This is a genomic window from Spirosoma oryzae (genome assembly GCF_003002825.1).
Classification (GTDB): Bacteria; Bacteroidota; Bacteroidia; order Cytophagales; family Spirosomataceae; genus Spirosoma; species Spirosoma oryzae.
Window position 1 is genome coordinate 57,672 of the sequence record NZ_PVTE01000015.1, and the last position, 57,671, is coordinate 115,342.

The 57,671-nt window shown below is 53.8% G+C and carries 55 protein-coding genes (2 of these 55 cut by a window edge); 18 read left to right on the forward strand and 37 right to left on the reverse strand.

From position 1 onward, the window contains the following. The 14 genes from CLV58_RS17500 to CLV58_RS17565 form a co-directional block, all read left to right on the forward strand. Nucleotides 1-182, forward strand: the 3' portion of a protein-coding gene (locus tag CLV58_RS17500; protein ID WP_106139112.1) for a c-type cytochrome. Its footprint begins 895 nt before the window's first position; 182 of the gene's 1,077 nt are visible here — the last part of the coding sequence; the start codon falls outside the window, past its left edge; its stop codon occupies nt 180-182. Nucleotides 183-245: 63 nt separating this feature from the next. Then, nucleotides 246-701 (forward strand): DsrE family protein, encoded by a 456-nt coding sequence (locus CLV58_RS17505; RefSeq protein ID WP_106139113.1) that lies wholly within the window; start codon nt 246-248, stop codon nt 699-701. A gap of 151 nt (nt 702-852) precedes the next feature. Continuing rightward, nucleotides 853-1,779 carry a molybdate ABC transporter substrate-binding protein gene (locus CLV58_RS17510; RefSeq protein ID WP_106139114.1) on the forward strand — a complete coding sequence of 309 codons (927 nt, stop codon included), beginning with the start codon at nt 853-855 and terminating at the stop codon, nt 1,777-1,779. A gap of 84 nt (nt 1,780-1,863) precedes the next feature. Next, a complete protein-coding gene (locus CLV58_RS17515) occupies nt 1,864-3,018 on the forward strand; it encodes a hypothetical protein (RefSeq protein ID WP_245882370.1) in 1,155 nt (384 codons plus the stop codon). Between the two features lie 65 nt (nt 3,019-3,083). Then, complete coding sequence (locus CLV58_RS17520) at nt 3,084-4,529, forward strand: YncE family protein (RefSeq protein ID WP_106139115.1); 1,446 nt, start codon at nt 3,084-3,086, stop codon at nt 4,527-4,529. An 85-nt stretch (nt 4,530-4,614) separates the two neighbouring features. After that, complete coding sequence (locus CLV58_RS17525) at nt 4,615-5,241, forward strand: DUF305 domain-containing protein (RefSeq protein ID WP_146141461.1); 627 nt, start codon at nt 4,615-4,617, stop codon at nt 5,239-5,241. Further along, the gene (locus tag CLV58_RS17530) at nt 5,238-6,635 is read left to right on the forward strand and encodes a YncE family protein (RefSeq protein ID WP_106139117.1); all 1,398 of its coding nucleotides are present in this window, start codon (nt 5,238-5,240) and stop codon (nt 6,633-6,635) included. Before CLV58_RS17525 ends, CLV58_RS17530 begins: the two co-directional genes overlap by 4 nt. A gap of 222 nt (nt 6,636-6,857) precedes the next feature. Next, the gene (locus CLV58_RS17535; RefSeq protein WP_106139118.1) at nt 6,858-7,895 is read left to right on the forward strand and encodes a sodium:calcium antiporter; all 1,038 of its coding nucleotides are present in this window, start codon (nt 6,858-6,860) and stop codon (nt 7,893-7,895) included. A gap of 97 nt (nt 7,896-7,992) precedes the next feature. Continuing rightward, a complete protein-coding gene (locus CLV58_RS17540; protein ID WP_106139119.1) occupies nt 7,993-8,889 on the forward strand; it encodes a LysR family transcriptional regulator in 897 nt (298 codons plus the stop codon). A 75-nt stretch (nt 8,890-8,964) separates the two neighbouring features. Continuing rightward, entirely contained in the window at nt 8,965-9,969 is a 1,005-nt protein-coding gene (locus CLV58_RS17545; RefSeq protein WP_106139120.1) for a YeiH family protein, read from the forward strand. Between the two features lie 116 nt (nt 9,970-10,085). Beyond that, nucleotides 10,086-11,339 carry a sulfite oxidase gene (locus tag CLV58_RS17550; RefSeq protein ID WP_106139121.1) on the forward strand — a complete coding sequence of 418 codons (1,254 nt, stop codon included), beginning with the start codon at nt 10,086-10,088 and terminating at the stop codon, nt 11,337-11,339. A gap of 39 nt (nt 11,340-11,378) precedes the next feature. Further along, nucleotides 11,379-11,930, forward strand: a complete 552-nt coding sequence (locus tag CLV58_RS17555) for a hypothetical protein (protein ID WP_106139122.1) — start codon at nt 11,379-11,381, stop codon at nt 11,928-11,930. 201 nt (nt 11,931-12,131) lie between these two features. After that, entirely contained in the window at nt 12,132-12,650 is a 519-nt protein-coding gene (locus tag CLV58_RS17560) for a hypothetical protein (protein ID WP_106139123.1), read from the forward strand. Between the two features lie 632 nt (nt 12,651-13,282). Beyond that, nucleotides 13,283-13,582: a hypothetical protein gene (locus tag CLV58_RS17565; RefSeq protein WP_106139124.1), complete on the forward strand. Its 300-nt coding sequence runs from the start codon at nt 13,283-13,285 to the stop codon at nt 13,580-13,582. A gap of 38 nt (nt 13,583-13,620) precedes the next feature. Here the strand turns inward: CLV58_RS17565 and CLV58_RS17570 are convergent, their stop codons facing one another. The 7 genes from CLV58_RS17570 to CLV58_RS17600 all read right to left on the reverse strand — a co-directional run bounded on the left by CLV58_RS17570 (nt 13,621) and on the right by CLV58_RS17600 (nt 18,810). Next, complete coding sequence (locus tag CLV58_RS17570) at nt 13,621-14,082, reverse strand: DUF6691 family protein (RefSeq protein ID WP_106139220.1); 462 nt, start codon at nt 14,080-14,082, stop codon at nt 13,621-13,623. Between the two features lie 55 nt (nt 14,083-14,137). After that, on the reverse strand, nt 14,138-14,713 hold the full coding sequence (locus CLV58_RS17575; protein WP_106139125.1) for a YeeE/YedE family protein: 576 nt from the start codon (nt 14,711-14,713) through the stop codon (nt 14,138-14,140). Nucleotides 14,714-14,728: 15 nt separating this feature from the next. After that, nucleotides 14,729-15,352, reverse strand: coding sequence for a class I SAM-dependent methyltransferase (locus CLV58_RS17580; RefSeq protein ID WP_106139126.1), 624 nt, complete (start codon nt 15,350-15,352; stop codon nt 14,729-14,731). A 12-nt stretch (nt 15,353-15,364) separates the two neighbouring features. Continuing rightward, a complete protein-coding gene (locus CLV58_RS17585) occupies nt 15,365-16,777 on the reverse strand; it encodes an MBL fold metallo-hydrolase (protein ID WP_012931356.1) in 1,413 nt (470 codons plus the stop codon). A 94-nt stretch (nt 16,778-16,871) separates the two neighbouring features. After that, nucleotides 16,872-17,678 carry a sulfite exporter TauE/SafE family protein gene (locus CLV58_RS17590; protein WP_106139127.1) on the reverse strand — a complete coding sequence of 269 codons (807 nt, stop codon included), beginning with the start codon at nt 17,676-17,678 and terminating at the stop codon, nt 16,872-16,874. A gap of 108 nt (nt 17,679-17,786) precedes the next feature. Next, complete coding sequence (locus CLV58_RS17595; protein ID WP_106139128.1) at nt 17,787-18,392, reverse strand: Crp/Fnr family transcriptional regulator; 606 nt, start codon at nt 18,390-18,392, stop codon at nt 17,787-17,789. Nucleotides 18,393-18,543: 151 nt separating this feature from the next. Continuing rightward, nucleotides 18,544-18,810, reverse strand: coding sequence for a methyltransferase family protein (locus CLV58_RS17600; protein WP_106139129.1), 267 nt, complete (start codon nt 18,808-18,810; stop codon nt 18,544-18,546). Between the two features lie 142 nt (nt 18,811-18,952). Here CLV58_RS17600 and CLV58_RS17605 point away from each other — a divergent pair, with 142 nt between their 5' ends. Next, nucleotides 18,953-22,036 (forward strand): Tn3 family transposase, encoded by a 3,084-nt coding sequence (locus CLV58_RS17605; RefSeq protein WP_106139130.1) that lies wholly within the window; start codon nt 18,953-18,955, stop codon nt 22,034-22,036. Between the two features lie 206 nt (nt 22,037-22,242). Continuing rightward, complete coding sequence (locus tag CLV58_RS17610; protein WP_106139131.1) at nt 22,243-23,340, forward strand: hypothetical protein; 1,098 nt, start codon at nt 22,243-22,245, stop codon at nt 23,338-23,340. Nucleotides 23,341-23,513: 173 nt separating this feature from the next. Here the strand turns inward: CLV58_RS17610 and CLV58_RS17615 are convergent, their stop codons facing one another. The 15 genes from CLV58_RS17615 to CLV58_RS17685 all read right to left on the reverse strand — a co-directional run bounded on the left by CLV58_RS17615 (nt 23,514) and on the right by CLV58_RS17685 (nt 39,573). Next, nucleotides 23,514-24,725: a glycosyltransferase family 61 protein gene (locus CLV58_RS17615; protein ID WP_106139132.1), complete on the reverse strand. Its 1,212-nt coding sequence runs from the start codon at nt 24,723-24,725 to the stop codon at nt 23,514-23,516. A 276-nt stretch (nt 24,726-25,001) separates the two neighbouring features. Beyond that, nucleotides 25,002-26,882, reverse strand: a complete 1,881-nt coding sequence (locus CLV58_RS17620; protein WP_106139133.1) for an efflux RND transporter periplasmic adaptor subunit — start codon at nt 26,880-26,882, stop codon at nt 25,002-25,004. A 1-nt stretch (nt 26,883) separates the two neighbouring features. Continuing rightward, entirely contained in the window at nt 26,884-28,311 is a 1,428-nt protein-coding gene (locus tag CLV58_RS17625) for a heavy metal-binding domain-containing protein (protein ID WP_106139134.1), read from the reverse strand. Further along, complete coding sequence (locus tag CLV58_RS17630) at nt 28,289-29,533, reverse strand: TolC family protein (protein ID WP_245882373.1); 1,245 nt, start codon at nt 29,531-29,533, stop codon at nt 28,289-28,291. Before CLV58_RS17630 ends, CLV58_RS17625 begins: the two co-directional genes overlap by 23 nt. 28 nt (nt 29,534-29,561) lie before the next feature. After that, the gene (locus CLV58_RS17635) at nt 29,562-31,520 is read right to left on the reverse strand and encodes an efflux RND transporter permease subunit (RefSeq protein WP_106139136.1); all 1,959 of its coding nucleotides are present in this window, start codon (nt 31,518-31,520) and stop codon (nt 29,562-29,564) included. A gap of 4 nt (nt 31,521-31,524) precedes the next feature. Further along, nucleotides 31,525-32,934, reverse strand: a complete 1,410-nt coding sequence (locus tag CLV58_RS17640) for an efflux RND transporter permease subunit (protein WP_106139137.1) — start codon at nt 32,932-32,934, stop codon at nt 31,525-31,527. 138 nt (nt 32,935-33,072) lie between these two features. Then, a complete protein-coding gene (locus CLV58_RS17645; protein ID WP_106139138.1) occupies nt 33,073-33,288 on the reverse strand; it encodes a heavy-metal-associated domain-containing protein in 216 nt (71 codons plus the stop codon). A 234-nt stretch (nt 33,289-33,522) separates the two neighbouring features. Then, the gene (locus CLV58_RS17650; protein WP_106139139.1) at nt 33,523-34,089 is read right to left on the reverse strand and encodes a helix-turn-helix domain-containing protein; all 567 of its coding nucleotides are present in this window, start codon (nt 34,087-34,089) and stop codon (nt 33,523-33,525) included. A 93-nt stretch (nt 34,090-34,182) separates the two neighbouring features. Then, nucleotides 34,183-34,689: a DUF3347 domain-containing protein gene (locus tag CLV58_RS17655; protein WP_106139140.1), complete on the reverse strand. Its 507-nt coding sequence runs from the start codon at nt 34,687-34,689 to the stop codon at nt 34,183-34,185. Nucleotides 34,690-34,721: 32 nt separating this feature from the next. After that, nucleotides 34,722-35,501, reverse strand: coding sequence for a hypothetical protein (locus tag CLV58_RS17660; RefSeq protein ID WP_106139141.1), 780 nt, complete (start codon nt 35,499-35,501; stop codon nt 34,722-34,724). A gap of 6 nt (nt 35,502-35,507) precedes the next feature. Then, on the reverse strand, nt 35,508-35,981 hold the full coding sequence (locus tag CLV58_RS17665; RefSeq protein ID WP_245882371.1) for a DUF2231 domain-containing protein: 474 nt from the start codon (nt 35,979-35,981) through the stop codon (nt 35,508-35,510). A 236-nt stretch (nt 35,982-36,217) separates the two neighbouring features. Further along, nucleotides 36,218-36,871 carry a class I SAM-dependent methyltransferase gene (locus CLV58_RS17670; protein WP_106139142.1) on the reverse strand — a complete coding sequence of 218 codons (654 nt, stop codon included), beginning with the start codon at nt 36,869-36,871 and terminating at the stop codon, nt 36,218-36,220. A gap of 3 nt (nt 36,872-36,874) precedes the next feature. Then, nucleotides 36,875-37,738: a DUF2911 domain-containing protein gene (locus tag CLV58_RS17675; RefSeq protein WP_106139143.1), complete on the reverse strand. Its 864-nt coding sequence runs from the start codon at nt 37,736-37,738 to the stop codon at nt 36,875-36,877. 27 nt (nt 37,739-37,765) lie between these two features. Next, on the reverse strand, nt 37,766-38,899 hold the full coding sequence (locus tag CLV58_RS17680) for a YncE family protein (RefSeq protein ID WP_106139144.1): 1,134 nt from the start codon (nt 38,897-38,899) through the stop codon (nt 37,766-37,768). 227 nt (nt 38,900-39,126) lie between these two features. Further along, on the reverse strand, nt 39,127-39,573 hold the full coding sequence (locus CLV58_RS17685) for a hypothetical protein (protein ID WP_106139145.1): 447 nt from the start codon (nt 39,571-39,573) through the stop codon (nt 39,127-39,129). A 178-nt stretch (nt 39,574-39,751) separates the two neighbouring features. On the opposite strand from CLV58_RS17685, the gene CLV58_RS17690 reads away from it, so the two are divergent. Then, nucleotides 39,752-40,117, forward strand: a complete 366-nt coding sequence (locus CLV58_RS17690) for a four-helix bundle copper-binding protein (protein WP_106139146.1) — start codon at nt 39,752-39,754, stop codon at nt 40,115-40,117. Nucleotides 40,118-40,192: 75 nt separating this feature from the next. On the opposite strand, the gene CLV58_RS17695 is transcribed toward CLV58_RS17690, so the two are convergent. The 9 genes from CLV58_RS17695 to CLV58_RS29070 all read right to left on the reverse strand — a co-directional run bounded on the left by CLV58_RS17695 (nt 40,193) and on the right by CLV58_RS29070 (nt 52,390). Continuing rightward, entirely contained in the window at nt 40,193-41,242 is a 1,050-nt protein-coding gene (locus CLV58_RS17695) for a sialidase family protein (protein WP_106139147.1), read from the reverse strand. A 409-nt stretch (nt 41,243-41,651) separates the two neighbouring features. Further along, nucleotides 41,652-41,984, reverse strand: a complete 333-nt coding sequence (locus CLV58_RS17705) for a YnfA family protein (protein ID WP_106139149.1) — start codon at nt 41,982-41,984, stop codon at nt 41,652-41,654. Nucleotides 41,985-42,016: 32 nt separating this feature from the next. Continuing rightward, nucleotides 42,017-44,020, reverse strand: coding sequence for a heavy metal translocating P-type ATPase (locus tag CLV58_RS17710; protein WP_106139150.1), 2,004 nt, complete (start codon nt 44,018-44,020; stop codon nt 42,017-42,019). Nucleotides 44,021-44,027: 7 nt separating this feature from the next. After that, nucleotides 44,028-44,663 carry a hypothetical protein gene (locus tag CLV58_RS17715; RefSeq protein ID WP_106139151.1) on the reverse strand — a complete coding sequence of 212 codons (636 nt, stop codon included), beginning with the start codon at nt 44,661-44,663 and terminating at the stop codon, nt 44,028-44,030. Between the two features lie 67 nt (nt 44,664-44,730). Beyond that, nucleotides 44,731-45,384: a DUF1345 domain-containing protein gene (locus CLV58_RS17720; RefSeq protein ID WP_106139152.1), complete on the reverse strand. Its 654-nt coding sequence runs from the start codon at nt 45,382-45,384 to the stop codon at nt 44,731-44,733. 42 nt (nt 45,385-45,426) lie between these two features. Further along, the gene (locus CLV58_RS17725; protein ID WP_106139153.1) at nt 45,427-46,176 is read right to left on the reverse strand and encodes a ZIP family metal transporter; all 750 of its coding nucleotides are present in this window, start codon (nt 46,174-46,176) and stop codon (nt 45,427-45,429) included. A gap of 70 nt (nt 46,177-46,246) precedes the next feature. Beyond that, on the reverse strand, nt 46,247-47,497 hold the full coding sequence (locus tag CLV58_RS17730) for an efflux RND transporter periplasmic adaptor subunit (protein WP_106139154.1): 1,251 nt from the start codon (nt 47,495-47,497) through the stop codon (nt 46,247-46,249). A 7-nt stretch (nt 47,498-47,504) separates the two neighbouring features. After that, entirely contained in the window at nt 47,505-51,950 is a 4,446-nt protein-coding gene (locus CLV58_RS17735; RefSeq protein ID WP_106139155.1) for a CusA/CzcA family heavy metal efflux RND transporter, read from the reverse strand. Between the two features lie 104 nt (nt 51,951-52,054). Next, nucleotides 52,055-52,390, reverse strand: coding sequence for a DUF6660 family protein (locus CLV58_RS29070; protein WP_106139222.1), 336 nt, complete (start codon nt 52,388-52,390; stop codon nt 52,055-52,057). Between the two features lie 474 nt (nt 52,391-52,864). On the opposite strand from CLV58_RS29070, the gene CLV58_RS17745 reads away from it, so the two are divergent. Next, entirely contained in the window at nt 52,865-53,074 is a 210-nt protein-coding gene (locus tag CLV58_RS17745; RefSeq protein WP_106139156.1) for a hypothetical protein, read from the forward strand. 79 nt (nt 53,075-53,153) lie between these two features. On the opposite strand, the gene CLV58_RS17750 is transcribed toward CLV58_RS17745, so the two are convergent. From CLV58_RS17750 to CLV58_RS17775, 6 genes are all read right to left on the reverse strand, one after another. Next, nucleotides 53,154-53,669 carry a hypothetical protein gene (locus CLV58_RS17750; RefSeq protein WP_146141462.1) on the reverse strand — a complete coding sequence of 172 codons (516 nt, stop codon included), beginning with the start codon at nt 53,667-53,669 and terminating at the stop codon, nt 53,154-53,156. A gap of 20 nt (nt 53,670-53,689) precedes the next feature. Next, nucleotides 53,690-54,043, reverse strand: a complete 354-nt coding sequence (locus CLV58_RS17755) for a hypothetical protein (RefSeq protein ID WP_106139158.1) — start codon at nt 54,041-54,043, stop codon at nt 53,690-53,692. A 169-nt stretch (nt 54,044-54,212) separates the two neighbouring features. Continuing rightward, nucleotides 54,213-54,875 carry a hypothetical protein gene (locus CLV58_RS17760; protein WP_146141463.1) on the reverse strand — a complete coding sequence of 221 codons (663 nt, stop codon included), beginning with the start codon at nt 54,873-54,875 and terminating at the stop codon, nt 54,213-54,215. A gap of 43 nt (nt 54,876-54,918) precedes the next feature. After that, nucleotides 54,919-55,752 (reverse strand): metallophosphoesterase family protein, encoded by an 834-nt coding sequence (locus CLV58_RS17765; RefSeq protein WP_106139160.1) that lies wholly within the window; start codon nt 55,750-55,752, stop codon nt 54,919-54,921. Then, nucleotides 55,749-56,813, reverse strand: coding sequence for an ACR3 family arsenite efflux transporter (arsB, locus tag CLV58_RS17770; RefSeq protein ID WP_106139161.1), 1,065 nt, complete (start codon nt 56,811-56,813; stop codon nt 55,749-55,751). The genes CLV58_RS17765 and arsB overlap by 4 nt, the downstream gene beginning before the upstream one ends. 7 nt (nt 56,814-56,820) lie before the next feature. Next, nucleotides 56,821-57,671, reverse strand: partial view of an ArsO family NAD(P)H-dependent flavin-containing monooxygenase gene (locus CLV58_RS17775; RefSeq protein ID WP_106139162.1) — the 3' portion only. The gene runs 250 nt beyond the window's last position; only the last 851 of its 1,101 coding nucleotides appear in the window; the start codon falls outside the window, past its right edge; its stop codon occupies nt 56,821-56,823.

A 57,671-nucleotide genomic window follows, 5' to 3' on the forward strand; every position in this document is an offset into this window, starting at 1 on the left:
CCGCGTTCATCAACTCGATGCCCCGGCCCCACCGGGATCAGCGTCACGACTGGCCCAAACCAGCCGCCAAGCCCGTCGATTTTCCCTTCGCGCCTTACGCCGATTCATTCAGCGAAAAGCAGCACAAATACGGCCCCTACCAGCCTATCGCCGACGCGAAAAAGAAAGCGACAAAGGCATAAAGTTATCCCGTTTCCAGCGGGTAAACCAACGTTAATTCTCAACTTTTTAACAACAAACCTGGCATGAAGACTCTGAAAATTCTGCTCCTCACCGCCTGTATCGGCGCAACGCTACCCACAATGGCCCAGACCACCAACCCCGCCACCTTTCACGGTGCCGACGCTACCAAATCGACCTACCGGGCCGTCTATCAGCTCGACAATGAAGAGCCGGATCGAATCAAAGGTACGCTCCGCAACATCCAGAATGCCATCAACGACCCGCGCCTAAAGGGTAAACTACAGCTCGAACTCGTGGTGTTCGGGGCGGGGGTTGCAGCTTTCAAAAAAGAGAGTGGCTACGAAGAAACGGTGAAGAAACTCCAGGACCAGGGCGTGGTTCTGGCGATGTGCGAAAACACCATGCGCGAACGCAAAATCACCAAAGATGAGCTGTTTCCCTTCCTTTCCTACGTGCCCAGCGGCAACGGCGAACTGATCATCCGGGGGCAGGACGGCTGGACGATTATACACCCTTAAAAAGTCTATGGTATTCAGGTTACGGCTTACGGTGGTCAGACGAGTCGATATGCCGTACGTCTCGTGGGAACATCGATGCGCCAGTCCCGGCAGGTCCGCCGGTGCGGGGGAACCGCAACTGAAAACCGAAATTCAAAAACTATAAACTCCTATGAAACTCCCCCTTCTGACCGCCCTGCTGATGAGCACTCTGTCAACCCAGGCCCAGCCGATGGCCGATAAACCCCACCGCTACGACCCACCCTGGAACGAGCCGCCCACCGGGGGCGTGTCGTTTACCGTACCCGGCGTCGACAATGTACCCGACCTCTACGGCGACATCGTCAACCCCCAACTTGTCGTCTTTATGGGCGGCAATCAGTTTATGGTGCTCGATGAACTGCTGACGGCCTTTAAAAAGCAGTACCCGGCCTACACCCGTATTTTCGTGGAAACGCTGCCGCCGGGTATCTTAGCGAAGCAGATGAACAGCGGCTCCATCGTCATCGGCAACATGCGGATCGACCACCAGCCCGACGTGTACCTGGGCGGTAAAAAACGCGTCGAGGAAAACCGCGACAAACTCAACGGCATCGTCACCTACGCCCGTAATAAACTGGCGATCATGGTCAGAAAAGGGAATCCGAAGCAGGTGAAAACGCTCAACGATCTGGGTCGGGCCGACCTGCGGGTAAGTATGCCCAACCCGGCCTGGGAGGGTATCGGTGGGCGCATCGAGGAAGCCTACGTCAAGGCCGGGGGCGACGCGCTGAAGTCGGCCATCATGCAGCAGAAAGTAAGCGACAAAACCACCTTTCTGACCCAGATTCACCACCGGCAGACGCCCATGCGGGTGCTGTACGATCAGTCCGACGCGGGGCCGGTCTGGTACACCGAAGCGTTTTACCAGCAGATGCTAAAGAACCCGGTTGACCTTGTACCGATTCCCGACAACCACAACGTGGTAGCCGAGTACATGGGTGGTGTCGTCAAAACGGCCCCACACGCCCAGGCCGGTGCCGACTTCGTGAACTTCCTGATGAGCCCAACGGGCCAGGCGATCTACAAAAAGTACGGCTTCATGCCCCCAAAATTGTAAGGACCAGCCCATTGCCGACGCAACCTCTGCACCGGTCTGTCCGTATCAGTCCATAATGTCATCACGTCTAAAAAAAGCATAAAAATGATTGTACCCAAATCACTACTGATTGGCATGCTGGCGCTGAGTGCCACAGCCTGTATGGATCACCGGGAGCCGCCAATCGACTTCTCGCCGACGGTTCACATTGTCTCGCCCGTAGCCAACGCCCGCGTAGCCCGGGGGGACGGCCGACCAGGAGCCGGTAGTTTCAACGGTAGCGGTTTCGAGATCAACGTGGAAGTAATTACCCACGACTCGGTCAACGTTATTACCAACGAAAGTCTGAACATCCGTAACACGGCCCTGCTGGGTAATCCCAATCCCAATATGCCGGGACTCACGGTTACCTTCGACACGGATCTGATCAAGCCCGACGGGGGGATCATTCCGAAAAACACGAATCTGGCGAACCTGTTCAACATTGCCGGTACCGACGACACTCCCGGTGCAGGCGTCACGATGTGGACCGGGTGGCACGTCCTGGAATCGCTGCCGGTGGATGTCAGCCAGTTCACCATCACAGTATCGGTTCAGGATAAGGCGGGCAAAACGGGTACCGATAAAATTACCCTTGCCGTTGCCAGCGGTGCCGGTGTGGCTACCAGCGGACAGGCCTTGACCCCGCTCCCTCTACCAACCCTCAACACGACCGGAGCCGATAATCCGGCTGGACCGGTGGTGACGATACTGGCGCCCCGTACGCCTTCCAGCGTAGCAACCGGCCCCACTGCCGCCCCGACCCCACCCACCAACGCATCGCTGTTTTTCGTCCAGGTATCCGCCCTCGACGTAAGCCGGGCGGGCATTGGCGTCAATGAAAACGGGGATGGACGCGATGACGCGACCCGGGGGACGATTGTTGACCCTACCCAGTCTTCCAAAGGGCCTAATCGCTACGTGACCGGGCTGACGGTGACCTTCGACGTCCCCCTGTTGCAACCCACTGGCAACATCATCGTGGCTGGCGACAACCTGGCCCCCGTATTCAACATTGCGGGTAGCGAACTGGATCCAACCGGGTACGTGCGCACGACCTTCGGTTGGGTCGTTGGTGGCTCGCTACTGCTGCCGCCGGGCAAAACGTCGGTTACGATTACCGCGCGGGTAACGGATAACACGGGCAAAACCGGAACCGCAACCCGCGTCGTGCAGATCAGTCCCGTTGTCAATGGACAGCGATTAACGCCGAATTCATAGTCTAGAACGCCCGGTACCGGGCGTTTTGGCTTATCTTTAGGTTCACCTCAACCCGAAAACAACCCATGCGCTATTTTATCCTGCTGCTCGTCACTAGTTTATTGACTGGCTGCGACCACAAACTGGACCCCACTCTTCCGGGAGACACCAATCCGGTGATGATTTCGTCGCTGGACCGGGTGTACACCGCCGATCAGAGTTCCAATACCGTTTCCGTTATTGATCCCTCCACCGACAAACTGCTGGGGCAGATCAAATTCGGTACCGGTCGCCCCGATCATCTAAGTCCACTCTACAACCACGAGGTAAATGTGCATGGGCTGGGCGTTTCGCCCGACAATCGGTATCTGGCCGTGGTGTCCACGCTCACTAATTCGGTTTCCTTTGTGGATTTGATGACCAATCTGGTCAGCATGAAAACCTACGTGGGCCGCAACCCACACGAAGGTTTTTTCTCGCCTGACGGCAAGCAGTACTGGCTGGCCGTGCGGGGCGAAAACTACGTTTCCGTCATTGATATGAGCACCCAGCAGGAAATTAGGCGGGTCGTTACAGCGAACGGGCCCAGCATGGTCGTCTTTCGGCCCGATGGGCTGGTGGCCTTCGTGAATCATTCGTTTACCGCAGAAATCGACGTCATCGATACCAAAACCTACCAGGTAATCAAACGTGTTCCGGTGGTGAGCCCGTTTTCGCCCAACCTGGCGGCCACCTTCGACGGCAATCAGGTCTGGTTTACCCACAAGGACGTTGGTAAAGTCAGTGTGCTCAATGCCCGAACGTATGAAATTGAAGGCGTGATTGATACCGGGCCCGGCACCAACCACGTGAACTTTGCCGGTCCTGACGGGGGTACCCGTTACAGCGGCAGTGCGGCCGGTGCGTTTGCCTACGTAACCGTCGGCGGGGAAAACGCGGTGAAGGTTTATAGCCGGGACCGGCAGTTGGTGTCCACCATACCGACGGGTCCCAATCCCCACGGCGTCTGGCCATCGGGCGACGGCAGTAAGGTGTACGTTGGCCTGGAGAACGGCGATGCCGTCGACGTGATCGACACCAAAACGAACACGAAGCGAACGGAAATCGCCAGCGGCCAGGCTCCCCAGGCACTCATCTACGTGGTGAAAGCGGTGCCGCCCCCCGCCACGGGCCTGACGAATCTGGTTCCCCTGGCCAGTGGGCCGCCCCTTAACGTGCGCCTGAGCCCGGTGGGAACCCCGCCCGTTCCAGGGGTGGGGGGTGGAGTAACGCTTCGCACCATCGATGGGGTGGATGAAGCAATTCTGATGCTCAAGAAACTGGCTCCCACGACGACGTATACCCTATACCTGTCCGATCAGAAAACCGTGGCGGTTAACCCGGAGGCCGTGCTGAGTTTCACCACTGACGATCAGGGGGCGGTGGAGACCTATGCCTATTACCAGATAAAGCTGCGATTGACGGGCCGGTATATGCTGGTTCTGCAGGGCGACAAAAACCCGGCCGCTGCGGTGGTGCTGAGTACACCCTGATCGGCCGCAGGAGCACCGGGGATGTTCCCCGGACAAACCAGTTCGTGTCCAGATTCACGACTCTTTGCCTGTCAACTCAACGTATATGGTCTATCGATTTGTGTTCTTGTTCACCCTACTAACCGTTACCACGGCCCACGCCCAGCACCACCCGATGCATGCCGCTACCGCGATGGTCAGCCCGTTCAACCGGATGATGGACAGCATGATGGTCTGCATGGATACGGTGCCAGCCAGCCCATCGGCCGACCAGTATTTTTTGGCTCTGATGCTGCCCCACCATCAGGGAGCGGTCGACATGGCGACGTATGAAATCAGTCACGGTCGGAACACCCAGCTAGTGCAAATGGCGAAGAGTATCCGGGCGGAGCAGCAGATCGACATGCAATGGATGAACCGCTGGCTACGGGATTTGACTCACGTTCAGACCTCTGACCCGGATCACGTCCGGCTACAGGGACAGGCTATGATGACCATGATGAAGCAGCTACCCCCCGCCGGTCTGTTACGTGATACGGATCAGGCATTTGCCCGGCTCATGGTCCCTCACCACCAGGCTGCGGTCGTGATGGCACAGATCGTCATCCGATACGGTCAGGACCCGGCGGTCAGGCGATACGCCGAACGGCTGATTTCGGCGGAACAGATCGAGATTGATCAACTACATGAATTCATCGATTCCAGGAAAAATCAAGCTAAACAAGTTAAATGAACGGAAGAACCTTTTTATTTTTTGCCCTCATCGGCGCGGCTTCGTACCGCGTCCAGGCGCAAACGGTATATGCACAGGACCGGGTTTATGCGGCCAATCAGATATCCAATACCGTATCCGTCATTGATCCGGCCACGCAGAAACTACTGGGCGAAATTCCGCTGGGCAAACCCCAGCCGGACATTCTCTCCGCGCTCTATAAGGGGCAGGCACTAGTACATGGCTTGGGCTACAGCCCCCGCCGAAAAATGCTGACCGTCGTATCGATTGGGTCCAACTCGGTCACGCTCATCTCAACGCAGGATAATCGTATTCTGAAAACAATTTACGTGGGTCGGGCACCCCATGAAGCTACTTTTACGCCCGATGGTAACCAAATCTGGGTGTCGGTTCGGGGGGAAGCTTACCTCAGCGTGATCGACGCTACGCAATTGAAGGAGATCGGACGCATTGCGGTATCCGACGGACCGGGGATGGTCGCTTTCAGTCCCGATGGGAAGACGGCTTACGTTTGTTCCAGTTTCACCCCCCAGCTCGACATCATTGACCGGTCTACCCAAAAGCGGATCAAATCGCTGCCCGTTGTCAGTCCGTTTTCGCCCAATATTTTTGCCAGCCCGGATGGGAACTGGGTCGCGTTTACGCACAAAGACGTGGGAAAAACAACGGTTCTCAATGCCCGGACCCGGCAGATTGAAAAAGTCCTGCCATCCGGCCCGATTTCCAATCACGTAACGTTCACGGTGCTCAACAACGACCCCCTGATGCTGGTGACGGTGGGTGGCGAAAACAAACTGAAGGTGTACCGGATCAATCAGGGTTTTGCGCTGACGGACAGCGTATCAACGGGCTCATTACCCCACGGCGTCTGGCCGACAGGCGACGGCAGGCAGGTGTACGTTGGCCTGGAGAATGACGATGCCGTTCAGGCTATTGATCTGCAAACGATGGCGGTTCTGAAAACCATTCCCATTGGTCAGTGTCCGCAGGCCCTGCTTTACGCGACTAAGGCAACGACCTTAGCCAGCCCGTCGGTAACGGGCTTGGTCCCCCTTGGCGACAAGAGCCACTCGCAGGTGATTGCGATGACGCCGGTTGCCGGTGGATTAGCGAAAGGGAGTGTCGTTGTCCGCAGCATTGGCCTGACTGACTTGGCTCTGCAAACGTTTACGCACCTGTTACCAAACACAACATATACTCTGGCGCTGACCCGCTCGGCACAGGCCCCTTACCGGAGCGATACCCCGATCAATGAATTCAAAACGGACGAGAAAGGCATGTTTACCGGGCAGTCGACGGGGAGTATCAAGACGATGGTCCGGCCAGAAAAACCAGCCGATTATCGGTATGTTGTTTTGTTTTCAGGTGGCCAGGCGGTACTGATTGGCCGATGATCTCGACGTTTGCCGTGATGTTATGGTAGTCACCGAAATAGCTGATCAATTAATTTATGTAGTCCCGACAAGCACCCTGTCAGGCCGACGATACAGGCGATAAAAACAGTTCCTCATGCATGTACTGGAACCGATTCGCAAACGCACCAATGAGTCAGGCTAGGCAGGTTATCACAAAAATTACAGCCGCATCGGCGGTTCGATTCATTCCCCAGCCTGACTATGTTTCAGTCGCTCTCGTTACCACTTTTATTATTGATCTTTGCCGGGGGCGCTGCCGTTGTCTGGCGGGCGGGCATTTCCCTTTCCAACACCACCGATTCGCTCGACAAACGCTTTAAACTGGGCGAAGCGTTAGGCGGTACTATTATCCTGGCCATCGTCACGAACCTGCCCGAAATTGCTATTACCGTCAGCGCAGCACTCAGCGACAAAATCGAACTAGCGGTGGGTAATATCCTGGGCGGTATTGCCTTGCAAACCGTCGTGCTGGTGCTGCTCGATGCGGTGGGGATAGGCAAGCAGGATACGCTCACCGCGAAGCAATCGTCGCTGACACTGGTGCTGGAGGGAGCCCTGGTCATTGCCATGCTGACGCTGGTCGTTATAGGGCATCAGCTCCCGAAGGACCTTATTTTTGCTCGGCTCACGCCCGACAGTCTGCTGCTCGTCGGCACATGGGTGGTGGGTGTCTGGCTTACTGGTAAAGCACAGAAGGGCCTTCCCTGGCGGACAAACCCGCCCGAAAAAGTTCCCGAGAAAGACGATGATACGTCTGATAAACGCAGCACGGGTAAGATGCTCCTTGTTTTCGGCGTAGCGGCCTTGGCGACGCTGGCGGGCGGGGTAGCACTGGAAGAAAGCGGGGATGCGATGTCGAAAACGCTGGGCATGGATGGCGTCATTTTCGGAGCGACCATCCTCGCTGCGGCCACGTCCCTGCCCGAAGTATCGACGGGTCTGGCCGCCGTTAAACTAAAGGACTATACGCTGGCAGTCAGCGATATTTTCGGCGGTAATGCATTCCTACCGGTGTTGTTGGTGCTGGCAACCGTGATTACAGGCAAGCCAGTGCTGCCGACAGCCCAGAAGAGCGATATTTACCTGACTGGACTGGGCATACTGGTCACGATTCCCTATCTCTACGGTGCGCTGTTCCGGCCTAAACGGCAGATCGCCCGCATGGGGCTGGACTCATTCGTGGTACTGATTGTCTATGTCATTGGCGCCGCCGGGCTGTTTCTGATCGCAAAGAAATGACAGCCGACAGATTCTTATTGATACGAGCTGACCAGTCATCACGCTATGAGTAAGTCCGGTTGCATTTTCTGATTTATTAGTTCACTCATACGCATTTATGTTCGACTTTCGCCTAACCGTTTTTTATACCGTGGCCCGGCGGCTGAGCTTTACCAAAGCGGCCGCCGAGCTGTTTGTAACCCAGCCCGCCGTCACCAAGCACATTCAGGAACTGGAAAGTCAATTGGGCACGGCCCTCTTCGACCGGCGGGGTAATCAGATCAGCCTGACTACGGCGGGCAACGTATTACTGCGCCATGCTGAAACCATCATGGGCGTGTACCGGCAGATCGAGTTTGACCTCAACGAATTGAAGGGAAAGCCCGGCGGACGACTGCGGTTGGGGGCCAGTTCCACCATCGCTCAGTACGTCATTCCGGCGGTGCTGGCCCGCCTCGGCGAGCAGTTCCCGGACGTCACGCTGTCGCTGCTAAGTGGCAACACCGAGCAGATCGAACAGGCCCTGCTCCACGACGAGATTGACCTGGGACTGGTGGAAGGCCGTACCCATCACAGCGACGTTCGCTACACCCCCTTCGTGAAGGACGAACTGGTGCTGGTCTGTCGCGCGGATCACCCGCTGGCCGGACGCGACGAGATCACGCTGGACGAGCTGAAGACGGTGCCACTGGTACTGCGCGAACCGGGATCGGGCTCCCGGGAGGTGGTCGAACACGCGCTGCGCGGGGCGGGCCTGCGCCCGACGGAGTTGCGACAGGCGATGCAACTGGGCAGCACTGAGGGTATCAAAACGTACCTGAGCAGTTCATCGGGCATGGCCTTCGTGTCGATCTTCGCCGTGCCAAACGAACTGAAAAGCGGGACGCTGCGCGTACTCGATGTAGCCGATCTGACGATCGAGCGCGATTTTTACGCTATCCAGTTACAAGGGATGGGTGAGGGGCTAGCCGATACGTTCATGCGCTTTGTCCGGCGGCAGTATAACGCCCGGTAATTGGGCATCAGTAGCCGTAATTGGCCCCGGTGGTATAGGGGCGGTACCTTTGTTGTGGACAAATCAGGACACGTAATGAACACTGCCCACGCAACCGCCGAACGCCCCGCTACCCAACTGCACCTCTGGAAACAACGGGCGCAACACCTGCTCGACCACCGCTTTACTACCCGCCAACTGGTGTTTATCGGGGCCGTTATCCTCTGCCTGACGCCGATCATGTCGCCCCCGCTGGCCCTGTTGCTGGGGCTGATAATCGCCCAGTTCATCGGTCATCCATATCTGCACCTGAACCATAAAGCAACCCACTGGTTCTTGCAGGCATCGGTGGTGGGGCTGGGCTTCGGCATGAACGTCCACAGCGCGGTGCAGGCGGGTAAAGAAGGCGTACTGTTTACCGTCGCATCCATCGCCGGTACGCTGACGGTCGGGATTCTGCTGGGCAAATGGCTCAAGATCGATAAGGTTACGGCCCACCTGATTGCCGCCGGTACGGCCATCTGCGGGGGCAGTGCTATTGCGGCTCTGTCGCCGGTGATGAAGGCCGAAGAAAAGCAGCTCTCCGTTGCACTGGGTACCATTTTTATCCTCAACTCGGTGGCTCTGCTGGTCTTTCCGGCCATCGGGCAGTGGCTGCACCTGACCCAGAATCAGTTCGGGCTGTGGTGTGCGCTGGCCATTCACGATACCAGCTCGGTCGTGGGCGCAGCAGCCAAATTCGGCCCGGAAGCCTTGCAGGTCGCTACGACGGTCAAGCTGGCGCGAGCTTTGTGGATCATCCCCGTTGCGCTGGGTACGGCGGCTCTGTTCAAAACCGGCAAGGGCACCATCACCATGCCCTACTTCATCGGCCTGTTTATCCTGGCGATGATCGTCCACACCTACGTACCCGCCATTCAGCCGGTAGCCGACGTGCTGGTCAGACTGGCGCATATTGGTCTGACGCTGACGCTGTTTCTGATCGGAGCGGGGCTGTCGGGCAAGGTAATCCGGGCGGTGGGCTGGCAGCCGCTGGCGCAGGGCGTGGTGCTCTGGATGCTCATCTCGGCCGCGTCCCTCTGGGCGATTCTGACGTTTTAGTATAGAGACGCAAGAGGAGAGATGAAAGACCTGACGACCGGCCATTATCTTTCTTCCTGCGTCTTTCCTCGTTCAACTTCTCTCGTAAATTGCATCACCCTTTTACTCTAGTTCGTATGAAAACCAATCAATCCGACGCGTCGCTTTTTAACCGGCGGGGCTTTCTCAAGACCTCCTCGCTGGCCACACTGACGAGCCTGCTGGGTATCCCCATCGCCTTTGCCGACCGGCTACCCAAACACTACCTACCGCTGGTTTTCCGGCTGGACGACCCTACCAACCCGATGGCCACCAAAAACAAAAATATGGTGGTGCTCAACGACAAGCCTTGGAACGTCGAAACACCCGCTTACCTGCTCGACGACGACGTAACGCCCGCCGATAAGATGTTTATCCGCAACAACGGGCAGATTCCGGCTAGCATCGACCTGGCAAACTGGAAACTGACCATCAACGGCGAATCGGTCAAAGCACCCAAAACCTATACGCTCGCCGAGCTGAAAGCTAAATTCAAGCCCTACACCTACCAACTGGTGGTCGAGTGCGGGGGTAACGGCCGGGCGGGGTACTTCCCCAAAACGGCGGGCAACCAGTGGACCGAAGGGGGCGTGAGCTGCGCCGAGTGGACGGGCGTGCGGCTGAAGGATATTCTGGCCGACGTCGGCATCACCGACACGGCGGTATACATCGGCTACTACGGGCAGGACCTGCACCTGAGTGGCGACCCCAATCAGCCAGTTATTTCGCGGGGCGTACCCATAGCCAAAGCCCTCGAGGACGAAACACTGGTGGCCTGGGCCATGAACGGGCAGGACATTCCGCTGGTGCACGGCTACCCGCTGCGGCTGGTGATTGGCGGCTGGCCCGCGTCGGTGTCGGGCAAGTGGCTGCATACCATTGCCATCCGCAACAAGGTGCACGACGGGGCCAAGATGACGGGCAAAAGCTACCGCGTCCCCATCCATCCGGTGGTACCGGGTGTCGATCCGCCGGATAGTGATTTCAAGATTATCGAGTCGATGCCGGTCAAATCGGTAATTACCTTCCCGCAGACGGGACTGGAAACGCCGATGGGCAAACCCCTCGCCTTGCGCGGCCACGCCTGGGCGGGCGACCGTGTCGTGAAAGAACTTTACGTCTCGATTGACTTCGGCGAAACCTGGCAGAAGGCTGATTTGAAAACCCCGAAAAACCGGCTGGCCTGGCAGCAATGGAGCGCCGAGGTGAACTTCCCGATACAGGGCTACTACGAAGTGTGGGCGCGGGCCACCGACGACAAGGGCGTATCGCAGCCGATGGTGATGCCGCAGTGGAACCCCGAAGGCTATCTCAACAACGCCTGCCACCGGATTGCGGTGAAGGTGGTTTAGAAAAGGAGAACGGACGAGAGGGACAAACGGGAAATTACTATGAAACAGAAAGACAAGTTTAAAGAAACCGGGAATACCCGGCGGACGGCGAAGTTCCGCTGGCTACTGGCCAGTCTGTGCGTGTGGTTGCTCTGTGCCTGGGTAGCCCAGCAGCCGGTTCCGGCGAAGAAAGCCCCGGCCAAAGCGCACACGGCGGCTCCGGTCCGCCGAACCACGACGACAAAAAAGTCCGTTAAAGCCAAAGCAGCCGCTGTGGTAGCCACCGAAACGGCCCCGATGGACGCGACGGCCCTTAATGCGCAGGGCGTGGTGGTCGATGAAGCAACAGGGCTAGCCCTGGGCGAGAACATGATTCTGGTGAAAGGCCAATGCACCGTCTGCCACAGCAGCAAGCTGATTCTGCAAAGCCATTTCGACCGCGAGAAGTGGGTCGAGCGGATTCGGTGGATGCAGCGCACCCAGAAACTCTGGGACCTGGGCGAGACAGAAAAGCCGATTCTGGATTATCTGGTCAAGAATTACGGTCCTATCAAAACGCCCTTCGACGGGCGTAGACTCCCGCTTGAGACGCCTAAGTGGCATACCCGGTAGGTTATCCTACTTGATTGTAGCCAGAAAAATCGTGCGTTGTCAGTGCGCCTAAGGTTGTTGACAACGTACGATTTTTGTCCAATCGATCTAGTTAACTGTCTTTTTTTTAAAACCGAATCAACGCGTTACGGCCTGGCGACTTATCTTTTGCTGGGAGTTCCGTAAACGTGCGTCTCACCTTTTAGTATAAATACTTAAACAATGACCACTCCTGAGTTTGATCGGAATCGGTTCGATCAACGCTACAGACCAGCCCGAATCAACGTACTGTTTGTGGCCGAAGCCCCCGGTACGACCGAAAAGCATTTTTATTTGGGCAACACCAATCTATACCGAACTGTCTATGCTGCCTTTAAGGACGTGTTCGGACCCTTTGCATCAACGGAAGCCTTTCTTCACTTTTTTGCCTCCCTGGGCTGCTACCTGGATCATCTCAGTGAGCAACCCCTCGACACATCCAGCAGGAGCCAACGAGAGCATGGTCGTTCCCTGGCTATAGCGTCTCTGAGTCAACGGCTGCGTAGTTACCAGCCCGCCAGTTTGCTTCTGCTGATGAAGGCGATAGAAAAACCCGTCCAGCAGGCGATCAATCGATCCGGTATTACCTCGATTCGGCATCAGAGAACGACGGCTTACCCGGCGGGTAGCGAAGCCAATCGGCAAGTCTGTCTGCGCGACATTAAATTTGCCATAACACATTGGCTGGATGATACGGATTAAGGCCTGGATTACATGGTTACAAGTGTTTTGTTGTCAGCTGTCGCCCGCTGCTTTACCACAGTGGTATCTGGTTTCGTCTCAAAAAATTTATTTATTATTGAAAAATTAGGGGTTGGATTTAAACTAATTGGACACTGACCGTCTGCCGCGGCACACCTGCTCGGCTATACCCAATGATTGTAATCAGTATAAAGACTCACTAACTCTAAAGCATTTTTTAGCTCATTTAATTGACAACTTGAAGATTTCAGCGAAACTGACTACCCCACGGGGCCGCCCAATTTCAAAAATGACGGACCGCGCCACGGCGGCTATTTATTTCACGTTAAACTGACCGTGGTGCTGTCAAGCGTGACCCGGTCTGGCGTGACCCGGTCTGGCGTGACCCGGTCAAAATGCTACGGAATCCACCGCACGGCCTGTACGCCGGAGCGGGACCATTGCTCTATGCCTCTGAAATCTCCAACTTGAGTTGAACCCAGGTATTTTCGACGCAGGAAGTCGCCGATAAACTCCACCCGCAGGCAATACCTGTGCGGGTTATTGAGGAAGGAACCCTTCAACTCGGTCCGTTTACCCTACAAGCGATATCGGTTCCTCATGAGCCCGTTTTGGACGATCACTTACCTAAGATGTTTGCTTTTGTCATTGACAATCAGGTGCTCAATCCCGCAGACTCGTTCTCTCCTATCCTACTGAATTATAAGGGGATCGAGTTGCTGGTACTGCCCGTCATGGCTCCGTTTCTGACCGAGCTTGTGGTAGCCAATTTTGTCAAACAGATGCAACCCAAACAGATCCTGCCCGTCCATGATGGGTATGCCAAATCGTTCTTTCTCCAGCAACGGTATGAAACATACGGGCCTTACGTTGAGAAATTAGGCATTCAGTTTCATTACCTGACCGAACCAGGACAGGCCGTTATACTATAAATCGTGAAATCCGCCGTGTGGAAACGTAAACGACCCTATTACTGCGGCAGTTTCTCCCGAAAGTAGCCATACAGCCACGTACCTCCTATAGCACTCAGCAGTGTAACCGCCACAAGGCCATACCCACTGCCAATCTGAGCGAATAAGGGTCCTGGACAAGCGCCGGTAATAGCCCAGCCCAAGCCAAAAATAAGCCCGCCATAGATCTGGCCTTTGTGAAAGACCTTTGGCGCAATATGAACCGGCTCGCCAGTCATCGTTTTGATACCGAAGCGCTTAATGAATTGTACGGATAGGAGCCCTACCACAACGGCACTGCCGATAACCCCGTACATGTGAAACGAATCAAGCCGAAACATTTCCTGAATCCGGAACCAGGAAATGATTTCAGCTTTGACGAAGACAACGCCAAACAGCAGACCGACAATCAGGTACTTTAGATTGGCAAGCCCCGTTTCGGGTTTAGTTTTTGCCCCGGGCGCTTCGTGGAGAGATCCCAGGTCATTCGATGAACGCGGCTTTAGGGGAAAGGATTGATTCAAGGGGAAGGATGGTTTAGTTGACCCAGGCGAAAATAAACGGCAGTAAGAGGTGCGTCATCACAAAGCCGCCCACCATGAAACAAATCGTTGCCACCAATGATGGCCATTGCAGGTTGGAGAGGCCCATGATGGCATGCCCCGATGTACAACCTCCGGCCCACCGGGTTCCGAAGCCCACCATCAACCCGCCAATAACGCTGAAGAACAACCCTTTGAGCGTAAACAGATTCGACAGGGCGAATAGGTCGGCGGGCATCAGTCCCGAAAAATCCCGAATCCCCAGATCCTGTAAAGCCGCTACGGTTCGCGGGGCTATACTGATCGAGTCAGGGTTGGCCAAAAAGCGGGTGGCGACAAAACCACCCAGTAGCACACCCGCCACAAAAAATAAATTCCAGGCTTCTTTCTTCCAGTCATAGTGAAAAAAGGAAATGTTAGCCGGCAGGCAAGCCGCACAGATGTGCCGAAGCGACGACGAGATACCGAATGACTTATTGCCGATCAGTAGCAGCGTGGGAACGGTAAGGCCAATGAGCGGCCCAGCTACGTACCAGGGCCAGGGTTGCCGGATTGTATGCAGAAATTCCATAAGGTAATAAATTGACTACACGCTAGTTGACAAATTCCGTTTAAAGCGACAAAACAGAAAATTCTGGGTGGTACCAAACGGGGTTTGGTGATCTTCCGTCACGCAATGAAGCTTCGTAAAGCCCGCCTTTAGTTGTCCTTCCAGCTCCGGTTCTGAGTACTGTTTAACGGCAAGTCCACTGCATCGGTTCGGCCCATGCTCCGAAAAGGTACCCATGGTGATGAATCCGGTAACGGCCTGTCGGGCCGTCTGAAGGTAGGTCGCAATCTGATCCGTCGACGTTAGAAAATGAAACGTGGCCCGGTCGTGCCAAATGGCATAGGTCGACGTTGGCCGGAAGGTCAGCACATCACTCACGATCCAGTTGACCCGGTTTGCCTGCTGGCCGATTCGTTGTTGCGCTCTGGTCAGGGCGTGGGCCGAAATGTCAAGTACGGTAATCTGCTCGTAACCGTCAGCGAGTAGACAGTCAACCAGGGTACTATCGCCCCCCCCAATGTCGATGATGGGGGCTGTTTTGGGTAGCTGGCAACGGCGAATGAATTCCAGCGATGTCTGGGGAATAGCCTGCGTCCAGCTTACCTGGTCGGGTTGTTTGGTCCGGTAAACGGTTTCCCAGTGTTGATGATTTTCAGTCATGATAGTGATAAATTACTGCTGGGTAGCGGGACAAACGAAATTAGTCGTGTTGAAACGCCCGGTTTGCTGCATAGCGGCAAACCCACCGGCAATGTCGATCAGGTTATCGAAGCCACGGGCCTTCAGAATCGACAGGGCCATCATGGAGCGGTATCCGCCTGCGCAGTGCACATAGACCGACCCTTCTTTTGGTATTTCCGCCATCCTGTCATTCAACGTATCAAGGGGTAGATTAATCGCCCCATCGATGTGCTCAGCGGCAAACTCGCCCGGCTTACGTACATCCACGAGGGTAAGCTCATCCAGCGCTAACCGAGTGGCCACTTCATCGGCTGAAAGAGACGGAATATAGTCAACCTCATGACCGGCATTGATCCAGGCGTTTAGTCCGCCATCCAGGTAGCCAATAACCTGATCGTAACCCACCCGGGCCAATCGAACCAGCGATTCAGCCGCTTTGCCCGCTTCTGTAATGAGCAAAATTGGCTGTCTCACGTCTGGGATGAGTGCGCCTACCCAGGGAGCAAACTGCCCATTCAGGCCAATATTAATGGCGTTGGGCACAAACCCGGTAGCGAAGAGTTGCGCGTCGCGGGTATCCAGCAGGAGCGCACCCGTCTGGTTGGCGGCCGCTTCAAAGGCCTGTGGGCTAAGTGGCTGCGCGCCCCGTTTCAACACGCGGTCAATCTGTTCATAGCCTTCCCGGTTCATGCGGACGTTTTCAGGAAAATAAGGGGGCGGTTTGGCTAGTCCGTCGGTTACTTCCTGAATAAATTCCAGCCGGCTCATGTCGGCTCGGAGCGCATAATTGACCCGTTTCTGATTGCCCAGCGTATCGCTGGTTTCTTTACTCATGCTCTTGCCACAAGCGGAGCCCGCTCCGTGAGCCGGATAAATCACTACGTTGTCCGGTAAGGGCATAATCTGGGTTCTAAGCGAATCGAAGAGCATGCCCGCTAAATCCAGCGTGGTCAATGCGGATCCCTGCGCCAGGTCGGGTCGCCCAACATCGCCAATAAACAAGGTATCGCCACTAAAAAGCGCGATGGGCAGCCGGTCCGCATCCAGGAGCAGATAACAGCTCGATTCAATCGTATGACCCGGTGTATGCAGTACTTGAATTGTTAGCGCACCCAGTGGAAACTCTTCTCCGGCGCGGGCACTATAGGATTCAAAGCCAGTCTGTGCGTTGGGGCCATAGATGATTGGTGCGCCTGCCTGGCGGGCTAAGTCAAGATGACCCGACACAAAATCAGCGTGCAGGTGCGTCTCAAATACATACTTAATCGTCGCCCCATCGCTATGAGCTTTCTCCAAATACGAAGCCACCTCCCGTAAGGGATCAATGACAGCGGCTTCCCCGTTGCTTTCGATATAGTAGGTTCCCTGCGATAAGCAACCGGTATAAATCTGCTCAATTTTCATAAAACGATTGGATTGACATACGGACTGAATAGTGAATCAAAACTAGGAAGTGGATTTCCGGGGTTCTGTGATACTTGTCACACAGCCCTCAAAATCATCTAAAAAGCAACTCTTTTGCCAGGATGAATACACCCATGCCCAGCACAAACCAGCCAAAGGCTTTCCGCAAGTGCTGCCCGGCGATATAACGGGCCAACTGACTGCCCAGAAAAATACCGCCCACGGAAAGTGCGGTAAATACGCTCAGAAAGCCCCAATCGATTACCTGGGCGGCTGGACTACTGGTAAACCCAACGAGTGAATTGAAGGCTATAATCAGCAGCGAACTACCAATGGCTGTTTTCATGGGCAACCGGGCAAAGAGCACCAGCGTCGGGATAATCAGGAATCCCCCACCCGCCCCAACGATACCGGTCACCAGGCCAACCAGCCCGCCCTCCAGGGCAATGACGGGAAAATTAGTTCCCTTATCCTCCCGCTCAGTTACGGAGACGGCTTTGTTCTCCCGAATCATTGAATAGGCTGCGGCCAGCATAATCAGCGCAAACAGAACCATCAGCGCGACTGGTTTCGTCAGCTCAAATCCGGCCCAAAGCGGAAGTCGAGCGGGAATATGAGGCAGCATAAACTGACGGGCCAGGATGACCGTAACCAGGGAAGGGAGTGCAAAGGCAACTGCCGCCGAGTAATTAATTAGTCCCTGTTTCATGTAATTAATTGACCCTACCAGGGAGGTAGTGCCGACAATGAACAGGGAATAAGCCGTTGACAGGATGGGATTAATGTGGAGCAGGTATACCAGAACGGGCAAAGTCAGTATACTGCCACCACCCCCTAGTAAGCCCAGGCTAATACCAATCAGAATGGATGAAGAGAAACCAGCGACTTGCAGAGTGGTCATAAACGCTACTTTTTTAACGAAAGTAGCGGGCCTTCTTTTAGGCTTCCGTGACAAATGTTACAGGAACCCTGAATTCTCCTAGAGTATGGCAATTTTATGGCGCATCAATTATATATGGGCTGCTTTCTCCAGCTGTTTCAGCAAGCGGGAAATCACTTCCCGTGACGTAGCCAGTTCCTGGGCGATTTCCTGATGGGTGATTGAAATGACGGTACACTGGCAGCTTTGGGTCTTTTTACGCAGATAAGCCAGTAGCCGTTCGTCGAGTTTATGAAACGCTACCTGATCGATTGTCCCTAGCAGATCGTTAAATCGCTTCTGGTACGTATGAAATATAAACTGTTTCCAGGTTGAATAGCGGCACATCCACTCATCGACTTTTTCCATGGGGATGGCAATCAGCTCGGTTTCTTCTTCGACCAGGGCCGTGATCTCACTTTTCTTTTGGCCCAGACAGCCGGTAAGCGACATGGCGCAGGAATCTAAACCGCCCAGATAATACAGAAGGGCTTCCCGACCCAGCTCATCCGGTCGCATGATCTTGACCGAACCGCGAATAATAATGGGTACGGACCGAATGTATTCGCCGGGTCGAATTAAATAAGCACCCGTGGGCACCCGCTTATAGAGTCCTGCCTGCGCCATGTCAGTCAGTAACGCGAGTTCGAACGTACCAGCAAACGTTTCCTGCAAATAAGTGGTCGTCAATGTCATCGAATAGTCCTTATATTAATAGGCTGATAGTGTAACAGTCAACATAACCGGCAAGTTGCTGAGTAAGAAAACTTGAGTCAATAGCCTTGGCAGGTATTTAGAATTAAGCATGTTGAATCATCTGTCGTCAACGTATCAAACGAAGTACGTTCTAACCAGTTTTTGACCAGTGTGGCACGAGCATGGGAACTCGTCGGCGATAGTGCCTGTAGAGTTCACCGAATTCCTCGATGAGTTTCCGCTCCTCGAAATAAATTCCAATGCGTATGTAAAGGCTGGCGGCCAAAAGGAAAATAAGGTTGGCCCAGGTGGGTTGATATACAAGAACGCCAAACAGCGCCAGAATCATCCCCAGATACAAAGGATGTCGTACATAGCGTAGAATACCATGTTCGCGAAATCCACCTTTAATATCCATTTATTTTGATGTCACTCAGTCGTAGTACGCAGTTGCAGATAGAATGATTCCTATTGGCTACTCAGTGGGTCTATGCGTTGCTCAGTTATTCCTAATCATTTATTTTCCCCATGAGCAGTGCTTACTTTCAATCGTCTGTTGAATGCCACGTCGAGCCTTTATCTCTGCTGAAGAGCGAATTCGATTTGATTCCCCGCCTGTATTAACTCAACAGCACCGAACCATCTTGCTGGATTTGCCAACCTGGGCTACGACCTATATGGGGCAAATCCAATCCTCAACCAATAAAATCGGCTTTTTGCTACAACTTGGCTACTTCCGAATCACTAACCGCTTCTTCGTGGCCGATCGATTTGAGCCTGACATCATCAATTGGCTCTGTGCAAGAACGCAGCTTGATCCCAACCAAATCGATTTAACTAAATATACCCGCAGCCGGACAGCCTTCCGCCACCGAGAAACCATTTTAGCTCATTTAGGCTATCAGGCTTTTGATCGGACCCACGAGCAGGAATTACTGGTAGAAGCCCAGCGATTGGCCCACCTCCAAACCCGCCCTGCTCTAGTGTTGGATGCCCTGACGGGTTATTTGCAGGAACGCCGGATTGAAATACCCCCCTATAATACGTTGCGGCTTATCCTAATTGAAGCGCTGCAATCCTTTCAAGCGAATCTGGAGCAAATTATTGACCGCTACCTCCAGGAAAACGACAGCCAATTATTGGATACGCTGTTGGGGCGGCAGAGCAGCCCAGCCGGTTCAGCTACTCAGTTATTTCCGTATCGACTGACTCACTTCAAACGAATCAGTCAGTCGATGCAGCCAGGTCAAATTAAACAGCGGGTCGAGCTATTCCGGGAATTAAAACTACTCTTTTCTCAGCTGGCTCCCTTGATTGTCCGATTAAATTTATCGGATGATGCAATCCGCTATTATGCGCAATACGTATTAGACACCCAGTCCAAACAGACTGTTCAACGCACCAGCGAACGGTACTTACGACTGATTGCATTTATTATTCATCAGTACTTAAGTGTGGGTGACGCATTAGTGCTCACCCTGCGACAGGCGGTAACCAACATTCTCAATGAATGTGAACAAACCCTCAAGGATGAGCAGTTCGAAAGCCGATACGCCAACGCCCAGTTGGTTCACCGGGTCACCCGGCGGAGCGACATCCATATTAAGGCGCTAGTTCAGATCGAAGAAATCGTTGATTTGCCGGGCCTGGAGGATGCCCAGAAGATTGACCAGATTCGGGACTTATTTCAACGTCATCGCCTGTCGGGTAACGATTTGCAAACCGATAAAGAGCGATTGATCGATCTGAAAACGGTCAATCAGTCTATTCATGACCGGGATGACTTCTATGACGCTTTGGAAAGAGCGTCGCTGAAGCTTCAGACTCGTGTGGCAGGAGTGGTCCAAGCCTTAGTTTTCGATGAGCAAAGCTCACCCCCCGCCCTGGTAGCCGCCCTTCGCCTGTTTCAAGCCACTAAAGGTGAACTCACTCAAAGTAATAACCTTCCTCTCGACTTTCTGGATATGGCGGACCGGCAACGCATCTTCACCCTAACCGGTAAATTGCGGGTATCACTCTACAAAGCGCTGTTGTTTTGGAAGATCCGTGATCATTTACGGGATGGCAGTCTAAATGTGTTGTCCTCCTATGAACATCGTGCTTTTGATGAATACCTGATACCCCGTCGCCAGTGGCAGATCCATCGTCAGGCGTATTTACAAAAAGCTAATCTACTTCGCTATGTAAAAGCCGAACCAACGTTAGCCAAGATCAATGAGCGACTCAACGCCCAGTTTAGGCTGACCAACCAGCACCTCAACACCAACGCCCAGGTTTATTTCGACAAGGCCGGGGATTGGCATTTACATCGTTACCGGGGGCGAGAATCAGAACAACCATCTCCTCAAACCAATCTCTATCCAACCAGCCGGGTCATCTCGTTGCGGGATGTGCTATTGGACGTGGATGAGTTAACGGACTTCCTGTCCGCCTTTGAACACCAGGGTTTCGCTCACAAACCGTCTCGACCCGACAATAGCCTGCTGTTAGCCGCCCTGATTGGTTATGGGGAGAATATTGGCATTCGCAAAATGGCCATGATTTCCAAAAACATTCCGATCAACAGTCTGGAAACCGTGGCAACTCACTACTTTTCGCCCGAAAGCGTCTTAAAGGCCAACGATCTGATTCTAACCAAAAGCAACGAATTACCCCTGACCGAACAGTTTCGGCGCCGGGCAAACTTTATTCAAACCGGCTCGGATGGTCAGAAATATGACGTATCAATTCCCCTCTTACGGGCTTCAGCCTCTTACAAGTATTTTGGCAATGGTCAGGGCATTACGATTTACTCCCATCTGGATGAAGCCGGTCAGTTAATTTATTCGACGGCGTTTAGTGCCGCTGATCGGGAAGCCCCGTACATGCTGGACGCCATTACGTATAATGAAGTGATTACACCTGACGCCCACGCCACCGACCAGCACGGCTTTTCGGAACCTATCTTCGGGGTTACCGGCCTGATTGGCGTGGAGTTTCGTCCTCGCTTTGCCTCGATCCATCGACAGCGGCTTTACAGCCTTGATGCCGTATCAATTTATAAAGAGCAGGGGTGTCGGATTGGGCCAGATGCGCGTATCGATTATGAGCATGTTGTCAGTCAATGGGATGAGATTCTGCGTTTGGTGGCCACGATCAAACTAGGCTACGCTAAAGCATCACAGCTTTTTAAGCGGCTTAATTCGTACGACCGACAGCATCCACTTTACCGGGCATTACGGGATTTAGGGCGTTTGTTCAAGACGGAATACATTCTGCGTTATATCAGCGAACCCCAGTTGAGGGAAACCGTTGAGGGAATTCTAACCCGCGTGGAACATGCCAATCGGTTTGCCAAAGCGGTCAATCTGGGCAATAATGGCGAGCTTGGCTGGGCTACGTATCAGGAACAATTAATTGCTGAGGGCTGTAAGCGTTTAATCATGAACGCCATCAATTACTGGAATCTCTTGTACTTAAGTGAACAGCTCAAACGTTGTGCGAATTCGGCGGAACGTAAGGTTTTATTGGAAGCCATTCTGCAAACTAACACCCACACCTGGCATCATGTCAATCTGCAAGGCGAGTATGATTTTAGCGACGATAGCCCCCTATCGACTATCTTTAAATTGCATGAGATACTCAGTGCCAGAACAGTAAAATAGATTCGTAAAATGAACGTGACGAATTTGCTCCCTTTTTTTAGATTTACCCCGTAAGATGAAATAAGTGTCGATTTTGTTGCCCTAGTTGTGACAATCTCTTTTCGATGGAGCAAAATCCTTTACGCTGCCCGCAATGCGGAACATATCGATTCATAAGGCACCGTTTAATTCGTTTCGGAAAAGAACCTCGCGCTTATACTATGCGTATGCCCGTATACGAATGCGATGCTTGCAGTATTAAGCCAGAATCTGTTGTCCCTCTTGGCGGTCAGCGACTTACTCACTTCCGGGATGCTGTTCTTGACGGGATTACCGAAGATGGGCCAACAATAGAAATTTCATTCAAATATCTATTTGCAGAAGTCGATGTATCGGCCAAGTTTGGTCGTTTCGATAACTTAGGTTTCGATTATGATCCCCTTGATTATTACTTCATACCTGGTCTATATCGGGATATGGATATAGGTTATTTAACCCCTGCATTCTTTGATAGAGAGGTATTGCTACACTACAACAACCATCCTGATTACTCGGTGAAATTGACTTCGTTTTCATCAGGTAACATCTATCAAAAAGGTGAACGATTGTTTAGTTGGGGATTCGGGATAAACCGTGGTGGGCTAATTTTCATGTGGCTTGGAGATTTGAAGAAGGACTTTAATGAGGAAAATGAACGGGATAGGAAACGCTTCTTGGCCAGTAATGTGGCTTCCGACCATGACATCGTTTCCAAATTTTACTTCAGCCAAATTCCATTCACTATTCAGGACGCATTTCAGGAGTCGGATAATGAATCGAAGGTGTTCTCACTCAAAAACCAGTTTGATGAACGTATCAAGAAAGAATTTGGGTTCAACATTGCCAAGATCGATATAGAACGTTTAGCTGAGTATTATCGACCGCCTATCTTGGAGGATAGGGAACAAATCTTGAATGCATATCTGAGCTTGACCAAATACCTTATCGAGTCGCTACAGATTGAAGACCTAAAACGGCTCCTGATCGAACGGGGGGTGCCGCCGAAGGAGTTGAAAGGCTTAGGTAGTCTAAAAGTATTTGAGCGGTTTATAAATATTGTTCTCAAACTACCTGATGAACGTGGTATTATGACACCGTTGTACGTGCTATATGACCTTAGATTGTTACAGGGCCATTTGGCTATCGACAGCTTTGGTGAAAATTACGAAAGTTGCAAGAAGCGTCTCGATGCTGAAAGTATCACTGCGGAGTTTGAGTTTTTCGGGATCGTTGTAAAAAGCTTGATCAGCATGTATGAAACGCTTCTGGCCTACCCTAATTCCTAATTCGTTTAGACTAGTTATCTGCAATTTTTTACTGCTATCATTGACTACAGTTTCTGAACCGTCCGATTAACACAGACTGAGCGATCATTTTATGTGACCGCCCAGTAGAAGATTTTATACGCTTGTCGAAAAAAAATACTTATTTCTGCTGGCTTACAAGCCATAAGCGAAGCTTATTTGGCGAGTAAAAGTTTCTCCAGGCACCGCTCCAACTCGCCAACCGACACGTACATATCATCCTCTAGCCCTTCAGCCCAACCTCCCGTTCCAGCCGGACCGTGGAAGTAAGCCGAATAGCGGAGGCCAAGTAGTTCAGCCAGATACCGAAAGAAGTCCGGAAAGTAGGTTGGCGAGAACAACTCGAACAGATGGGTGCCCGGCTGACACCAGAGAATGTTGGTGAACGATGCTCCGTGTGGCCCAACGATAAACTCAGCACGTTGATAAATGGCTATCTGTTCGGCTACCGGCCGGGGTTTGTCGTCGATAATCTCAAAATCATACTGCCGCAGTAAGGCGATAACTTCCGGCTCATTAAGAATCCGGCGACGGCCCGAACGGCTGATGTAAACCCGAGTTCGGGGGCCGGTAGCAGGCGGTATCCGGGCCAGCACGTTTTTTCGGAGCGCGGCAATATCCGCACTGTTCGGATAGAACCAGTGGCCCACGTTGGCTAAAATGCACTTGTCAAAGGTAACCCTGGTTTTCCGGCTATCGACGATCCGGTCGCCATCGATTCCTAACAAAGCAAGGTATTCCCGTTCGTAGGCTGTCTCGAAAAGTGGGTATGACACCAAGGCCTCGCTAAAAACGGATTCAGGCAGACTTTCTTTAACACGGCATAGTTTTCCTGCCACTAAAAGAACAAAGTCATAATATCCTCCCCACATAGCACCGTCCAGATAATGGCTCCAGGGGGCAATCAGGGTAGTCGTATGACGGGTATTTCGTGTAGCGGGAGGGAGGAAATTTCGGTAAAAATCGTCCGTGTTGATATCCAGACAAAGCGCCTGCTGCTGAATAAGGATACTACCGTAGGGAAGCTGTTTACACTTAAAATCATGAGCGTCATAACGCCAGACGGAAACCGGTAGAGTGACTGCTGGTTTAGGCGTATAATAAACCTTCTCAGGTAATGCTAAATCGACTACTTCTGGTAACCTCACAACATTGGCCGGATGAACAGCCAACCGGTGAGGTCCTAAAAGAGAATCTGTCTGTTTGCTGTCCAATAATCGAATTCTAAACAGGCGATGTAAAAGCCATGGGGTTTTTGGCAATAGAAATTGCCGGAGTTTGTCTGGCACTCGAACTCGTTTAAGCAGATGTTTTCCTAAGTGAGCATACCCACCGGTTGATTGAGAGAAGAATAAGGTAAGACTCATAAGGTAGATAAGGTGGGTCAAGCTATGTCAACTGTGGAAACTTACCGGGCCGATCGGGGTTGGTAATGAACCAGCCATGGTTATCCAGGCACCACGTCTTGACTTTCCCCAGTACCTGAGTGGTTGTGGTCAAGTTGTACAAAGAGTGCGCTTTCTATTGACGCACTTTTGAATAGGTAGTTACCAGAAAAGACAACAATCCAATAATTTTACAAGCCACACCGTAACGTTACAATAGACACTACCGCTGAATCTTACTTCAGGCTTGGCGTAGCCTTACCTAAGCACTTCCTTTGTTTCCCCGCAAGTCAGCATCTGATCACCGAAGTAAGGGTTTCGGATGGGTTTTTCGTCGCTGAGCCAGTAGCTACCATTACTGTTTAAAGCCATCGGGCAGTATTGCCGATATATGGGCTTGTCCGTGATATCAAACGCTTTAACGCTACGGTATAAACCGTCCTCAAACTGTGCGTAGGCCGTGCGTTGTTGCTCCAGATCGCCCGTGCTGCGAATCACTTTCAAGGCCGCGTTCATCGCGTTCAGGTACTTCATCCAATCCGTATGCGCCTGACCGGAAAGGAGCATCATGTCCACGCCCGACAGAGCCTTTTCTACCCCACCCGCAGCAACCTTGCTCCGGTTAGCATCGGAGCTGACGAGCGATTCTGTCAGTTTTAGTGAAGCTTCGTAAACCCCCGTCAGCTGTTTTTTGAACCCATCCGGTGCCGTATGGATGTTGGGTATTCGGGAAGCTGACGTGGCCTTGTTAGTGACTGCCGGTACCGGGGTGGGATTTGTCTCGCCGTTAGGAGTCGACTTCACCCCCTCGTCATCCGGCTTTTGTGTGAACGGGTTTACGCCTTTTTTGAGAATTAGTTCACTATAGAGCAGATACGCTCCTGACATGGCAATAGTCTCGTCGCCGTTTAGCCCTTTCATGATGGCTACGCGCTGATCGGTCTCGGTGCCGGTCTGTACCAGGCGTGGCTGAAAGGCCGTCCCATCGGTAGGGCGGTTTTCCGACTGCCGACCCGTCTGCACGAATACCACAGCACCCTGCCCCGCCCGCACGACTGCATCAACTGGCAGGGTGAGCCCCCGCTGTACGCCATGACGCAGCAGCACCCGCGCCTGCTGACCCGGCTGATAGCGTCCCCCCGGATTTGGCATCACCGCCCGCATCACCAGCACCTGGCTCCCCGCCCGGTATTCTGGATTAATAAACGCGATTCGTGCGGTTTGCGCTTGCCCTCCTTCGTACCCAACCACCTGCACAGGAAGCCGGTCACCCACCTTCACATACTTCGCTTCCCCAGCGTATAGTTCGGCTTCGACCCAAAGCTGACTCAGGTTAGCCAACCGGTAGAGCAATGCTCCTTCGCCCACGTACTGTCCCTCACTGACCACTATTTCCGTCACGGTGCCGCCCGACGGTGCTACAAACGGGATGCGAGGCAACACCTTTTTCGTCCGGACTAATCCAGCAATCTGGTCGGCAGTCATGCCGTATAGCCGAAGCTTTTGCTCGGCAGCTTGCCGAAACTGGCTGTATCGCTTTTCGGTAGTCCCTAATTCTGCTTCCTGTTGCAGGGCAATCAAATACTCTTGCTGTTGCGTAAGCAGCGGTTCGCTGTATATCTCGTAAAGTACCTGCCCTTTTCGGATCGGCTGGCCCGTCTCTTTCACAAAGAGTCGTTCAATCCGCCCAGCTACGCGGCTACTGATGACATCAGTCTGCTGCTGGTCGGCGGCTAACCGGGCATTCAGGACCGTGCTGTTTCCAATGCTACCCGACGACACGGGTTGTACTGTTACATTGGCTAGTTGCATCTGGCTGGCACTAAGTACAATCTCTGCCGCCTTCTCGCCCGTCTTCGCTACGGGTACCAAATCCATGCTACAAATGGGGCACGTACCCGGCGACGATTGCACAATTTGCGGATGCATCGGACAGGTATAGGCGGAGTGCAGCTCAGTCGCGCTCCCTTCTTCATTTAGGCTGTGATTATGACTACTAGGGTCGTCAGCACCGGCAATTTGTGCGGAGTGCCGCCCAGTAGAATCGGTTCCTTTTGATGAGGTTGATCCGCCCGATTCGCAGCTGGCATTGAGCAACAGCATGAGTGCCGCCAATCCGTATATCCATCGTCGTGTCATGTCATGGGGTAGCCGGGCGCGGCCCGGCCTGCGTTACGTTGACGAAGCTTTCACTATCAATTAAAAACTGTGCATTTTGGGCCACCGTCTGTTCTTCGGTTAAACCGTTCCGAATGGCTACAGAGTTACCCGAACGAATACCCGCCTGGATCCGCACGGGTCGGTAGGTATTCTTTGTCTCACCCTGAATAAACACGACCTGTTCGTTACCTAAATCCAGGACGGCGGTTGCCGGTAGCCAAAGCCCTTCTGTCGCCTTTCGCTTAATTTGAGCGCGTGCCAGTTGGCCGACGCGCACCGAATTGCCACCCGGTAGATAGGCGCGTATGGTCACAAATGGATTGCCATTCTCGACGAAAGGCACTACGAGGCTTACCCGTGCCGAACGCGAAGGCCCGCCCGTCTGGTCGAACGAGATGGCCAATGCATCACCAGGTTTGATGCCAACAGCATCACGGGCGTATAGCCGAAATTCGGCCCATAACCGGCTTGCATTTGCCACTCGAAACAGGGTTTGACCTGTTTGTACGTACTGCCCTTCACGCAACAACAGCGCACCACCGATAGCCCCGCCCCCGGTTGAAGGAGACGACTGAGCGAAAGTGATTTCGTCAGTGCCGGACGAATTCATTCCGCCACCGCCCATACCGGCATCTCCACCACCGCCCATGCTACCCGCAGCGGGCGTAGGGGCGGCAGGTGTAGCCGCATTTTCCTCCACCACGTAACCATCGTAGGGGCTGAAAACAGGCAGAGAATAGTTGGGTTTGCGCGTGCGGACGAGGTCAGTAACCTGCCCGTCCGTTAAGCCAAGCAGCCGAAGCTTTTGCTTGGCTGCGGCAATCAGGGGAGCGTTGCCCGTATCCGCATCCAGCAGGTATACTAGTTCGCGCTGGGCCGTAACGATGTCGGGGCTGTAGAGTTCCAGCAGCTTCTGTCCTTTACGAATGGGCTGGTAGTTGAAACGCACGTACAGCTTTTCCACCCGTCCTTCAAAGCGGGCCGGAATCGTGTAGAGTCGCCGGGTGTCGTAGGTAACGATACCGTCGGTTTCAACCATCACGTCTTCGCCGCGCCGTTCAGGATGAACTGTCGCAATGTTGGCCACAACAACCGAGTTTGTTGGTTGCAGCAGAGCTTCTAGATCAGCATCAACCACTACGCTATCCCCGCTCACACCCGCTTTTTTCACTAAGTCCATACCACAAATAGGACAGGAGCCGGGTTTGTCCTGCACGATCTGTGGGTGCATCGGACAAGTATAGGCTTCCGCTTCAGTTGCGTGGTTATGCCCGTCGTGGATACCGGTATTCGGGTTAGCCGGTGCATTTACTTCCTTGTTTTCATTGCTCCTGTTGCAGGCAGAAGTAAGCAGCAAGGATGCGGCCACCCCCCATACCCAGGCTCTATTTCTCCAGTTCCCGTTCATAGCTGACAATCATGCGGTAGTAGTCTCCAAGCCGCGTCAGGTAGTCCATCTGCGTCATGTTCAGTGTTTCCCAGGCATCAATCACCACCGGCAATTCGCCTTTGTTTTGCTCATAGGCGATTACCTGCGTATCGTAATTCTTACGAAGCGTGGGGATTACCCGTCGTTCGTAGTTGTTTAACTGCGTGCGCATCGTCCGAATATCGGTCAGCATCTGTGCCACCATTCCCTGCGTTTCGTTGAGCATCCCTTCTCGCTCATAGCGCATAGCTTCAATGTCCTGCTGCATTCCCTTAATTTCAGCTTTGTACATCCGGGAGGCCCAGGGAACAATTGGAATTGAAATCATGCCCATCAGTGTAAACTGTGTGGGCATCATGCTCTTAACCCCGGCGAATGGCTGCATATGGTCGAATCGGATGCGGAAGTCGGGCCGGGCCTGCACCTTTTGTGCTTCAATGCCCGCCTGCATACTTAGAATCTGCCGGTCCATCCGCCGTATGTCCGACCGTACCTGTCCAATTTCTTCTGTTGTTGGTAAGGCCGGTTGCGGTTCGACAGGCCGGAGGGTTGTGTCAATGCTGAAGGGTTCGGTTCGGGGCTGGTTCATCAGCGTATTCAGGCCAATGCGTTTGCGCTCGATGTCGGCTTCAGTCATCGTCACCATATTATCCAGTTCGTAGAGCCGACCCTCTGCCTTGTACACGTTACCCAGACTACCCTGCTGGTATGGGTAGCGGATGTCAGCCAGTTTTTTCATCAGTTGTAGAATGCGTCGGTTTTCAGCCAGCACCCCCCGCCGTTTTTCCAGTACGAGCCAGTCGAAATAGAGTTGTTTGGCATCCGAGCGGAGTCGGTTGAGGGTCACCCCCCGGCCAGCTTCCTCGACAGCCGCTTTCGACTGCTGGAATACCTGCGTAGCCCGTTGCTTTACCGGATTAGGAATGTCCTGTTCGACCGAAATCATACCAAAACCTTTATCGCGCTCGTCCATAACCATTTGTGCTGGATAGGGAGCCATGAACGTACCTGCGCCAACCATTGGGGCCATCCAGCTACGCGCCCCCTCAGCGTAGGCGCGGGCAGCAGCGGCCCGGCTACCGTAGGGTTTAAGCAGCGGATTATTCAGGTCAATACGGGCCAACACACTGTCTAGGGGCAGTATAGGGGAGGTCCCGCTCCGGCGTTCCGGTTGCACGGGTATCTGCCCATAGCTGCACATCGCCAGCAGGAAAAGAGTAGTTATGAGATTAATGCGAAGCATCTAACACGTCGAGTTTACCAAACTTACGTAATTCGTACTCCTTGGTCATCAGGAAGATGAGCGGAGTCACTAACAGAATGTGCGTGGAGGATGTCAACACTCCCCCGATCATGGGCAGCACGATAGGCAACATGACATCGCTACCCACGCCAGCCGCCCACAACACCGGCACTAAGCCGAACAAAGCCACCGATACGGTCATGATTTTGGGCCGAAGCCGTTTGGCCGCCCCGTTGATGACGTATTCGCGTAGTTCCTCACGGCTGATGGTGTCGCGGGAGTTGCCCCGCCTGGCGACCAATTGCTTCATGGCATCGTTGAGGTAGATTACCATTACGACACCTGTTTCGACCGCAATACCGAACAAGGCGATGAAACCCACGGCCACAGCCACCGACAGGTTCACCCCATAGAAATAGACCATGTACGCCCCGCCGATCAGCGCGAAAGGAATCGTAATCAAACTCAGAAACGCTTCCCGCGCCGAACCAAAGGCCAGATAAAGCGAGAGGAAAATGACCACCAGCACAATGGGTGCAATCAGCAGCAGCGTTCGTTGCCCCCGGATGAGGTTTTCGTACTGTCCGCTCCATTCCAGAAAGTAGCCGTTGGGTAGGGTCAATTCCCGGTTCACTTTGGCGATAGCTTCCTGCACTGTTCCGCCCAAATCGCGGTCACGCACATTGAACATCACCGCCCCCCGTAGAAGGGCATTGTCTGACGTAATCATCGGTGGGCCATCCTCGAACTTTACCGTGGCCACCGCCGAGAGGGGAACCGTACCGAAAGCGGCCGTAGCGATGGGAATGCGCCGGATGCGCTCGACGCTGTTGCGATAGTCCTGCGCCAGCCGCACGTTGATTGAGAACCGCCGTCGCCCTTCGATAGTCTGCCCTATGGGGGAGCCACCAATGGCCGATTCAACCACGCCGTTTACGTCGTCCACGCTCAGGCCATAGCGACCCAGTGCCTCCCGGTTCACGTCGATGGTCAAGTATTTCCCACCTGTAACGGGTTCAACGTAAAGGTCCTTCACGCCCGGCACCCCGTTTAAAGCCGCCTTGACCTGTTCAGATACGGCATATATGCTGTCGAGCGACTGTCCATGTACCTTGATGCCGACATCGGTACGGATGCCCGTGGAGAGCATATTGATGCGGTTAATGATCGGCTGCGTCCAGCCGTTGACCACACCCGGAATCTGAAGCTTGGCATCCAGTTCGTTGATCAGGTCTTTTTTGGTGATGCCTTCTCGCCACTGATCCTTCGGCTTGAGCATGATAATCGTCTCAATCATGCTGATGGGTGAGTTGTCGGTGGCGGTCGAAGCCCGGCCCGCCTTACCCAGCACCTCATCGACTTCCGGCACCGACTTGATAAGCTTGTCCTGCACCTGCAAAATCCGTTTGGCTTCGGCGTTGGATACGTCGGGTAACGTAACCGGCATAAACAGAATGCTTTGTTCATCCAACGGCGGCATAAACTCCGAACCAAGACTCATCAGCATCGGTACACTTACAGCAAGTGCCAGCAGATTGATACCTATTGTCGTTTTGCGCCACCGCATCACCCACCGGATTACGGGTTCATAGACCCGCTCCAGGAAGCGGTTAATCGGGTTGGCGTGGTCGTCTTTGAAGCGGCCCTTCATGAACAGCGACAGCATAACCGGAGCCAGCGTTACGACCAGCACGGCATCGACCAACAGGATAAAGGTTTTAGTCCAGGCCAGCGGATGAAATAGCTTACCTTCCTGCCCAGTCAGCAGAAACACCGGCAAAAACGAGGTGATAATGATGATTGTCGAATAGAATACCCCCCGCGACACTTGAATACTCGACTGTTCGATGATCGCCAGCCGCTCGTCTTCGGGTATTTCTGCATAGTCTTTAGAACGAACGCGGCCCGGACCGTAGCCCAGCCATCCTTTTATCGTCTTCCACATAATCTCAGCGTGTTTGCGGAGTTGGTTTAACCAGGCGCGATCCGGCGTCCGATTGCCCGTTGTTGTGTCCTCCTTGTCCGTTATTACCCGTGGCCGGTGCCGCGCCGTTGACTGGCCCCGGTGGTACTTCAGATGGCTGTCTGTTGGTTAACTCAGCCTGCCGAATAGCTAAGTTCTTGTACGCATTTTCGGCCATGATGATGCCATTATCGACGATGACCCCGATAGCTAGTGCGATGCCCGTCAGGGACATGATGTTGGAAGAAATATTAAAGGCGTTGAGCAGAATGAAGCTTGTAGCGATGGTAATAGGAATCTGAATGATAATGCTGATAGCTGACCGCCAGTGTAACAGGAATAGAATCACTACCAGCGATACCACAATCATCTCTTCAATCAGTGTGTGCTGAATCGATGCAACCGATTCCTGAATCAGCCCGCTGCGGTCGTAGACGATGTTGAACGTAACGCCTTTGGGAAGACCCTTGGCGACTTCTTCCATTTTCTTCTTGACATTGCCAATCACCTCGTCGGCGTTCTCACCGTAGCGCATCACCACAATGCCACCCACGGCCTCACCCTGTCCGTTCAGATCGAAGATACCCAGCCGGGTTTCGCCCGTCATCTGAACCGTCGCTACGTCGGCTACGCGCACTGGAACGCTACTGATCGTCTTCAGTGGAATGTTCTGGATCTGCTCGACTGATTGTAGATAACCCGTCGTTTTAATGATGTAACCAATTCCGCTGAGTTCAAACTTGCGCCCTCCCGCTTCATTGTTGTTAGCCCTAATAGCCCCAATGACCTGCGGCACGGACAGGCCGTAGTAAGTCAGTTTGTTAGGGTCAAGCGTCACCTGGTACTGCTTCTGAAAGCCACCGAACGACGCAATCTCGGCCACGCCCGGCACATTCTGCAAACCAAATTTTACGTACCAGTCCTGTACGGCCCGCTGTTCGCCGAGGTCCATGCCTGGCGCGTTCAACGTGTACCATAGAATATGTCCCACGCCCGTTCCGTCTGGACCAAGCGTCGGCGAAACGCCCCCCGGCAGCAGCCGAGCCGCGTAGTTAAGCCGTTCCAGTACTCGCTCCCTCGCCCAATACACCTCTGTGTCGTCGTTGAAAATGACATACACGAAACTCATACCGAACATCGAAGTGCCCCGCACGTACTTCACCTGCGGAAGTCCCTGAAGATTCGTTACTAAGGGGTAGGTAATCTGGTCTTCAATGAGCTGTGGAGAGCGTCCCATCCACTCAGTAAAGACGATGACCTGATTCTCCGACAGATCGGGGATCGCGTCAATCTTACTCGTCTTCACCGAAAATATACCCCAAGCAAATAGGCCGGCTGCGATGAGCAGGACGACGAATCGGTTACGGAGCGAAAATTTTATCAAGTCTTCAATCATACCGATTGGCCGGCAAGTCGGTCCAGGCGACCCGCCCTGTTTAGTGTCTCGTCTGTGATGAGTAATTCCAACGGGGCAACCCAAAAAAAAAGCCGCCCGGTATTCGTGGCGGCTTTTTGAGCAAAAGGTACGACTGGTTTACCCGGCCATCACCTCGGCTTTATAGCCCGCCTGTTGAACGGCAGCTTTGACTGTGTCGGCTGTAACCGCTTCCGTCTGCACCGTCAGTATTTTATCAGGATTCCGCGTATCAACCTGCCAGTTGCCAGCCCCGACAGATTCGTTCAAAAAAGGCGTTACCGTGGCAATGCAGCCCCCACACTTGATATTGGTTTTTAGTTTAATCGTTGCCATGGCCGTTTACAGGTTTGTCTAAATTACCCTGCAAAGGTTGTTGTAAATCGGGGCGGGTCCGTTATACAATTCCCGCACCCGCTTGCAAGATTTTACCAATTAAATCAACCAGCCTCCCTTTTAACTAGCGTTTAGAACACCGCCAAACTCATATAGAAGGGAAGAAAAAGCCTACCAGTGAAAAATTTCATGTTTCAGTGATTAATGGCTGATAATCAGCTAAAAAATTGAGCGCTAGATCCAATCTAATGGGTTACGATCCGCCGTGTTTTGGTCCCGGTAGGTGGCTGGTGTAAGCCCCGTTATTTGCTTAAACTGATTAGTTAGGTAGGCCACGCTGCTGTAGCCCAACTGTTTGGCAATATCGCTGATGGGCATTTCGTCGTAGCTCAACAATTCTTTAGCCCGTTCCACCCGTTGCATAATCCAGAATTTCTCGATGGTCAGGTTTTCTGTTGAGGAAAACAAATGGCTAAGGTGTGCGTAATCCAGCCCGACGTTTTCCGATAAATAATCGGAGAGCGTTGTCCGAAGTTCGGCAATCCGGCCACTCTGAATCAAGTCGATAATAAGTGTTTTGACCTGATTGACGGCGCGGGTAGTTTTATCGGTTAACAGGGCGAACCCATGCCCTTCCAGCATCGGACGGATGAGGGTGATGTCAACGGGAGTTCCACTGACAACTGCCCGGCCCAGTTCTACCTGATCCACCGAATAGCCGAGCCGTTCCAGTTCGGTTCGTACGACCCAGATGCAGCGGTCGCACACCATGTTCTTGATAAATAATTCCTGTTGGGCCATCGTCTATAAGTGGCCCTGGAAAGCGCCTATTCTTTGGTACGACCGTAGAATGGAACTATCTCCGGGGCGTTTACTGCCGCTTCGGCGGTCCGATTAAATTTCTTCCTTTACTGAACCACACTTCAGCATTTTATCGCCGTAGTAAGGGTTGCGTACTTCACGCTTATCGCTCAACCATGATGCACCTTTACCTTCAGCGGCCATCGGGCAGAATTGCACGTAGGTTGGGGCCGGTACGCCGGAGCGGGCCTCCCGCTTAGCGGTTTTGGTGGCTTTGGCTAACGCGATCATGCTAGCTGAGAGACCCTCAAAAGCTTCGCGCTGTGCGTCCACGTCTGTGCTCTTGCCGATAACAGTTGCCTTTGTTTTTGCTGTAGCCAGCGCGTTCTTGTCAGTGGCCGACAGTTTGGCCACATCCACTTTGCCCAAGGCAGTTACCAGAGCCGTTGCTCCGGCCTTAGCTTTGGCTCCATCGGTAGCCACTAAAGCATCTTTCACGTTATAATAGGCCATAAGTGCCGGGGTAGTTGTCTGTGCCGAAGCGACGAGCGAGAAGAGCGACAGTCCCAGGATGGCCATGGTCAATCGAATCGTTTTCATTGGTTATGGAGAATTAGTAAATGGAACATGAATTAAGAAGTTAGTCGAACGGGTTTTCCCCCCGACTTCGCGCGTCGGCGTAAGCCGGGCGATGAAACGAAGTAGAGTGCAAACCCTGATGAAATGGTGAGTAGTCCCAGCACTGAAAAAGCCCGGAGCAACCCATTGTTGATGTCGTCGCGGCCCTCGTAATCCATCGTGTGCAGCATCCAGAACAAATCGAATACGCGCCAGGGGTCTGTGCGAACGCTTTGTACAGTGCCCAGTTGAGCCGCTATATAAACCGTCGCATGAGCTGGTTGCTTAAACGTCACCGCGTAGGCAGGCAACGGTTTTTCACGGTATTCGTGGTGGCCATTTGTACTCGTCAGATACTCGACTTGTTCGACAGTGGATGGCCCGGCAAAGCGTTGTTTGGCTAACGCCATAGCCTCTGCCTGCGTCAGTTCACCGCGGAGTTGTCCCGTCGTCGCGTCGGCCAGCTGCACATGGATCATTGCGTGGCCTTTACCGTGCTGCATTCGGTAGTTTAGCTGGTAAAGGGGTTGGTTCAATACGTCGATAAGGGCTATATTCAGGACAGAATCGACACCTTTTTGCTGCAAAGCCCGTAGGGAAACCGAGGGTGAAACCAGCGACAGCGAAGCCGGAAATGTGGTAGCCGGGCGTTTGAGGTGGTCGCCATGAATGTCATCCAGATTCGACCAACTGAAATACAGCCCGCCCAGCGTCCAGAGCAGAAACTGAATGCCGATAAACAGCCCCAGATACCGGTGGGTTTTGCGAATACGAAGATGCCAGGCTCGATTCATCTGACCTTAGTGTTTGTCGTTCGGATGTTTGTGTTCGTGCCTATCACCATCGACAGATCCTTCCTCATGTTGTTCGAGGTAAGCTCCGCGTGGTCCAATGCCGTACAAGTAGGTCAATGCGCCCCCCTGATGCCCGGCCAGCCCCACCGCAATGCCTGCGCCGACAAGGGCGATGAGCGTAATCCCCTCCAGCCACTTTAAGGATTTCCAACGCGTCACACCCTTCAGCACCGTACCAGCGAAACCCAACCAAACGGTATAGTCAGCGTAGGTTTCGTGGGTTTCCAAAGCCGCCTGTGCTGCATTGCTCAGACCATCCGTGTGCGGATGTACATACGTACCGGCTACGTAGGCCCCTATCGTTCCACCGAGTGCAACCAGTAAGGTTAGCCAGTTCAGTGGTTCCGATGGCCAGAAGACCGCGACGAGTTGAAGCAGTGCAGCCAGCAGGAGCAGAACAATCGGAATATGTACGACCATAGGGTGGTACGTCGGATAGTCATTCAATGGGGCAGGCATAGATGTCGTGACCTGAACTTTTGCCTCATTGAGGTTATCGGCTACTGTGCCGACATGATTCATCGAGTCTGGTTGTGTCAAAGCCGAATCGTGTCGTGTCGAGTCTAACCGGGCCTTTTTCTTGTGACCACCGTGTCCCAATCCAAGTTGTGCCGTAGTTAATAGCACCAGTAACACCCATACTACACGTACTTGCTTCATAATTTTGCGCGATAAATGGCCAGTGTGCCGAGAAGAGTAGTTACGTGACCGGTTTGCGTAATTTGTTTAAAGCCGCTATCGTATAGTATAGCCGGAATGAGTCCATGCACATTAGCTTTTTGGGTGTCAAACCCGTCGAAAAGCTGAAGGCCTAAGAAGAGCAACCCTATGAGTTCACTGGCCGGTTTATCCCAATCGGCCAGCATCAGCGTACCGCCTGACGTGAGCACCCGGCGCATTTCTCCAATGGACTGCTTCTTATCGGCATCCGACAAGCGATGGAGCAATAAGATACAGGTCACAATGTCTAGGCCTTCATCAGGATAGGGAAGGGCCGTAGAAAGACCTTGATCCAAGATAACTGGCCAGCCTGCTACAGCGTTTTTCTGTCTGGCAATTACTAAGGCTGTCTCATCGCCATCCAGTCCGAATACACGGGCTCCCGGAAACTGACGGTGCAATAGCAAAGCCAGCGTACCGGTGCCACATCCCACGTCCAATATGTACCGGGGTTTATGCTTTCGGATCGGTTCGAGTAGTAGCGTTCTCAACCGCTTTTCGCGTATGGTAAGTGCCATAACCTGGTCGAAGAACCGGTTCAAACCATTGCAACGCAATGCCGGTTTTTGGGGAGGGATGGCAGTTTTCATAGCCTACAGCTTCTTTTCCCACTCGGCAATGAGCCGATTGTTGAGGGTTACATACTCGGTAAACTTGTCCTGTTGGGCAGCCTGCGCTGACTTTTGAGCAGCAGCGATTGCCCCTTTGTAGTCCCCCGCACGGGCCAGTAACTTCGCTTGCAGATGCAGGTAATTAAAGGCTGGCTTCAATTCGACAGACTTTGTAGCCCAGCCAAGAGCCTGCTTTGTATCCTTTTCCTGATCGAAATAATACAGAGCTGCCTGGTAATACAGTCCAGGCTTGTCTTCTTTCCTGACGTTGATGCGGTCCATGATTTCAGCCGTAATCCGTTCGTCGGCGTTACTCACAACAGGAAAATGAACCGATGTATTAGCCCAATTCAAGTAGATGGTAGCCTGATTCCTGACCAAGTCCTGCACTTCAATGGTAAATGACTCATAGAAGCGGACCGACGAATCAGCCTTGACGGTGAACCGCATTACGTCGTCCTTCTCGTCATAGCCATCCAACCCGTGTCCCCCTACGTGTTTATTCAGAATAATTGTCCAATCAGCCCGGTTGGGAATCGTGAATAGCGAGTAACGACCAGCGGCTAAAAGCTTGCCCCCGACTGTAGCCGGATCGGTTAGCGTCAGGATAGTCGCATCCGAAGCACCAGTCCGCCAGATTTTTCCGTAAGGCACCAACCCGCCGAAGATGGTACGTCCTTTAACTGCCGGGCGTGAGTAGTCGATGGTCAGGTCCGTGAAGCCTACTTTTTGCTTGATCGTCGTCGAGGGCGACGGCTCAGGCAGACTAAGCTGTGCCCGAACGGGGTACGCTATCGGCCCCGCCAACAGCGTGAGCAACGCGATAGATTTGAATAATACGTTCATGCCGGAATCGGATACCCAAAGTGGGATTTAGTATTTGAGTACAATGCCATTAGGTTTATTACCCACTGCGATGTCCTTGGTTTTAGTGCGTTTTGCAACGTCCACCACCGATACGGTTGCCGCGCCCTGGTTGGTAACATATGCCGTTGCTGCATCTTTGGTGAAGGTAACAGCATGAGCATCGAGACCCGTTTGTACCTCGCCCATCTTCATCCATGCTCCGTTCATACGCTCGAAGATGGCTACCTTGGTACCGGTACCGGCCTGACTGACCCAGAGTTCATTACGGGTAGGATGATAAGCCGCGTAGCCGGGTGTAAAGCCCAACTTGACCGTTTCTACCACAGCCAGCGTGTTTACATCGATGACGCTGATACTTTGACCCTTTTCGTTGTCCACGTACATTCGTCCATCGGCTCCTGGCCATGCACCGACCGGATCATCGCCCACTGGAATTGTCTTCACAACAGCCTTGTCGGAGACACGAATGACCGACACCGTATTGCTCATACCGTTGGCCACAAACGCATATTGCCCATTAGCCGACATCGTTACCTCGGCGGGTTCCATACCGACTATAATGGTGTTTTTTAAGGCCATCGTACTGGCATTGTACACTAATACCTTACCAGCTTCATCCATCTGTGAAGTCCAGATTTCAGAACCGTCAGGCGAAAACACGGCGTTATGATTCATCACCGGTGTTTGCTGATTGATAGAGGTTGCCCCCGTCTTCGGGTCCACTACCAATACCCGGCCCTTCATGCCCGATGTGCCACCAGCGTGGCCCGCGCTGAGGTCCATGCCAGGGACGCCTACCCCCAGCCTGCTGCCATCGGGTGAGAGGTAAATATGGTGCGGCCACATCACCATATCGACTGTATTCATACTACCGTGTCCCCCCGACGCCTCGCCAAATGAAATGGTTTCTTTTACCTGTTGGCTCGATAAATCAATGACGGATAGACTATTGCCTTCTGCATTTACCACGTAAGCGGCCGGGTAGTTGATGTTCAGTTCGGCCGCGCCGACGGTCGGCTGCATAGACGACATGTCGTGCGAGTTACAGCCCCACAGAGCGAGAAATGGAAACGCCGTGGCCAGTGACCACACCGAACTGGTGCGCCGGAGCGACAGCCCATAGGTGATACGGTTGTTCATAGAAATATATAGTTTGGTAAAAACGTACGTAGGGGCGACCTTCCACCAAACGATGCGTAGTCTCTGGTGGAAAGGCCGAACGGGTTAGGCCAAAAAATGTTGATACAAATCCGTGCGATAAGACGTAGCCGCAACGGCTGGGCGTACAGGAGTATCGCCAACTGGGATGTTTAAAGCCATCCGTTAGCGAGTGGCGGTCATACAGTTGGACCGCCGAAACGATTGACTCAGATTAGCCAAGTACAGAGGGAGATGAGCCGGAAACGCCCCGTTCGATGAAGTGGGGTGTCGGCAGTCGGCAGAATAGACTGGACCGAAGCGGGCGGAAGAAGAGCCGCCAGCAGAAACTGAAATTGCGGATTAGGCAGAAAAGCCGCTGGACTAGGGGTTGACAGCGGGTGATAGTCGGCCATAGAGCCACTCACATCGAGATGTTCGTAAGTGAAGGTTGTTTTGCAGCAGGGTTGCTTTTTCAGAACCGGACCACCTGTAACAGGGGCCACTGGTTCATCTGCCCGGCAAGGTTTAGGGCACCCTTTCTGAGCTACCAGCAGGGTTTTCGTGTGGCCACGCATCTGACACCAATGTTCCACCATGCCAAAGCCCGTACTGCTCAGCAAGACCAATATGGCCAGCCAGCAGCAGAAGAGTCTGGTATGGAGTGATGTTCGCATCAGGATACACGGTTACATCGGCAAAGGTAAAGGCTTTGAAACAGGGTTGTTTTACAGGATTAGGCAGGGTGATTACAAAATTTGTGGATGCCGGCTAAAATGATAGAAACTGAAAAAGTCTATTCAACCTATCTGCTGATTATCAGTTGAGCTAAAAGTAAACCAAACCAAAACTCTTATGGCAACTGCCTTAATGCCCCAGCAGTATCAGGATTGTATTGAAGCCTGTCAGGATTGCGCTATTAGTTGCGATGCCTGCGCACAGGCCTGTCTTGGTGAAACGGACGTTCAGATGATGGTAGACTGTATCCGGCTCGACCGGGACTGCGCTAAAATTTGCTATACCGCCGTTTCGTTCATGGCCAGCGGAAGCGCTCACGCGGCTGATGTATGTAAACTTTGCGCCCATATCTGTGAAGCCTGTGCGGCCGAGTGCGAAAAACACGTAGCGCACATGGACCACTGTCGGCAGTGCGCCGAAGCCTGCCGCCGGTGTGCAGAAGCCTGCCATAAGATGGCTCAGGGTGCCCATACAATTGCCTAAGTTTCTACCAACAAGTGCCGTTTCTATTCAAGTGATGGGGCTTGTTGGTTTACTACTTCGAATGGGCTTGAACGATCACAGCACCACACGTTTTAGTACTACCTGTCCCTGAGCTTCCCAAACACAGAATACCGTCCGTCCACTTATAGCCAGGCTGGGTATCTGGCCTGCACCAAATGAAACAGGAGCTTTATCATTAACTTTTATCCAAACCGTGCCGCCTTCATCCCAGGCAACTACTGACGCGGTCGAACTTTGACTCAGGGTTACGTTACGACCCGTCCCAAATGCTTGTTCCGGTTGACCTGGCTGACAGGTAAAAAGAGTATTTTCCCGTCGCCAGACGGTTAGTGGTTGTCCCGTTGCAGTAAGGACCACCGCACCGCCATCCATTGGGCAGGCGTTGAGCTTCCAGGTGCCAGTGCCAAGCTTTTGTGCCGGAGTGTACGTTTTGCCGCCATCGGCCGAGTGAACAAGGAACATATCCCGCGAACCGCCCAGTGAATTTCTGAACTGTACATAAATGTCTTCTCCGCTGACGGCCATTGATACCCGGCAACATTCGCAAACCGTGCCTTCTGGTGAGCGATAGATAACTTGATTGACAGACCAGGTACGGCCCCCGTCCGTTGAGGTAGCACCAACAAGTTTATTTTGCCTGTCATCACGCAGATCCAGCCAGGCCGCATGGAAGACGCCAGCTGTGGCCCCTGCCACCGCCTGAAAACCTTCTTTGGCTATTTCAGGTACGTCGTTTATTCTGGTCGCTGGAGACCACCGTCCCGTTTTCCGGTCGAGTGAATACGCGAATATATCCCCCACTCGATTGACAGCTGTAATGACGATAAACTGATCGGTGAGGGCTAGTTGTGGGCCGCGCTTTGCACCAGCCACTAAACCCGGCAGGGTGGCAACAACGAGGGGCTGGCTTACGTGAGCTGTCTTTTCGCTGGCTGTCGTGTAATAGATGATCGAATCCTGCCCAAAAACTAGATGAACAGTTCCGGTATCATCAGTTACAGCGACGGGAAGATGACCAGTTGCTATAGTCTGGGTATTGTTGAATGATTGCCCTTGAGCCAAAAGGGCAGTTGCAGAGATGAGTAAACAAAATAGATAGCGCATGATGGCGAAAGCAAAACTGGCAGTAGATCATACCCGGTATCTACCACCCAGCTTTGGTGGTAGTGAATATGCCAGTACGAATGGCGGGGATTCAATTGAAATTTTCGACCTATTTATGGATTATAATGGCAAAACTCACTCTGTTATGAGTACCATCGAAATACCGTCTAAAACATCTGCTATTTAACTGATTAATTCTTGTGTGTGTGTGTACAGGACCACGACGTTGATTTGCTGGTATATCTGTCTTTTCAATAACAGGCGGTCAATGCAGAAAACCTACCAATATATCAATCGCCAAATCAGTTGGCTGTTATATAAGTAGAAAAGGATTCTACTCTTTCTCAACAACGCTTCAACGGGGGCTATCTATTAGAGAATGACCCCGTTTTTAAGTACTGAAATGCGATTAGTTTCTCGGTGCATAGTAAATAATGCAAACCCCAATGAGTGCGACGATAGCCCCGACGATATCATACTGATCGGGTCGAAAGCCGTCTACTTTCCATGCCCAAAGTAAGGCCATAACAATAAAAAAACCGCCGTACGTAGCGTAGACCCGCCCAAACCCGGCGGGTTGAAGTGTGGCCACGACACCGTACACCGCCAGCAGCATACCGCCTGCCAGGCCATATAAAAGCGGTTTGTCTTCCTTAATCCAGAGCCAGACCAAGTACCCGCCCCCGATTTCACAGAAACCGGCGATAACAAAAATAAGAATTGATCCAGCAATAGCGCCCATAGAAAATCGCTACTTAATACTCTTTGAAATGCTTACTTAAATTTTATATTCTGCACCCGTACTGCGTTTATAATGGCCAGCATCGCTACGCCCACATCGGCAAAGACCGCTTCCCACATTGTAGCAAGTCCACCCGCGCCGAGGATGAGAACAATCGCTTTTACCACCATCGACAGGGTAATATTTTGCCAGACGATTCGGCGTGTGGCCCGGCCAATCTCCACCGCTATGGCAATCTTGGCCGGTTCGTCGTTTTGAATAATGACATCGGCGGTTTCGATGGTGGCATCCGAACCAAGGCCACCCATCGCCATCCCCACGTCGGCCAGCGCGACTACCGGGGCATCGTTTACGCCGTCGCCGACGAAGGCCAGCTTTGCTTTTGGATTACCAGCCAACTCAGCTTTTAGCCGTTCAACCTGCGCGACTTTGTCTTCGGGTAACAGATCACCGTGCCATTCGTCCACGCCGACCTGTTTGGCTACGATCTCAACCACCGCTGCTTTATCTCCCGACAGCATTACTGTTCGGATACCATCCGCTTTCAGGCGTTTTACCGCGTCGGCAGCATCATGTTTTACCTCGTCGGCAATCGTGAAGTAGCCCGCAAACTGTCCGTCGATGGCCGTCATAACAATGGTATAAGGAATCTGAGTCAGGGCTTCGTCGAAGGTTACACCAAACCTACGGAGCAACTTGGCGTTTCCGGCCAGTAACTCTTTCCCGTCGACTCGTCCTTTCATGCCGTGCCCGGGAATTTCCTCCACACCCTCGACTGACACAGTTTCGTAGCTTTTGTCCGAATGCTCCAGGATGGCCGTGGCTACCGGGTGGGTCGATTTATTTTCGAGCGCAGCCGTTAGCCGGGTTAATTCAACCGCATCTATACCCACCGGCTTGACTTCCTGCACCTTGAACACCCCTTTCGTCAATGTACCCGTTTTGTCCATGACCACCGTTTTCAGCTGGGTCATCAGATCCAGAAACACCGACCCTTTGAACAGAATACCCTGTTTCGACCCAGCCCCGATGCCGCCGAAATAGCCCAGCGGAATAGAGATCACCAGCGCACAGGGACAGCCAATCACTAGGAAAACCAGTCCCCGGTATAGCCAGTCCCGAAACTGGTAATCAGCGACGAAGAAGCAGGGTATGACCGTAATTAGCAGGGCCAGTCCGCAAATAGCCGGGGTATAAATTTTGGCAAATCGGGCAATGAACTCCTGCGTTTGAGCTTTGCGTCCTGTAGCCTGCTGCACTAATTTGAGAATGCGCGAGAGCTTAGAATCCTGATAGGGTGTGGTTACGTTCATTTCCACCAGTGACTGTCGGTTTATCATGCCAGCCAGCACCGCTTCTCCTTTCTCAATGGTTCGCGGTACACTCTCACCCGTCAGGGCCGCTGTATCGAAGGTGCCCCGTTCCGAACGCATCGTGCCATCGAGACCCACTTTCTCCCCAGCCTTGATTTGGACAACATCCCCCACGGCGACCGTGGCAGCTTTGACCGTTCGAGCCTGACCGTTTTGAAGTACCGTTATTTCATCGGGCCGCACATCGAGCAGGGCCTTGATACTGCGACGCGCCCGCAGTACGGCCGCATCCTGAAACAACTCGCCAATAGTATAAAACAGCATTACGGCTACCCCTTCCGGGTATTCGCGGATGGCAAACGCGCCGAGGGTGGCCACGCCCATCAGAAAAAATTCGGTGAACACATCGCCCCGGATAATACTGCTCCAAGCCCGCTTCAGTACCGGCCAGCCAACGGGTAAATAGGCTACTACATACCATATGAGTCGGATGGGGTCTTTAAACCAACTCATGGATGGATTGCTAGCTACATAATAATCCAGAGCGATACCACTCAGCAGCAACACCAAACTGATAGCAGCCGGGGCATAGGTACGCCAGGTCTGATCGGGGCCCTTCTTTGCTGGTGCGACATCGGCTGCCGGAGTGGTTCCCGCTTCGATTAATTCGACGTCATCTTCCTCGTCGTGATCGTGCCCTTCGTGGTCGTGATCGTGTGCCATTGAGTTCTCAGAGTTTAATAAAAAAGATAAAAATGCCGAGGGCAATCAATATGCCCCCGGTAATACGCTTCTCGTAGTGGTCGAGCCAATGCCAGTTGACTTGGGCCAGCCCCCGAAACGATACTGCTGTCAGGCCCACCATGCAGGCGATGGTCACAACCGTATAAGCCACCGCCAGTGTGGTAATAGCCGACCATCCCAGCGTACCAGCCGTAAAGAAAAACGTTTCAATTTCCAGACAAGGCGAAAACAGCATGGCCACCGATAGCGTCGTAATGATGGTCGCTTTCGAGCGGCCCGTGAGTCCGCGTGGTACGTGTTCGTGGGGGTGGTCCGGCGATCCGGCGTTGGCATCGTGCATGGCGAAGTAGATCAGCCCCATAAACACCAGCAGCAGCGAGGCAACCAGCCGGGTTTGAGCCTCTAACCGCTCCGACACTTCGATGCCGATGGCTCCGATTACAATACCCAGCACCACCGTACTCAGCGTATGGAAAAAGCCGCTCAGGGCCACCACGCCCAGCGTTTCCCGCTCCGACCAGCCCTCAGCGCGACCAATCAGTACCACTGGCAACCAGTGGTTGGGAATGGCTGCGTGAACCGATCCTAATAAAATGCTGCCTATCAATAAGTTCCAGAGCATCAGTATGGGGGTAATAATAGGTTGGCTTACAAAGTGTAAGAACGGCGTCCTTGTTTATGGGGATTGCTTAGAGTATGCTGGTTACAAAGTTGATGGTAAGCGTAATGATGAGCACATTGAAAACAAACGACAACAGGCTGTGCAGCAGGTTTAGTCGACGCAGCCGCTTCGTGCTGATCGACACATCGGAGACCTGATACGTCATGCCAATCACGAACGAGAAATAAGCGAAATCGAGGTAATCGGGTGGCTCGTTACCCGGAAACTCTAAGCCGCCAACTACCGCATCCGAACCGGGATTGTAATAGATATGGGCGTAGTGCAGAATGAAGACACTGTGCATCAGCGTCCACGAACAAACCACCGTCAGGCTCGACAGGGCGACGTGCCGGGTCGTTTCCCAAGCGGACAGCCCGTGCATCGACCCCAACAGCGCAATGACGCCAAACAGACTAAACATGGCCCCAACCACGGTTAACAGATAGATGGCCGTTCGGCTCTCGTCCTCCCGCTGTGCGGTTTGGCGGGTATCGGCCCAGCCAATAATGACCCAGATCAGGCTTAATACAATCAGCGCGTAGGCCAGCCACGCCAACAGAAGCCGGATTTGCCAGCTATATCGTCCGGCCGTTACAAACCATATCAGCCCGCCGAAAACCAGTGCAATCAGCGAACGTTGCAAAGCGGTCAGGGTCGGCCGGTAGCTATCTTTTTTTTCCATATTAGCAAAAAATGGCTGTCATTCAGCCAATGGATTGGCGTATCAGGCAACGATACCCAGCACCAGAAACAACAAAAAGCCGACAAAGAACATAGCCGTCAGCCAGGGCTTTTCTTTCCCCTCGTGGGCCTCTACCAACAGTTCTTCGGTCACTAAAAACAGCAGCGCGGCCAGACCAAAGGAGAGTACGATGTCTAAACCTGTTTCCGGTAAATTGTGCAGCAGGGTGGCCCCGATCAGCGTACTTGTAAAGAATACGCCTGACATACCCAGCAGCAGGCGAACGATCCGGAAACGGGCAACCCCGTCGTCGGTCAGTGATGTAGCCGTGGCCAGGCCCAGCGATAATACTTCCACCCCCAGCGCGAAGGCCAGCAGCACCCCTTCCCTGGCACCGGCCGTAAAGCCGATACCCAGCAGCAACCCGTCGATGAACAGGTCGACCCCAATGGCCAGCAGAAAAGCAACGGGAAGGACAGCGGCCCGAGTTGAACTGGCAACCAGCGGGTCCGCTGTTTCTTCAGTGGGCGATTCGGTAAACTGCCGGATCAGCAGCATCAGCGCGATGCCCCCGCTAAAGCCCATTACCGTCAGCCACGGGTTATGCAACCGGACTACATCGGGCAGGATTTCAACGGCCACGACCGAGAAGACCACTCCGGCCGCAAAGTGGAGGATGGCCGAACGGGCCTGTACGCCGAACCGAATAACCAGAGCCAGCAAGCCCCCGCCCGTCAGGGCAATGGTGGGCACAAGGGCATAGGTGATAATTTGCTGAAACAGGGTGGTCATAATAAACAAAATGAACAGAATAGATAAATAGGCCGGGCTGACCGGATCGGTGCCCCCGCTAACAGCAAACTCACTCCTCTTCACCCCCGCCTTTAAGTTGTGACAGTACGCCAAACGCGCCTTTGATGGCCACCCGCGTGCGGACAATATCGAAACTGGCGGGCAGGGTAACCTGGGCATAGCCGCCCTCGCTGCCCCCCCGGCGCACGGGTACCTGCTTAAAGGCGATACCGTGCCGTTCGAGTTGAGCTGGTTTACCGGTAGCCGCCGTATTATCCCCTTCGTCGGGATCGCCAACCGGTTCGTGCTGTTCAGGGACCGTCTGTCTGGTCACCACAAAGATGTAATCCTTCCCCTCGGCGGAAACAATGGCTTCTTCGGGCAGGGCCGTCACCCGGCTGTCGCCCACATCCAGGCTGGCTTTCAGAAAGGTGTTCGGTGATAACCGGGCATCGGGTTGGTCGAGTCTGGCCACCACCCGCACCGACCGGTCCGCATCAATGGCCCGGTTGATGTAGGTAATGCGCCCCAGCCGCTCTTTACCCCCTTCGTTATTGAGCCGGATGATGACCCGTTGACCGGCCCGAATTTTGGGTAATTCCTTTTCAAAAACGGTCAGTTCGGCGTACAATCCCTGACTACTGGTGAGCTGGGCAATCCGATCGGCGGGCTGCACGTATTGACCCGCGTTGACCGAGACGTCGGTCACCACACCAGAAACCGGAGCGATCACCGAATAATAGGCGCTGAACCGGCCCGTCAGGGCAGCAGCAGGGGATAGCCCGACCAGCCGTAGCCGCTGGGCCAGCCCGTTTTGGCGGGCGCGAATCTGATTCCGCTCGGCGGATGTCTGCTGAAATACCTTCAGAGCACTCACGTTCTGTTCGCTGAGTTCCTTTTGCCGGGCATATTCCGCTTCCAGGTAGGTCAGGCGGCTGGCGTTTTCGGCGTAATCCTGCTGAAGCTGAACCAGATCGGGATTCTCTATGCGGGCCAGTACCTGTCCTTTACGCACCGGCTGACCGGGCAGCAGGGGCAGGCTGCGTACAAAGCCGCCCTGGATGGCCGTGATAGCGACCTGACTCTGCGCCGGTACCGCCAATCGGCCATTGACCTGGAGCAGTTGGCCCAGATTGCGGTAGGCCACCTGACCCAGTTCGACCGCCCCGATGCGAACCTGATCGTCGGATAGGGCCACCACGTCGACCGGCGCATCGGAGTCCGGTTTGGCTTCGGTAGAAGGGTTCGTTTGGGTCTCGGTGGATTGTTTACAGGCCATTGTCAGACCCAGCAGGCTAATGAAAAAGATGATTCGTTGCATGGATGTATCAGGGTAAGCCCAGAATCTGTTCTAGGCGGATGACGGTTTGATTATAGCTGCCCAGCACGTCGACGTAACTGGAGCGGGTCTGAAAGGCCTGCGTGAGGGCCTGCGCGTACTGGAGATACCCGATTTCTCCGGCCCGAAAGGCGACCCCGGCTTTCTCGACCAGCAGCCGGGCGGTGGGCAGTCCCGTTTGTTCGTAGTAGGTCAGGCTGCTTTGTAGTTTGCCGATCTCCTGCCCTATCGCCCGCAGATCGCCCTGTCGATTGCGTTGGGTTAAAGCCAGCGTTGCCTGGCTGATATCCTGACCCAGGCGGGCCGCTTCGACGCGGGCACGCTGGGGCCGGGTGAAAAGCGGTACAGCGATACCCGCTGAAACACCCTGAAACCGCTTTCCTCCGCCGTATGTCACTTCTTTATTGTCCACCGTGTAGGTGCCGATAAGCGACTGGTTGAAATAGCCGACCGAAAAGGTGGGTAAGAGCCGGGCTTTTTCGACGTCGGTTTGCCGGGCCGCAATGTCCGTCTGCTGCCGTAGCAGGGCCAGTTCCGGCGTAGCGGCCAGCGTAGCCGAATCCGTGACCAGGGGCAAGGCCCGGCGCGTAAGCAGACTATCGGTCGGGCGGATGGATTGATTGGTGTTGAGCAGCGTTTGCAGGCGGCTGAGCACGATCTGCCGGTCCGCTTCGGTCTGGGCTAAGCTGTTGCGCAACTCGCCTACCTGATTAGTGGCGGTAGCGACTTCGATGGCCGTGCCCTCCCCGATTTTTAACCGCAGTTCGGTAGCCGCCCGGAACGCGACCAGCAGGCTGTCCTGCGCCCGAAGCAACCGGCGTCGTTCAGCCAGATACAGCCAGTCATAATAAGCTCCTTTCACCTGCGTCCGCAGTTCATTCTGGCTCACCCGCGCCTGGAGTTCACTACCGGCCACGTTCGCATCGGCCAGCCGGCCCAGTTGCCGGACTAATTTGGGGTTGGGCAGGCTTTGGGAGACGGTAAAGTTATTGTCAAAATTGATGCTGTTGTACTGACCGGCCAGCCAGGAAAGGCTGGTGGCCCCCACGTCACGGGCGACCCTGCGACCCGTCTGCTGCTGCGCGATACTCAAGGCGTTGATGCGGGCGGTGCCGTTACTGGTGGCTGCCTGTTTCAGGGCGACATCGAGGGACAGGGAGCCGGTCATCAGTTGCGGTACCTGAGCGGTTGCCGATGTAGTCATACCGGTGACAAGGCCCAACGCGACCAAGAGCAGCCAACCGGTCAGTTTTCCGACGGCGGTTGGGTGATTTGGTGGTAGGGCAGCCGTAGTTGGCTTATCCCCCCTTGGGTTATTTTTCTCCCCTGTGCTCTGTTCCCACCAATACAGACAGGGCAGTACGAGCAGGGTCAGCAGGGTAGCCGACACCAGTCCGCCGATAACCACCGTAGCTAAGGGCCGCTGTACTTCAGCACCCGCCGAGGTGGCCAGCGCCATCGGCAAAAAGCCGAGCGAGGCTACCAGGGCGGTCATCATCACTGGTCGAAGTCGCGTGGCTGTCCCTTGCAGAATGCGGTCCCGGAGATCCAGGTCAGTTTCGGTTTTGAGGTGATTGAACTCCCCAATTAGGACGATGCCATTGAGTACAGCCACCCCGAAGAGGGCGATGAATCCCACCCCCGCCGAGATGCTGAAGGGCATGCCCCGGAGCGACAGAGCCATCACTCCTCCAATGGCTGATAGCGGTATGGCCGAAAAAATCAGCAGGCTCTGCCGGATGGAGCTAACGGTAAAAAATAAGAGGAGGAAGATCAGGCCCAGAGCTACTGGCACGGCAATGCTGAGCCGGTCTTTAGCTTCCTGCAAGTTCTGAAACTGCCCGCCGTAGGTAACGTAGTAACCTGGAGGCAACTTGATCTGTCCGTTGATTTTCTCCTGCAACTCCGTCACTACCGTCTCTACATCCCGGCCCCGAACGTTGAACGCCACCGTAATACGCCGTTTGGCATCTTCCCGCTGAATCTGGTTGACACTATTCTGGAATGAAATGTCGGCCACCTGACTCAGGGGAATTTGCTGGTCGTCCTGAGTACCGATGAGCAGGTTCTGCACGTCTTCGAGCCGCTGTCGACTTTGTGCCTGTAGGCGGACGACCAGATCGTAGCGCCGTTCCCCTTCGTAGACCACCCCGGCGGTGGCCCCGGCAAAAGCCGCCTGCAACGAACGGTTGGCCTCATCGACCGACAGGCCAAAGCGGGCCAGCGCATCGCGGTCAAACTTGACCACAATCTGGGGCAGTCCCGAAACCTGTTCGACATATAAATCTTCGGCTCCTGGTACCGAGCCAACGATACGACCAATCCGGCCCGCGTAATCAGTCAGTATCCCTAGATCCTCGCCGAAGAGTTTGATAGCGATGTCCTGCTTAACCCCCGAAATCAATTCGCTGAAGCGCATCTGAATCGGTTGGAGAAAACTGAAACTCACGCCCGGAATCTGTTGCAGTTTCGCCTGCATCAGTTCGGCCAGTTCTTCCCGACTGGTGGCCGATGTCCAGTCGGCGCGGTCTTTGAGGATCACCATTAGGTCGGTGGCTTCCAAAGGCATTGGATCAGTGGGTATTTCGCTGGAGCCGATCTTGCCCACCGTCTCGATAACTTCCGGGAAGCTGGCCTTCAGAATTCGACCGGCCTTCAAGTTAGCCTCGATGGATTCGGCCAGCGAGGCACCGGTCATCACCCGCATTTCGACGGCAAAATCCCCTTCGTCTAACTGAGGAATAAACTCGCCCCCCAAGCGACTGAAGATGAACCCTGCGACGACCAGCAGCCCGACCGACCCGCCCACCACAATCCCCCGGTGGTTCAGCGTCCAGCGAATGGCCGGGTCATAGATGCGGTGAAAGAAACCGACAATGCGGTCGGAGATAGTCTGGGTACCCTCCCGGATGGGTTTGCGGCTCAGCAGCAAGGCCGAAATCATCGGCACATAGGTTAACGACAGGATAAAGGCCCCCATAATGGCGAAGACCACTGTTTGGGCCATCGGGCGAAACATCTTGCCCTCGACGCCCACTAAAGCCAGAATCGGCAGGTAGACGATCAGAATGATTATCTCGCCAAAGGCGGCTGACGAACGAATCCGACTGGCCGACTCAAAGACTTCATCATCCATCTCGGTTTGCGTAAGGTGATGGCGGTACTTTTTCTGCGCGATGTGGTGCAGGGTAGCTTCGACAATAATGACGGCCCCGTCCACAATTAATCCGAAATCAATCGCTCCCAGACTCATCAGATTTCCCGACACGCCGAAGAGATTCATTAATGAGACGGCAAACAGCATGGCTAGCGGAATGACTGAAGCCACCACCAGCCCGGCCCGCCAGTTGCCCAGCAGCAGCACCAGCACGAAAATGACGATAAGGGCCCCTTCGATCAGGTTTTTCTCAACCGTACCGATGGCCCGGTTCACTAATTTGGTGCGGTCCAGAAAGGCCTGCAATTCGACCCCCTGGGGCAGGGATTTGGTGATCTGTGCCATACGCTGTTTGACCTGCCCGATTACCTGCGCGGCATTGGCTCCTTTGAGCATGAGCACGATGCCCCCCACCACCTCGCTTTTGCCGTTCTGAACCATTGCCCCGTAGCGAACAGCACTCCCCAACTGCACCTGGGCCACGTCGCGCACCAGCACGGGAATCCCCCCCGGCGTTCGGTGAACGACAATCTTGCCGATGTCAGCCAGCGTGCGGATGAGGCCTTCAGAGCGAATGAAATAGGCATTGGGTCGTCGGTCGATGTAAGCCCCCCCGGTATTCTGGTTGTTGGTTTCTAAGGCGGAGAATAACTCGTTCATCGTCACGCCCGACGCGCGTAGCCGCTGGGGATCGACCGCCACTTCGTACTGTTTGAGGTAGCCCCCGAAACTGCTCACCTCTGCCACACCCTTCGTGCCCAGCAACTGACGACGCACAATCCAGTCCTGAATCGAGCGGAGTTCCATCGCCGGGTATTGCTTCTCGTACCCCGGTTTGGGTTGCAGGACGTACTGGTAGATTTCGCCCAAGCCCGTCGAGACTGGCCCCAATTCGGGCTCGCCCGTGCCAGCCGGAATCTGGGATCGGGCCGCGATCAGGCGTTCGCTAACCTGCTGCCGGGCGAAGTAAATATCAGTATTATCCTCGAAGACAACCGTGACGACCGACAGACCGAAGCGGGAGATGGACCGCACTTCGAGCAATCCCGGCAAATTGGCCATTGTCTGCTCAATGGGAAAGCTGATGAGTCGCTCAACGTCGGGGGCCGACAGGGCCGGACTTTGAGTAATGACCTGTACCTGGTTATTGGTAATATCGGGCAAGGCATCGATGGGCAGGCGGGTGAGCGAATAACCGCCCCAAGTAACTAGGGCTAGTGTGAGCAGCCCGATGATAAGTTTATTCTGAATAGAAAAATGGATGATACGATCCAGCATGACAGAATCTGAACAGGTGATTGTTAAGAAGATGCCGCACACAAACGGACTGCACACGCCTTTAAAAAAGGTGCAGCAGTCAGCTCATAAAAGCGGAGGGGTGTTCAGACCCGTATTTGAGGAGGTTGCCAGATGGCCGCATCAGGGGTAGCCCAATGCGTGGGGGAGTAGGTGAAATGGTCAGTGGAAATCATCACCCCATCTGTGGGCGGGATTAAACGATAACCGTACTTAAGCAGAACGGTCAGCGTAGCCGCGCAGCAGGCACAGGTACAGAACGGCGTACATTGATCCTCATGTTGATGCGCCGATCCGGGAAGTGAACCTTTGATTGAGGACACATAGGTGTCCTGACCCGCTATTGGCAGGTGTTCATCCGCACAGGGCCATAGCGATAGACCAAGCAGATACAGAGATAGTATGGTTGTCAACCATTTCACAGCCGCAAAGGTATGGTGGGAAATGGTGCAACAGGTAGTCAAAAAGGCAAAGTTAATCAGTTGTTTCCTAGTTCAGGTAAGCGTCTAAGGTACGACTGGGTCGTTAACACAGTTGGCCGCTGCCGTATATCCGCCATGAAGAACCATAAATCACTTAACAAAGAGCTGTTTAATTCAGAATTTACGCCCTTATCGATCAATTATAACGAACAAACAACTTTGCCATGTATGTACGTGTAAAAGCCGGTACCGCAACGGCGGACCGTGCCGGAGCGGGTCATTCTTGATGCTCTTAATCCTTGAAAAAACGTTATGACCATCCGAGCCCGAAAGACAGCAGCCAGCGATCTAAACTCACTCTTATACCGAGTACTACACACTACTTGCCAAAGTGGTGCCCATAGTGAGAGGTCAAACCAGTATAACTAACTCATTAACGAAATTTTACGGGCTCTACGTAGCAGATATACGGCAATGGCCGACCGCCCTGAATATGTCAGCTACCCCTTTATTCAGACGATCATCAGCCGTTTCGTCAGACACGGTATCGTGGACCGGGCGATGCTATTCGAGCCGCCCTTCACGACTCTCCACGATCAGGGTGTTTCCAGTGTTTTTCCCATCGATACCGGTCGCATCGTGAGCATCGTGGAAAGCCTCAACCGGAATGTCATGGTGGCATAATCTTACTCTGGCAAAGGTTTGTTGGCATTTGCCAGCCCCCTGTCATGGATTTCCCCGCAGGAAATCCCCTTCGGGCGGGTCACCGCTGATACTGTTGCTGCCACATCTGCGCCGTTGAGAAACGAGCTTCGATAAGGCGCTGTTGGCGCTCTACCGCATCAGCAGTCGGATAGGCGTCCATTGTCAGTTGAGCAATTCTCCGTAGCTCAGTCGCCCAATTCACCCCGACCCGCTGCATTCCATAAAAGCAGTTGGTTGGGTAGCTGGCCAGAATTAATCCCACTGTTGACTGGTCTGACTTAATCCAGATGGTGCGAATGTTCTCCGATACCCGACGAATATTGAAGGGACAATCGAATGTAACCTGGTGATTCGGAAAATGAACCAGAAGATAAGGGACTTGATCCTGCACGAATAACCCTAATTGAGCCCCGTCAGTCTGCCACATAACACGGTCCTGCTGGTACTGGGCCGAATATAAATGGATGTCCAAAAAATCGGTATTTGCCCGAACCACTGGTGCATCGGGAGCCATATGGGCCGGGGCCGGATCAGGCATTGGCTCTCCGACGGTATAAGTCAGAATATTACCCACGACACGAGTTGGTTGTTAATTCAATCATTGGCATCAGAGTCATCAGGATGCTGTTCGTTGAGCAGCTGATCCAATCGCTTTTTCCAGTCAGCGGCTCCATCTATGTTGCGGTAGGCTTCCTCACCATAGCGTTGCATGGCATAATGTAAAAGGTAGGCCTGGGTTTGGTAATCAAATTTCTCCGCCCAGACAGGCCAGAATTTATCAATTGTCAATGTCTCATGATCACCGTGCCAATACATCTGCCACGCGTAATCGAATGAAGGATTTTTGCGTAGGTATTCGATATCCTGTCGGCGGTAGTTATGAATAAGCAGGTTCAGCGCATTGACCGTTGTCAATTCCAGCCGGTAACTGGCCACAAGGTTGTTCATAGGTATGGTCCGGGATTGGCGGGCAACTTACGAAAAGAGATTGGACAGTAAAATACCGGAACGACTTGTAAGAAAGAAGAACCTACCGTACTTCCCGATTCTGACCGGCTGGTCGACTCGTCAGTTTCTAACTCGTAAGGCCAGACAGATGTAGTGCATCCGTTTTGCGTCAGGGCACTATACCGATAATCATGCCTGTACCAAGATAGCCCCGGTACGTGCCGCACTGCACGTACTGGTACGCATCATTGCGCCGGAGCAGCCGGACGGTTTCGTGGCTGGACACGATGTAAACCACTTTCGACCGGTAGCTGGCCCGTTGAAACAGAATCGCGTAGGGCCGCAGTTGTAGCGTTTGCCCCGGCGTCAGTTGTTCCAGATGAACCTCGATCAGCGGCCCGTCAGTCGGGTTTGCCATTGCCCGTTGACGGCCTTTAACCAACGCACCGTTTACGGTTTTTTCAATGGCCATCAGCCGGAGCAGAACAGCGTTGTAAATGGCTGTATTGCCGTAATCAGGGTTTTGTTTTTCTAACTGATACAGGTAGTTATGCAGTGCACTCTGAACGATAGAATAGACAGGGGGATCGACAACGGACAGTTGGTTAAGCCGATTGCCGATGCCCGTCAACTGATGGTCTATTGTTCGCCCGTGCTGCAGATAAGCCGTTTCGGGTTGGTGGGTGTAGCGCCAGGCACCTTCCCGCGTGTAATCGATCCTGTACGATTGCGCGTGTCCGTACCCCGTCGCGATCACAAACATACCTGCCAGCCCCACTCGCCATCTGGTCAGTCCTGCCTTGTATCCCCGGTTCCAAGCTAGCCTTTTCATATCGCTCGACGTGTGAATAGCCATGATCAAAATTGATAGTTGCTCAATGGCCTGTCCGAAGCATGTCGGCGTAGGGATTGGGCAGTTCGCTGTCCTCAACGGCTGTGGCTGCCCGCTCGACGTCGTAGGCAACCCGGATAAAATCGACTTGTACCCCGCCTACCTCACCAGGCCGGGCCAATCCAGGACGGGCCAATCCAGGCTGGGCCGTTTCATCGATCGTTAGCAGCACATAGACCGCGCGGGGGTCGCCGTCTTTGGGTTTGCCCACCGAGCCGATGTTGATGGCATGGCGGAAGTATGTTTCTTCGCCAGGTGCTTCGGCACTGACCACCTTGTGAAATGGTTTGTGGGTGTGGCCGAAACAGAGAATATCGGCATCGGCCCCCTCCATCACCCGGCCTAAACTCCGGTCGCCCCGGTCTTCAAACAGGTACTCGTTCACACGCCGGGGACTGCCGTGTACTAACAGCAGCGTAAAGGGCTTTTGCTGCTGCCAGAGTTTATCGGGATCGTAGCCCAACTCAAACTCGACCCGAATATGGGTGGGCAGAGTGCGCAGGTAAGCCCGCTCCGCATCACCAACCACCTGATTGGTGTAAGCGATGGAGACCTTTCCCATCGCCTTTTCGTCCTCCTCTCGGTAAGCACAGCCGCAATCATCGCTGTGCCGGCCGATACCGTAATCATAGTTACCCGCAATGCAGGGGATACCCCGCTTTCGGATGGTATTGATGACCTCGTTAGGCCAGATGTTATAACCCACCAGGTCACCCAGGCAGTAGATGGCATCGGGTTTCTGTTGGTCGATGTCGGTCAGTACTGCTTCTAAAGCGGGCAGGTTGGCGTGAATGTCGGAGAAGAGAGCAATTTTCATTGGGCAGATGGGTTGAAGGTGTTACGTTGTTTGAGCGCGAAATTGACCATTAGAATTAGGACGGGTACTTCAATGAGTGGTCCCACGACGGCGGCAAACGCAGCCCCGGAGTTGATACCGAATACGGCGATGGCCACGGCAATGCCCAGCTCGAAGTTGTTACCCGCTGCGGTAAAGGCCAGCGAGGTCGATTTAGCGTAGTTGGTACCGGCCCGCTTGGCCAGAAAAAAGGCCGAGAAAAACATAATGACGAAGTACACCGTCAGGGGCAGGGCGATGCGAAGCACGTCGAAGGGAATCGAGACGATCAACCTGCCTTTGAGACTGAACATGACCACGATCGTGAACAGCAGAGCCACCAGCGTCATTGGGCTAACGGCGGGCAGGAACGTATTTTCGTACCAGTCCACCGATTTGAGTCGGGTCAGCACGATGCGCGACAGGATGCCGGCCAGAAACGGTAAGCCCAGATAAATGAATACGCTTTGGGCCACTTCGCCGATGGTGATATTGACCTTATAGCCCTGCAAACCGAACAGGGGCGGCAGCACGGTGATAAACACGTAAGCATAGACCGAATAGAACAGCACCTGAAACACGCTGTTGAATGCCACCAGACCGGCCGCGTACAGCCGATCGCCACCGGCCAGATCATTCCAGACGATGACCATCGCAATGCAGCGGGCAATACCGATCATAATCAGCCCCGTCATGTATTCGGGCTTATCGGGCAGGAAAATGACTGCCAGTCCGAACATCAGCAGTGGCCCGATGACCCAGTTCTGAAGCAGTGACAAACCCAGGATTTTGGGATTACTGAACACTTTGGGCAGCTCCCCGAAGCGAACTTTGGCCAGTGGAGGGTACATCATCAGAATCAGTCCGATGGCCAGCGGCACGTTGGTGGTGCCGACGTTGAACTGGTTGATGAATCCTTCTGTCTGCGGAAAAAAGTAGCCAATGGCTACACCGATGGCCATGGCCAGAAAAATCCACAGGGTCAGAAACCGGTCCAGAAACGAGAGCCGGGGTTGTTGGGTAAGTGTTGGCGTACTAAGCATAAGAGAGTTAGTCGTGAGTTGTAAAAGCAGGCGTATGTTGATGGAGATAAGTGCTGACTTCGTCGGCCGTCGTGCGGGCCGACCGGCCAACGCCGATCAGGGTAGCCGAGGCAAAACCTGTCCAGGCCCCATAGCCGACCAGCCACAGACCCGGCAGCTGGGTGGCTTTGGTACCGTCGGTGGCGATGCGTCCCTGGGTATCCACAATGCCGAGGGGGCGTAAATAGTCCGTTGCGGGACGGAAGCCGGTACACCAGATAATGGTATCGACATCCTCGGTCCGGCCATCAGCCCATTGAACACCCGTCCGGGTAATCCGCTCGAAGGGACGAACGGCGTGCAGCACGTCCCGGCTCCGGGCATCCCGCACGGTGGGCACCATCACAATGTCGCCCAGGTTGCCCGTAGGCTTCGGTGTTTCGCCGGTCTGTAACGTCTGGTACCGCTCGGTGGCCCGACTGAACAAGACCCGTCCGTCGACATCGTCGGGCAGAAAGGTTGGTTCGTTGAGTGTCACCCAGACGGTCTGGGCCACCCGCGAGACGTCGGCCAGAATCTGCGCGCCCGAATTGCCCCCGCCCACGATCAACACCCGCTGACCCGCCAGGTCCTCCGGCGACCGGTAGCTGCCCGAGTGAAGCTGTACGCCGGTATAATCGGTCTGACCCGGATACGGCGGAACAACCGGATGACTGGCCGTTCCGGTCGTATTGACCACAGCGTTTGCCTGCCAGCTTCCCCGATCCGTTTCGATGGCGTAGCCGTTCCCACTGACCGTTACCTGCCTGACCCGCACCGGCCGTTCGATCGGTAGTTTGTAGCGGCTTTCGTACTGAGTCAGGTAATCGACTACCTGTT

Bases quoted from the DNA above. Each gene is read 5' to 3' on its own strand.
- CLV58_RS17505 (WP_106139113.1), top strand. From the start codon at position 246: ATGAAGACTCTGAAAATTCTGCTCCTCACCGCCTGTATCGGCGCAACG.
- CLV58_RS17510 (WP_106139114.1), top strand. From the start codon at position 853: ATGAAACTCCCCCTTCTGACCGCCCTGCTGATGAGCACTCTGTCAACC.
- CLV58_RS17515 (WP_245882370.1), top strand. From the start codon at position 1,864: ATGATTGTACCCAAATCACTACTGATTGGCATGCTGGCGCTGAGTGCC.
- CLV58_RS17520 (WP_106139115.1), top strand. From the start codon at position 3,084: ATGCGCTATTTTATCCTGCTGCTCGTCACTAGTTTATTGACTGGCTGC.
- CLV58_RS17525 (WP_146141461.1), top strand. From the start codon at position 4,615: ATGGTCTATCGATTTGTGTTCTTGTTCACCCTACTAACCGTTACCACG.
- CLV58_RS17530 (WP_106139117.1), top strand. From the start codon at position 5,238: ATGAACGGAAGAACCTTTTTATTTTTTGCCCTCATCGGCGCGGCTTCG.
- CLV58_RS17535 (WP_106139118.1), top strand. From the start codon at position 6,858: ATGTTTCAGTCGCTCTCGTTACCACTTTTATTATTGATCTTTGCCGGG.
- CLV58_RS17540 (WP_106139119.1), top strand. From the start codon at position 7,993: ATGTTCGACTTTCGCCTAACCGTTTTTTATACCGTGGCCCGGCGGCTG.
- CLV58_RS17545 (WP_106139120.1), top strand. From the start codon at position 8,965: ATGAACACTGCCCACGCAACCGCCGAACGCCCCGCTACCCAACTGCAC.
- CLV58_RS17550 (WP_106139121.1), top strand. From the start codon at position 10,086: ATGAAAACCAATCAATCCGACGCGTCGCTTTTTAACCGGCGGGGCTTT.
- CLV58_RS17555 (WP_106139122.1), top strand. From the start codon at position 11,379: ATGAAACAGAAAGACAAGTTTAAAGAAACCGGGAATACCCGGCGGACG.
- CLV58_RS17560 (WP_106139123.1), top strand. From the start codon at position 12,132: ATGACCACTCCTGAGTTTGATCGGAATCGGTTCGATCAACGCTACAGA.
- CLV58_RS17565 (WP_106139124.1), top strand. From the start codon at position 13,283: ATGTTTGCTTTTGTCATTGACAATCAGGTGCTCAATCCCGCAGACTCG.
- CLV58_RS17575 (WP_106139125.1), bottom strand. From the start codon at position 14,713: ATGGAATTTCTGCATACAATCCGGCAACCCTGGCCCTGGTACGTAGCT.
- CLV58_RS17580 (WP_106139126.1), bottom strand. From the start codon at position 15,352: ATGACTGAAAATCATCAACACTGGGAAACCGTTTACCGGACCAAACAA.
- CLV58_RS17585 (WP_012931356.1), bottom strand. From the start codon at position 16,777: ATGAAAATTGAGCAGATTTATACCGGTTGCTTATCGCAGGGAACCTAC.
- CLV58_RS17590 (WP_106139127.1), bottom strand. From the start codon at position 17,678: ATGACCACTCTGCAAGTCGCTGGTTTCTCTTCATCCATTCTGATTGGT.
- CLV58_RS17595 (WP_106139128.1), bottom strand. From the start codon at position 18,392: ATGACATTGACGACCACTTATTTGCAGGAAACGTTTGCTGGTACGTTC.
- CLV58_RS17600 (WP_106139129.1), bottom strand. From the start codon at position 18,810: ATGGATATTAAAGGTGGATTTCGCGAACATGGTATTCTACGCTATGTA.
- CLV58_RS17605 (WP_106139130.1), top strand. From the start codon at position 18,953: ATGCCACGTCGAGCCTTTATCTCTGCTGAAGAGCGAATTCGATTTGAT.
- CLV58_RS17610 (WP_106139131.1), top strand. From the start codon at position 22,243: ATGCCCGTATACGAATGCGATGCTTGCAGTATTAAGCCAGAATCTGTT.
- CLV58_RS17615 (WP_106139132.1), bottom strand. From the start codon at position 24,725: ATGAGTCTTACCTTATTCTTCTCTCAATCAACCGGTGGGTATGCTCAC.
- CLV58_RS17620 (WP_106139133.1), bottom strand. From the start codon at position 26,882: ATGACACGACGATGGATATACGGATTGGCGGCACTCATGCTGTTGCTC.
- CLV58_RS17625 (WP_106139134.1), bottom strand. From the start codon at position 28,311: ATGAACGGGAACTGGAGAAATAGAGCCTGGGTATGGGGGGTGGCCGCA.
- CLV58_RS17630 (WP_245882373.1), bottom strand. From the start codon at position 29,533: ATGTGCAGCTATGGGCAGATACCCGTGCAACCGGAACGCCGGAGCGGG.
- CLV58_RS17635 (WP_106139136.1), bottom strand. From the start codon at position 31,520: ATGTGGAAGACGATAAAAGGATGGCTGGGCTACGGTCCGGGCCGCGTT.
- CLV58_RS17640 (WP_106139137.1), bottom strand. From the start codon at position 32,934: ATGATTGAAGACTTGATAAAATTTTCGCTCCGTAACCGATTCGTCGTC.
- CLV58_RS17645 (WP_106139138.1), bottom strand. From the start codon at position 33,288: ATGGCAACGATTAAACTAAAAACCAATATCAAGTGTGGGGGCTGCATT.
- CLV58_RS17650 (WP_106139139.1), bottom strand. From the start codon at position 34,089: ATGGCCCAACAGGAATTATTTATCAAGAACATGGTGTGCGACCGCTGC.
- CLV58_RS17655 (WP_106139140.1), bottom strand. From the start codon at position 34,689: ATGAAAACGATTCGATTGACCATGGCCATCCTGGGACTGTCGCTCTTC.
- CLV58_RS17660 (WP_106139141.1), bottom strand. From the start codon at position 35,501: ATGAATCGAGCCTGGCATCTTCGTATTCGCAAAACCCACCGGTATCTG.
- CLV58_RS17665 (WP_245882371.1), bottom strand. From the start codon at position 35,981: ATGGTCGTACATATTCCGATTGTTCTGCTCCTGCTGGCTGCACTGCTT.
- CLV58_RS17670 (WP_106139142.1), bottom strand. From the start codon at position 36,871: ATGAAAACTGCCATCCCTCCCCAAAAACCGGCATTGCGTTGCAATGGT.
- CLV58_RS17675 (WP_106139143.1), bottom strand. From the start codon at position 37,738: ATGAACGTATTATTCAAATCTATCGCGTTGCTCACGCTGTTGGCGGGG.
- CLV58_RS17680 (WP_106139144.1), bottom strand. From the start codon at position 38,899: ATGAACAACCGTATCACCTATGGGCTGTCGCTCCGGCGCACCAGTTCG.
- CLV58_RS17685 (WP_106139145.1), bottom strand. From the start codon at position 39,573: ATGCGAACATCACTCCATACCAGACTCTTCTGCTGCTGGCTGGCCATA.
- CLV58_RS17690 (WP_106139146.1), top strand. From the start codon at position 39,752: ATGGCAACTGCCTTAATGCCCCAGCAGTATCAGGATTGTATTGAAGCC.
- CLV58_RS17695 (WP_106139147.1), bottom strand. From the start codon at position 41,242: ATGCGCTATCTATTTTGTTTACTCATCTCTGCAACTGCCCTTTTGGCT.
- CLV58_RS17705 (WP_106139149.1), bottom strand. From the start codon at position 41,984: ATGGGCGCTATTGCTGGATCAATTCTTATTTTTGTTATCGCCGGTTTC.
- CLV58_RS17710 (WP_106139150.1), bottom strand. From the start codon at position 44,020: ATGGCACACGATCACGACCACGAAGGGCACGATCACGACGAGGAAGAT.
- CLV58_RS17715 (WP_106139151.1), bottom strand. From the start codon at position 44,663: ATGCTCTGGAACTTATTGATAGGCAGCATTTTATTAGGATCGGTTCAC.
- CLV58_RS17720 (WP_106139152.1), bottom strand. From the start codon at position 45,384: ATGGAAAAAAAAGATAGCTACCGGCCGACCCTGACCGCTTTGCAACGT.
- CLV58_RS17725 (WP_106139153.1), bottom strand. From the start codon at position 46,176: ATGACCACCCTGTTTCAGCAAATTATCACCTATGCCCTTGTGCCCACC.
- CLV58_RS17730 (WP_106139154.1), bottom strand. From the start codon at position 47,497: ATGCAACGAATCATCTTTTTCATTAGCCTGCTGGGTCTGACAATGGCC.
- CLV58_RS17735 (WP_106139155.1), bottom strand. From the start codon at position 51,950: ATGCTGGATCGTATCATCCATTTTTCTATTCAGAATAAACTTATCATC.
- CLV58_RS17745 (WP_106139156.1), top strand. From the start codon at position 52,865: ATGGCCGACCGCCCTGAATATGTCAGCTACCCCTTTATTCAGACGATC.
- CLV58_RS17755 (WP_106139158.1), bottom strand. From the start codon at position 54,043: ATGAACAACCTTGTGGCCAGTTACCGGCTGGAATTGACAACGGTCAAT.
- CLV58_RS17760 (WP_146141463.1), bottom strand. From the start codon at position 54,875: ATGAAAAGGCTAGCTTGGAACCGGGGATACAAGGCAGGACTGACCAGA.
- CLV58_RS17765 (WP_106139160.1), bottom strand. From the start codon at position 55,752: ATGAAAATTGCTCTCTTCTCCGACATTCACGCCAACCTGCCCGCTTTA.
- arsB (WP_106139161.1), bottom strand. From the start codon at position 56,813: ATGCTTAGTACGCCAACACTTACCCAACAACCCCGGCTCTCGTTTCTG.